50 protein-coding genes, 4 tRNA genes and 1 pseudogene (1 of these 55 only partly in view) are annotated in these 56268 nt (G+C 72.0%); 23 read left to right on the forward strand and 32 right to left on the reverse strand.

Annotated elements, in window-relative coordinates:
• Positions 1-4 precede the first annotated feature (4 nt).
• Both QQX13_RS08715 and bcp read right to left on the reverse strand, forming a co-directional pair.
• Positions 5-89 (reverse strand) — tRNA-Leu (locus QQX13_RS08715).
• Between the two features lie 54 nt (positions 90-143).
• The gene (gene bcp, locus QQX13_RS08720; RefSeq protein WP_301122119.1) at positions 144-614 is read right to left on the reverse strand and encodes a thioredoxin-dependent thiol peroxidase; all 471 of its coding nucleotides are present in this window, start codon (positions 612-614) and stop codon (positions 144-146) included.
• Between the two features lie 111 nt (positions 615-725).
• On the opposite strand from bcp, the gene QQX13_RS08725 reads away from it, so the two are divergent.
• Positions 726-801 (forward strand) — tRNA-Lys (locus QQX13_RS08725).
• Positions 802-862: 61 nt separating this feature from the next.
• Here QQX13_RS08725 and QQX13_RS08730 read toward each other — a convergent pair.
• Together QQX13_RS08730 and QQX13_RS08735 are read right to left on the reverse strand one after the other, a co-directional pair.
• On the reverse strand, positions 863-1537 hold the full coding sequence (locus QQX13_RS08730) for an SDR family NAD(P)-dependent oxidoreductase (RefSeq protein WP_301122121.1): 675 nt from the start codon (positions 1535-1537) through the stop codon (positions 863-865).
• 2 nt (positions 1538-1539) lie between these two features.
• Positions 1540-2943 carry a DUF6421 family protein gene (locus tag QQX13_RS08735; protein WP_301122117.1) on the reverse strand — a complete coding sequence of 468 codons (1404 nt, stop codon included), beginning with the start codon at positions 2941-2943 and terminating at the stop codon, positions 1540-1542.
• Positions 2944-3099: 156 nt separating this feature from the next.
• Here QQX13_RS08735 and QQX13_RS08740 point away from each other — a divergent pair, with 156 nt between their 5' ends.
• Both QQX13_RS08740 and QQX13_RS08745 read left to right on the forward strand, forming a co-directional pair.
• A complete protein-coding gene (locus QQX13_RS08740) occupies positions 3100-3555 on the forward strand; it encodes an Lrp/AsnC family transcriptional regulator (RefSeq protein WP_301122115.1) in 456 nt (151 codons plus the stop codon).
• Positions 3556-3625: 70 nt separating this feature from the next.
• Positions 3626-3916, forward strand: a complete 291-nt coding sequence (locus tag QQX13_RS08745) for a hypothetical protein (protein WP_301122113.1) — start codon at positions 3626-3628, stop codon at positions 3914-3916.
• An 18-nt stretch (positions 3917-3934) separates the two neighbouring features.
• Here QQX13_RS08745 and QQX13_RS08750 read toward each other — a convergent pair whose 3' ends face one another.
• The 3 genes from QQX13_RS08750 to QQX13_RS08760 all read right to left on the reverse strand — a co-directional run bounded on the left by QQX13_RS08750 (position 3935) and on the right by QQX13_RS08760 (position 6470).
• Positions 3935-4930 carry a glycine betaine ABC transporter substrate-binding protein gene (locus QQX13_RS08750; RefSeq protein WP_301122111.1) on the reverse strand — a complete coding sequence of 332 codons (996 nt, stop codon included), beginning with the start codon at positions 4928-4930 and terminating at the stop codon, positions 3935-3937.
• A gap of 134 nt (positions 4931-5064) precedes the next feature.
• Complete coding sequence (locus QQX13_RS08755) at positions 5065-5796, reverse strand: ABC transporter permease (protein WP_301122109.1); 732 nt, start codon at positions 5794-5796, stop codon at positions 5065-5067.
• On the reverse strand, positions 5793-6470 hold the full coding sequence (locus QQX13_RS08760; RefSeq protein WP_301122107.1) for an ABC transporter permease: 678 nt from the start codon (positions 6468-6470) through the stop codon (positions 5793-5795). The genes QQX13_RS08755 and QQX13_RS08760 overlap by 4 nt, the downstream gene beginning before the upstream one ends.
• A 61-nt stretch (positions 6471-6531) precedes the next feature.
• Between QQX13_RS08760 and QQX13_RS08765 the strand changes: the two are divergent.
• Positions 6532-7257: pseudogene (locus QQX13_RS08765) on the forward strand (ABC transporter ATP-binding protein); the annotation flags it as partial.
• An 81-nt stretch (positions 7258-7338) separates the two neighbouring features.
• Here the strand turns inward: QQX13_RS08765 and QQX13_RS08770 are convergent.
• Positions 7339-8004 (reverse strand): DUF4126 domain-containing protein, encoded by a 666-nt coding sequence (locus tag QQX13_RS08770; RefSeq protein ID WP_301122105.1) that lies wholly within the window; start codon positions 8002-8004, stop codon positions 7339-7341.
• A gap of 96 nt (positions 8005-8100) precedes the next feature.
• Here QQX13_RS08770 and QQX13_RS08775 point away from each other — a divergent pair, with 96 nt between their 5' ends.
• The gene (locus QQX13_RS08775) at positions 8101-8361 is read left to right on the forward strand and encodes a GlsB/YeaQ/YmgE family stress response membrane protein (RefSeq protein ID WP_301122103.1); all 261 of its coding nucleotides are present in this window, start codon (positions 8101-8103) and stop codon (positions 8359-8361) included.
• A gap of 55 nt (positions 8362-8416) precedes the next feature.
• On the opposite strand, the gene QQX13_RS08780 is transcribed toward QQX13_RS08775, so the two are convergent.
• Positions 8417-8489: transfer RNA gene (locus QQX13_RS08780), tRNA-His, on the reverse strand.
• Positions 8490-8532: 43 nt separating this feature from the next.
• Complete coding sequence (gene orn, locus QQX13_RS08785) at positions 8533-9153, reverse strand: oligoribonuclease (RefSeq protein ID WP_301122100.1); 621 nt, start codon at positions 9151-9153, stop codon at positions 8533-8535.
• A 122-nt stretch (positions 9154-9275) separates the two neighbouring features.
• Here orn and QQX13_RS08790 point away from each other — a divergent pair, with 122 nt between their 5' ends.
• Genes QQX13_RS08790 through QQX13_RS08800 form a run of 3 tightly spaced genes read left to right on the forward strand, consistent with a single transcriptional unit; the run spans position 9276 to position 11262 of the window.
• Positions 9276-9632 (forward strand): GntR family transcriptional regulator, encoded by a 357-nt coding sequence (locus tag QQX13_RS08790; RefSeq protein ID WP_301153121.1) that lies wholly within the window; start codon positions 9276-9278, stop codon positions 9630-9632.
• Positions 9629-10516 carry an ABC transporter ATP-binding protein gene (locus QQX13_RS08795; RefSeq protein ID WP_301153123.1) on the forward strand — a complete coding sequence of 296 codons (888 nt, stop codon included), beginning with the start codon at positions 9629-9631 and terminating at the stop codon, positions 10514-10516. The genes QQX13_RS08790 and QQX13_RS08795 overlap by 4 nt, the downstream gene beginning before the upstream one ends.
• Complete coding sequence (locus QQX13_RS08800) at positions 10513-11262, forward strand: ABC transporter permease (RefSeq protein WP_301153125.1); 750 nt, start codon at positions 10513-10515, stop codon at positions 11260-11262. Before QQX13_RS08795 ends, QQX13_RS08800 begins: the two co-directional genes overlap by 4 nt.
• 11 nt (positions 11263-11273) lie before the next feature.
• Here QQX13_RS08800 and QQX13_RS08805 read toward each other — a convergent pair whose 3' ends face one another.
• The 4 genes from QQX13_RS08805 to QQX13_RS08820 form a co-directional block, all read right to left on the reverse strand.
• Positions 11274-13268: an acyltransferase family protein gene (locus QQX13_RS08805; protein ID WP_301153126.1), complete on the reverse strand. Its 1995-nt coding sequence runs from the start codon at positions 13266-13268 to the stop codon at positions 11274-11276.
• A gap of 71 nt (positions 13269-13339) precedes the next feature.
• Positions 13340-14446: an NADH:flavin oxidoreductase/NADH oxidase gene (locus QQX13_RS08810; protein ID WP_301153127.1), complete on the reverse strand. Its 1107-nt coding sequence runs from the start codon at positions 14444-14446 to the stop codon at positions 13340-13342.
• A gap of 98 nt (positions 14447-14544) precedes the next feature.
• On the reverse strand, positions 14545-15150 hold the full coding sequence (locus QQX13_RS08815; RefSeq protein WP_301122088.1) for a TetR/AcrR family transcriptional regulator: 606 nt from the start codon (positions 15148-15150) through the stop codon (positions 14545-14547).
• 9 nt (positions 15151-15159) lie between these two features.
• Positions 15160-15909 (reverse strand): TetR/AcrR family transcriptional regulator, encoded by a 750-nt coding sequence (locus QQX13_RS08820; RefSeq protein ID WP_301153128.1) that lies wholly within the window; start codon positions 15907-15909, stop codon positions 15160-15162.
• Between the two features lie 62 nt (positions 15910-15971).
• On the opposite strand from QQX13_RS08820, the gene QQX13_RS08825 reads away from it, so the two are divergent.
• Positions 15972-16664: a DUF4386 domain-containing protein gene (locus QQX13_RS08825; RefSeq protein ID WP_301153129.1), complete on the forward strand. Its 693-nt coding sequence runs from the start codon at positions 15972-15974 to the stop codon at positions 16662-16664.
• Positions 16665-16733: 69 nt separating this feature from the next.
• Here the strand turns inward: QQX13_RS08825 and pntB are convergent, their stop codons facing one another.
• The 3 genes from pntB to QQX13_RS08840 all read right to left on the reverse strand — a co-directional run bounded on the left by pntB (position 16734) and on the right by QQX13_RS08840 (position 20140).
• Positions 16734-18143, reverse strand: coding sequence for a Re/Si-specific NAD(P)(+) transhydrogenase subunit beta (pntB, locus tag QQX13_RS08830; RefSeq protein WP_301153131.1), 1410 nt, complete (start codon positions 18141-18143; stop codon positions 16734-16736).
• Positions 18143-19702: a Re/Si-specific NAD(P)(+) transhydrogenase subunit alpha gene (locus tag QQX13_RS08835; protein ID WP_301153133.1), complete on the reverse strand. Its 1560-nt coding sequence runs from the start codon at positions 19700-19702 to the stop codon at positions 18143-18145. Before QQX13_RS08835 ends, pntB begins: the two co-directional genes overlap by 1 nt.
• A 365-nt stretch (positions 19703-20067) precedes the next feature.
• Positions 20068-20140, reverse strand: a tRNA-Arg gene (locus tag QQX13_RS08840).
• A gap of 116 nt (positions 20141-20256) precedes the next feature.
• Here QQX13_RS08840 and QQX13_RS08845 point away from each other — a divergent pair.
• From QQX13_RS08845 to ettA, 4 genes are all read left to right on the forward strand, one after another.
• On the forward strand, positions 20257-21846 hold the full coding sequence (locus QQX13_RS08845) for a dynamin family protein (protein ID WP_301122073.1): 1590 nt from the start codon (positions 20257-20259) through the stop codon (positions 21844-21846).
• A complete protein-coding gene (locus QQX13_RS08850) occupies positions 21843-23360 on the forward strand; it encodes a GTPase (RefSeq protein ID WP_301153135.1) in 1518 nt (505 codons plus the stop codon). The genes QQX13_RS08845 and QQX13_RS08850 overlap by 4 nt, the downstream gene beginning before the upstream one ends.
• Before the next feature lie 146 nt (positions 23361-23506).
• Entirely contained in the window at positions 23507-24013 is a 507-nt protein-coding gene (locus QQX13_RS08855; RefSeq protein WP_301153137.1) for a single-stranded DNA-binding protein, read from the forward strand.
• A gap of 102 nt (positions 24014-24115) precedes the next feature.
• Positions 24116-25798 (forward strand): energy-dependent translational throttle protein EttA, encoded by a 1683-nt coding sequence (gene ettA / locus QQX13_RS08860; RefSeq protein WP_301122066.1) that lies wholly within the window; start codon positions 24116-24118, stop codon positions 25796-25798.
• 56 nt (positions 25799-25854) lie between these two features.
• Here the strand turns inward: ettA and QQX13_RS08865 are convergent, their stop codons facing one another.
• Positions 25855-26241, reverse strand: coding sequence for a VOC family protein (locus QQX13_RS08865; RefSeq protein WP_301153138.1), 387 nt, complete (start codon positions 26239-26241; stop codon positions 25855-25857).
• Between the two features lie 39 nt (positions 26242-26280).
• Between QQX13_RS08865 and QQX13_RS08870 the strand changes: the two genes are divergently transcribed.
• A complete protein-coding gene (locus QQX13_RS08870; RefSeq protein ID WP_301153139.1) occupies positions 26281-26760 on the forward strand; it encodes an acyl-CoA thioesterase in 480 nt (159 codons plus the stop codon).
• Between the two features lie 70 nt (positions 26761-26830).
• Here the strand turns inward: QQX13_RS08870 and QQX13_RS08875 are convergent, their stop codons facing one another.
• From QQX13_RS08875 to QQX13_RS08900, 6 genes are all read right to left on the reverse strand, one after another.
• Positions 26831-27736, reverse strand: coding sequence for a glycine betaine ABC transporter substrate-binding protein (locus QQX13_RS08875; RefSeq protein ID WP_301153141.1), 906 nt, complete (start codon positions 27734-27736; stop codon positions 26831-26833).
• A 139-nt stretch (positions 27737-27875) separates the two neighbouring features.
• Positions 27876-28835, reverse strand: a complete 960-nt coding sequence (locus QQX13_RS08880; protein ID WP_301153142.1) for an ABC transporter permease — start codon at positions 28833-28835, stop codon at positions 27876-27878.
• Complete coding sequence (locus QQX13_RS08885; RefSeq protein WP_301153144.1) at positions 28835-30127, reverse strand: quaternary amine ABC transporter ATP-binding protein; 1293 nt, start codon at positions 30125-30127, stop codon at positions 28835-28837. Before QQX13_RS08885 ends, QQX13_RS08880 begins: the two co-directional genes overlap by 1 nt.
• A gap of 350 nt (positions 30128-30477) precedes the next feature.
• Complete coding sequence (locus tag QQX13_RS08890) at positions 30478-31350, reverse strand: acyl-CoA thioesterase (protein ID WP_301153145.1); 873 nt, start codon at positions 31348-31350, stop codon at positions 30478-30480.
• Positions 31350-31763: a globin gene (locus QQX13_RS08895; RefSeq protein WP_301153147.1), complete on the reverse strand. Its 414-nt coding sequence runs from the start codon at positions 31761-31763 to the stop codon at positions 31350-31352. The genes QQX13_RS08890 and QQX13_RS08895 overlap by 1 nt, the downstream gene beginning before the upstream one ends.
• Before the next feature lie 14 nt (positions 31764-31777).
• Entirely contained in the window at positions 31778-32863 is a 1086-nt protein-coding gene (locus QQX13_RS08900) for a mechanosensitive ion channel family protein (RefSeq protein WP_301153148.1), read from the reverse strand.
• Between the two features lie 66 nt (positions 32864-32929).
• Between QQX13_RS08900 and malQ the strand changes: the two genes are divergently transcribed.
• Positions 32930-35074 carry a 4-alpha-glucanotransferase gene (gene malQ / locus QQX13_RS08905; protein WP_301153149.1) on the forward strand — a complete coding sequence of 715 codons (2145 nt, stop codon included), beginning with the start codon at positions 32930-32932 and terminating at the stop codon, positions 35072-35074.
• Positions 35075-35188: 114 nt separating this feature from the next.
• On the opposite strand, the gene pepN (QQX13_RS08910) is transcribed toward malQ, so the two are convergent.
• The gene (pepN, locus tag QQX13_RS08910; protein ID WP_301153151.1) at positions 35189-37777 is read right to left on the reverse strand and encodes an aminopeptidase N; all 2589 of its coding nucleotides are present in this window, start codon (positions 37775-37777) and stop codon (positions 35189-35191) included.
• A gap of 126 nt (positions 37778-37903) precedes the next feature.
• Positions 37904-40504, reverse strand: coding sequence for an aminopeptidase N (pepN, locus tag QQX13_RS08915; RefSeq protein WP_301153152.1), 2601 nt, complete (start codon positions 40502-40504; stop codon positions 37904-37906).
• A 191-nt stretch (positions 40505-40695) separates the two neighbouring features.
• Between pepN (QQX13_RS08915) and QQX13_RS08920 the strand changes: the two genes are divergently transcribed.
• The 4 genes from QQX13_RS08920 to QQX13_RS08935 are packed head-to-tail and all read left to right on the forward strand — an operon-like array spanning position 40696 to position 44890.
• Positions 40696-41904, forward strand: a complete 1209-nt coding sequence (locus QQX13_RS08920; RefSeq protein WP_301122041.1) for an SPFH domain-containing protein — start codon at positions 40696-40698, stop codon at positions 41902-41904.
• A gap of 5 nt (positions 41905-41909) precedes the next feature.
• A complete protein-coding gene (locus tag QQX13_RS08925) occupies positions 41910-43148 on the forward strand; it encodes a TFIIB-type zinc ribbon-containing protein (RefSeq protein ID WP_301153153.1) in 1239 nt (412 codons plus the stop codon).
• The gene (locus QQX13_RS08930) at positions 43148-43507 is read left to right on the forward strand and encodes a hypothetical protein (RefSeq protein WP_301153154.1); all 360 of its coding nucleotides are present in this window, start codon (positions 43148-43150) and stop codon (positions 43505-43507) included. The genes QQX13_RS08925 and QQX13_RS08930 overlap by 1 nt, the downstream gene beginning before the upstream one ends.
• Positions 43508-43516: 9 nt before the next feature.
• Complete coding sequence (locus tag QQX13_RS08935) at positions 43517-44890, forward strand: MFS transporter (protein WP_301153155.1); 1374 nt, start codon at positions 43517-43519, stop codon at positions 44888-44890.
• Positions 44891-44899: 9 nt separating this feature from the next.
• Here QQX13_RS08935 and QQX13_RS08940 read toward each other — a convergent pair whose 3' ends face one another.
• Entirely contained in the window at positions 44900-45466 is a 567-nt protein-coding gene (locus tag QQX13_RS08940; RefSeq protein ID WP_301153157.1) for a DUF3558 family protein, read from the reverse strand.
• A 102-nt stretch (positions 45467-45568) separates the two neighbouring features.
• The gene (locus QQX13_RS08945) at positions 45569-47332 is read right to left on the reverse strand and encodes a chloride channel protein (RefSeq protein ID WP_301153158.1); all 1764 of its coding nucleotides are present in this window, start codon (positions 47330-47332) and stop codon (positions 45569-45571) included.
• Positions 47333-47402: 70 nt separating this feature from the next.
• Here QQX13_RS08945 and QQX13_RS08950 point away from each other — a divergent pair, with 70 nt between their 5' ends.
• Complete coding sequence (locus QQX13_RS08950) at positions 47403-47864, forward strand: MarR family winged helix-turn-helix transcriptional regulator (RefSeq protein ID WP_301153159.1); 462 nt, start codon at positions 47403-47405, stop codon at positions 47862-47864.
• Between the two features lie 24 nt (positions 47865-47888).
• Here the strand turns inward: QQX13_RS08950 and QQX13_RS08955 are convergent, their stop codons facing one another.
• Positions 47889-48368: a tRNA (cytidine(34)-2'-O)-methyltransferase gene (locus tag QQX13_RS08955; RefSeq protein WP_301153280.1), complete on the reverse strand. Its 480-nt coding sequence runs from the start codon at positions 48366-48368 to the stop codon at positions 47889-47891.
• A gap of 107 nt (positions 48369-48475) precedes the next feature.
• Here QQX13_RS08955 and QQX13_RS08960 point away from each other — a divergent pair, with 107 nt between their 5' ends.
• Positions 48476-50320 (forward strand): ABC transporter ATP-binding protein, encoded by a 1845-nt coding sequence (locus tag QQX13_RS08960; RefSeq protein ID WP_301153282.1) that lies wholly within the window; start codon positions 48476-48478, stop codon positions 50318-50320.
• Positions 50321-50357: 37 nt separating this feature from the next.
• Positions 50358-52037 (forward strand): alpha-glucosidase, encoded by a 1680-nt coding sequence (locus QQX13_RS08965; RefSeq protein ID WP_301153161.1) that lies wholly within the window; start codon positions 50358-50360, stop codon positions 52035-52037.
• A gap of 24 nt (positions 52038-52061) precedes the next feature.
• On the opposite strand, the gene QQX13_RS08970 is transcribed toward QQX13_RS08965, so the two are convergent.
• On the reverse strand, positions 52062-53999 hold the full coding sequence (locus QQX13_RS08970) for a M13 family metallopeptidase (RefSeq protein WP_301153163.1): 1938 nt from the start codon (positions 53997-53999) through the stop codon (positions 52062-52064).
• A gap of 91 nt (positions 54000-54090) precedes the next feature.
• Between QQX13_RS08970 and QQX13_RS08975 the strand changes: the two genes are divergently transcribed.
• A complete protein-coding gene (locus QQX13_RS08975; RefSeq protein WP_301153165.1) occupies positions 54091-54543 on the forward strand; it encodes a ribose-5-phosphate isomerase in 453 nt (150 codons plus the stop codon).
• Here the strand turns inward: QQX13_RS08975 and QQX13_RS08980 are convergent.
• Together QQX13_RS08980 and QQX13_RS08985 are read right to left on the reverse strand one after the other, a co-directional pair.
• Positions 54540-55799, reverse strand: coding sequence for a GNAT family N-acetyltransferase (locus tag QQX13_RS08980; protein ID WP_301153166.1), 1260 nt, complete (start codon positions 55797-55799; stop codon positions 54540-54542). The two genes, QQX13_RS08975 and QQX13_RS08980, sit on opposite strands and share 4 nt — an antisense overlap.
• A 103-nt stretch (positions 55800-55902) precedes the next feature.
• Positions 55903-56268, reverse strand: partial view of a GNAT family N-acetyltransferase gene (locus QQX13_RS08985; protein ID WP_301153167.1) — the 3' portion only. The gene runs 900 nt beyond the window's last position; 366 of the gene's 1266 nt are visible here — the last part of the coding sequence; the start codon falls outside the window, past its right edge; its stop codon occupies positions 55903-55905.

The following is a 56268-nucleotide window of genomic DNA, read 5'->3' on the forward strand; positions in this document are numbered from 1 at the left end:
CCGGTGGTGCGCGAGGGGGGACTTGAACCCCCACGCCCGAGGGCACTGGAACCTAAATCCAGCGCGTCTGCCAATTCCGCCACTCGCGCGCGGCACCCAGGATACGGGGCGGCCGGCGGGACGATGCGCGGGCGGCCGCTGCGTCAGTCGAGACCGAGGTCGCGGCGCAGCTTGGCGACGTGGCCGGTGGCCTTGACGTTGTACTGGGCGACGGCGACCTTGCCCTCCTCGTCGAGCACGACGGTCGAGCGGATCGAGCCCTCGACCTCCTTGCCGTACAGCTTCTTCATGCCCCAGGCGCCGTAGGCCTCCTGGATCGCGCGGTCCTCGTCGGAGACCAGCGTGAAGGTGAGGCCCTCCTGCTCGCGGAACTGTGCGAGCTTCGCGGGCGAGTCCTTCGAGATGCCGACGACCTCGTAACCGGAGGCGTGCAGGACGTCCAGCGAGTCGCGGAAGTCGCACGCCTGCGTGGTGCAGCCGGGCGTCATCGCGGCGGGGTAGAAGTACAGGATCACCTTCGTGCCGCGGAGGTCTGCGAGCGTGAAGGTCGCGTCGTCGGTGGGGGCGGTGAAGTCCGGGGCGGTGTCGCCCACGCTCAGTCGGTTCTCGCTCATGATGACAACCTAACGCGCGAGCCCGACGAGGCCATTCCCGGGACGTTCGTCGTTTTTGAAGTTCGCCCGCGGCCTGCTAAAGTTGTCTCTCGCACCGCGTTGCGGAGCGATGCACCTCTAGCTCAATTGGCAGAGCAACTGACTCTTAATCAGTGGGTTCTGGGTTCGAGTCCCAGGGGGTGTACCAGACACGAAGGCCCGGTCCGCGAGGACCGGGCCTTCGGCGTTCCGCGGGAGGCTCGGCAGGGTCAGTCGACGTCGTCGCGAAGCTCGATCACGGCCCCGTCGACCGCCGCCGCATCCGCGTCCCACAGGTCCACGAAGGCGTCCGCCAGCGCACTCTCCAGTCCGGCGAGGCTGGCGACGCGGAAGATCACCGCCGCCGCGCGCTGGGGCTCCCCGGCGTCGCGCGCGGCCTTCCGGTAGCCCTGCCCGACCGCGCGCACCCACGCCTCGCTCGCCGCCTTGACGGCGGCGTAGTTCGCGCCGCCGGCAGCCGGGTGATCGACCGTCGTCGACGAGACGATGGCGAGGCGACCGGCGGGGGAGCGCCTCAGGTCCTCGTCGAAGGCGCGCGAGACGTGACGCAGCGCGGTGAAGGAGGCCTCGAGCACGCGGTAGTCCGCCTCCGTCTGGCCGGCGATCCCGCCGCCGCCGCGCCAGCCGCCCACCAGGTGCAGCACGCCGTCGACGGCGATGCCATCCGCGTGGAGCCGCGACGCGAGGGCGGAGACCTCGACCTCGTCCACCAGGTCGACCGCCTCGATGCGGGCTCCCATCGCGGCGAGCGGGGCGAGCCGATCCCGATCGCGTCCGGTGGCGACCACCGTGGCGCCGGCGGCGACCAGCGCCCCGACCGCGGCGACGCCCGCGGCGCTGGTCGCACCGCCGATCAGCACCGTGCGCTCGGCCGCACCGCGCATCGTCACGCCGCGTCCGCGCGGATGCCCGCCGTGGACTCGATCACGGGCCGCATCTTCCGGTCGAGCGCCTCGAAGAACATCGACAGGGGGAACTCGTCGTCCAGCACCAGGTCGGTCATGCCCTTCGGCGGGCCGGCGAGCACCTCGCGCGGCAGGCCGGCCGCCCAGGCCGAGGCGGGATGCGGGGCGAGCACTCCGGCGATCAGTTCGTAGGCCTTGAGCCAGTGCACGGTCTTGGGGCGGTCGATCGACTCCCAGTAGAGCGCGTTGATCGCGTCGCTCAGCGCCACCACGGCGTCGGGGACGGCGTCCCAGTCGATGCTCAGCTCGACGTCGCGCCACTCGAGCACGTGCCGCTGGTGCAGCCAGGCGAAGAGGAGCTGGCCGCCGAGCCCGTCGTAGTTCCGCACGCGCGTGCCGGTGATGGGGAAGCGGAAGATGCGGTCGAAGAGGATCGCCTGCTGGACCAGCGCCGCATGCCTGCGGGTGTCGGTCTCCGTCCCGGTGAGCTCCTCGCCCGCGGCGGTGCGGGCGTCGAGCGCGCGCTGGATCGCGACCGCCTCGCGGAACGCGGTGAGGTCGCAGCGGAGCTCCTCGAGCGTGTACAGGAAGAAAGGCATGCGCTGCTTGATCATGAACGGGTCGAACGGCAGGTCGCCGCGCATGTGGGTGCGGTCGTGGATCAGGTCCCACATGACGAAGGTGCGCTCCGCCAGGCCCTGGTCGGCCAGCATCTCCGCGGTCTCGACGGGAAGATCGAGCCGGGTCAGCTCGGCGGCCGCCGCGACCACGCGCCGGTAGCGCGCCGCCTCGCGGTCCTGGAAGATCGCGCCCCAGGTGAACGTGGGGATCTCCCGCATCGCCACGGTCTCCGGGAACAGCACGGCCGAGTTGGTGTCGTATCCCGCGGTGAAGTCGATCAGGCGCAGCGAGACGAACAGCGCGTTCCCGTAGTCGCCGGCCTCGAGCTCGGCGACGAACTCCGGCCAGATCGCCTCAGCCAGCAGCGCCTCCACGTGGCGGTCCCGCGAGCCGTTCTGCGTGTACATCGGGAACACCACCAGGTGACGGAGCCCGTCGACCCGACGGCGCTGCGGCTGGAACGCCACCAGGGAGTCGAGGAAGTCGGGCTCGCCGAAGCCGCCGTCGGCCCAGCGCTCGAAGTCGCCCGGGAGCGCCGCGAGGTAGTCGGCGTCATGGGGGAAGAGCGGCGCGAGCTCGCGGATCGCGCTGACGATGGTGTCGACCAGTCCCCGGGCGGAGCCGTGCGCCGCGGACTCGGGGATCGATCCGTCGCGCGCCTGCAGCGGCTGCAGGGCCGTCACGGCCTCCTTGAGGCGGCGCCAGGCGGCGCTGGACTCGACGGTGCGCACGTCCAGGTGGGCGGGGGTGACGGAGACGGTCATGGGGGACTCCCTCTGAGTGCGGAAGCGGAAGAATTCCGGTGAAAACGTGTCTCTACGGGAAGCATTTCATCCAGAAGTGTCGCGGTCAAGGATTCCTCCGCCCGCCGGCCGCCGTGCCGCCGGGCCCACCGGGCGGGATGCGGTAGCGTCCGTGTCATGCAGGATCCCGTCGACGCCCGCCTGGTCGCGGCCGTCTCCCACGACGCCCGCGCCACCCTCGCGCAGCTCGCCTCCGAGGTCGGGCTGTCGACCTCCGCCGTGCAGGCGCGGCTGCGCCGGCTCGAGGCGGACGGGGTGATCGCCGGCTACCGCGCGCTCGTCGACCCCGAGGCCGCGGGGCGACCGCTCTCGGCGTTCATCGAGCTCACGCCCCTCGACCCGGAGCAGGCGGACGACGTCCCGGCGCTGGTCGAGCACCTCACGGCGGTCGAGGCCTGCCATTCGATCGCCGGCGACGCGAGCTACATGCTGTTCGTGCGGGTCGGGACGCCGCGCGACCTCGAGTCCCTCATCAGCGAGATCCGGCGTGCGGTGCGGGTGACCACGCGCACCACCGTGGTGCTCCAGACGTTCTACGAGAACCGGCCGCTCCTGCCCGCCGACCCCCGTTGACCCGAGCGCCCTTCGGGTGTGCACTGGAGGGGCGGGCGACGGGGCCCGCCGCCTTCGGGGGAGGGCCGTCATGATCATCCCGGCGCTGGTGATCGGCTTCATCATGAGCCTCGCGAGGGCGCGCTGGTGGGGGATCCTGCTGGTGGGAGCGTTGTTCGCGGCCGAGCTCGCCTTCACCACCGACAACGCCTGGTACACGCTTCCCGCCAGCGCCGCGCTCGCGGCCGTGAACGCCGCCGTCGGCTGGGGCCTGGGCTGGCTGATCGTGCGGGGCATCACGGCGCTGTGGCGCCTCGCTCGTGGCACCGCATCGTCCCGACACGACGACGGCCCGCTCCCGAGGGAGCAGGCCGCCGCGTGATCGAGGGCGTCGGGGTGGTCAGCCCAGCGCGCCGTCGGAGCTGAACACGAGGCCGACCATGACCTGACCCTGCTGGATCGCGGTCTTGGTCAGCGGGCCGCCCGGGTCGAGCGACTCGAACTGCGCGACCTCGATGCCGTACTGCTCCTCGAGGCCGATCTGGCAGAACGGGCGCTCCGGGCACTCCGGCGGTCCGCCCAGCGAGATGGTGCCGCAGGTCTCGGCGAGCTCGCTCAGCGACGTCACGCCGTACTCGTCGGAGAAGGCGGTGGTCACCGCGAACGCGTTCTGGTCCTGCGCGGCCGAGGCCTCGCCGAACACCAGGCCGGCGGCGGTCGCCAGCGGCTCGAGGGCGGCGACGGTCGCGTCGATGTCGCCCGACGCCACGGCCGCGGCCTCCGCGCCGTTCTGGTCGCGGTTGAGGTACTCGGTCACCGTGGCGGCGTACTCCGGCACCACCTGGATCTCCCCGGACTGGAGCGCCGGGAGGTAGGTCTCGCGGTTGCCGATGGTGCGGACCTCGGTGTCGAAGCCGGCATCGGCCAGCACGGCCGCGTAGATCTCCGCGACGGTGATGTTCTCCGAGAAGTTCGCGGCGCCCACCACGATCGAGCCGGAACCCGTCGCGGGCGCGGCGATGCCGTTGTCCGCGACGTAGGCCGCGGCGGCCTCCGCCGAGGTCTGGCGGTCGATGTCGACCGCCTTGTTGAGCTGGATCAGGTCGTCCGTGGTGAGGACGGCCGAGACGGCGTCGAGCGCCCCGAGCACTTCGTCCGAGGCGGCGTCGGCGTTCACCGCCGGGATCAGGTTGTCGGAGTTCTGCAGCATCTTGTCGTCATCGAGCACCATGAAGGTGTCGCCGGGGACGGGCTGGCACTCCTGCGCCATCGACTCGCCTCCCGCCGTGCTCGACGTCGAGCCCGCGGGCTCGGGGGAGTCGGATCCGCTCGAGCATCCCGCCAGCACGAGCGTCGCGGCCGTGGCCGCGGCGAGCATTCCGGTTCGGATTCGCATGTCACTCCTTCGGGTCGGTGCGTCGGGCAACCCCGCCGGACGGCGGTCTGTTCCCGTCGGGTCGGTTTCCAGGGTATTCACGCTTCGGCGCGGTCGCCCGGGCGGACGGGTGAACGATGCGGGATCGTGACCGGTCAGGCGGCGGCCGTCGCGCGGTTCCGCAGCGGCGCGGGGGTCGCGCGGCGCTCGAGGCGCGCCATCAGCGCGTCGATCCCGAGGCACAGCGCCGCGACCAGCAGGCCCCCGGCGAGCACCTGGCCGTAGCGCTGGGTCGCCAGGCCCGTGTTGATGATCACGCCGAGCCCGCCTCCCGCGACCAGGGCGGCCAGCGGCACGGTCGCGACCGTCTGCGTGGTGGAGGTCCGCATCCCCGCGGCGAGCAGCGGCACCGCCAGGGGCAGCTCGACGCGCAGCGCGACCTGCCAGCGCGTCATGCCCTGGCCGAAGGCGGCCTCGCGCACGTCCCGGTCCACCCCGGACATGCCGGTGTAGGCGTTGGTGAGGATCGGGGGGAACGCGAAGATCGCCGCGGCGATGATGACCGCACGGTTGCCGAAGCCGATCGCTGACGCCGCGAACAGCGTGAGCAGCGCCAGCGTGGGCATCGCACGGGACACGTTCGAGATGACGGTCGCGACGCCGCCCCCGCGCCCGAGGTGGCCGAGCCACAGCCCGAGCGGCAGCGCGATCGCGGCGGCGATGGTGACGGCCGCGAACGACATCCACAGGTGCTCGAGGGTGAGCGCGATGATCGAGTCGCGCTGGAAGCGCAGCGACCCGTCGAAGTTGGTGCCGAAGATCCCGTTCGCGCCCGTCCACGACTCGGCGGTGGTGAGGTAGTCCCAGGCGTCGGACACGGTGCTCACGCCGCGGCCCTCCGTCCCCGGGCCCGGCGGCCGCTGCGCGCCCACGGCATCGCCCAGCGCGCCAGCAGCACGATCGCGAGGTCCATCACCAGCGCGAGCGCCAGGCACAGGAGCGTGGCCGTCATGATCTGCGCGTGATAGTTGGACTGGAGTCCGCGGAACATGAGCTGGCCCAGGCCGCCGTAGCCCACCACGACGCCCACCGTCACCAGGGCGACGGTCGTGACGGCCGCGATGCGCAGCCCCGCGACGATGCTGGGCAGCGCGTTGGGCAGCTCGACCGTGAGGAGCAGCCGAGTGCGGGAGTACCCCTGGCCCCGCGCGGCGTCGACCACGTCGGGGTCCACGCCCTCGAGGCCCACGATCATGTTGCGGACCAGCACCAGCAGCGCGTAGATCACCAGCCCGATGAGCACCGTGGTGCGGCCGATGCCGGTGTAGGGGGCGAGCAGCGCGAACAGGGCGAGCGAGGGCACCGTGTACAGGACGCCCGCGGTCCCCAGGATCGGTCCGGCGAGGCGAGGCACCCGGCGCGCGAGCACGGCGAGCGGGAACGCCACCGCGATCGCGATGGCCAGCGCCTGCACCGTGAGCGAGGCGTGGATCACCAGGTGCTCCCAGACCTCGTCCCCGCTGCGCCTGAGGTAGTCGAGCGACAGCCAGGGATTGTCCACCCCCCGACCGTACAGGGTCATGCCTGGACCCGGCAGGGGTGGGGCGCGCTACGGTGGCGGGATGGAGTCCACCGGCATCGTCCTCGAGTCCGTGCGCAAGGAGTACCCCGACGGCACCGTCGCGGTCGACTCGCTCGACCTGGAGGTGCACGGTGGCGAGGTGCTCGCGCTGGTGGGTCCGTCGGGCTGCGGCAAGTCGACCACCCTGCGGATGATCAACCGGCTCATCGAGCCGTCCGCGGGCCGGATCCTGCTCGGCGGCGACGATGTGCTCACCCGCGACCCGGTCGAGCTGCGCCGCGGGATCGGCTACGTCATCCAGCACGTCGGGCTGTTCCCGCACCGCACGGTGGCGCAGAACGTCGCGACCGTGCCGCGGCTGCTGAAGTGGGACCGCGCGCGGACGAGCGAGCGGGTCGCGGAGCTGCTCGACCTGGTGGGCCTTCCCGAGTCCGACTACGGCCGGCGCTACCCGCACGAGCTGTCCGGCGGCGAGCGCCAGCGCGTCGGCGTCGCCCGCGCCCTCGCGGTGCGCCCGCCCGTGCTGCTCATGGATGAGCCCTTCGGGGCGGTCGACCCGCAGGGCCGCCGGCGGCTGCAGCGCGAGTTCCAGGCGCTTCAGCGCGACCTGGGGACCACGGTGGTGATGGTGACCCACGACATGCGCGAGGCCGTCCTGCTCGCCGACCGCATCGCGGTGCTGTCGCGCGGCGGCGTGCTCGAGCAGCTCGGCACGCCCGACCAGGTCACCGGCTCGCCCGCGAACGACTTCGTCGCGGACTTCCTCGCCGACTTCGGCGAGGAGCGCGCGGCCTGAGCCTCAGCATCGTCCCTCAGTGGCGGGACGATGCGCGGGCGGCCGGGGCGGTCATCGCCAGCGGCCGCGCCACCATGGCGTCTTGATGCCGGCGGCGGCCCGTTCCTCGCGCTCGGCTCGCTCCTCGGCCTCGAGCATCGCGCGGCGGCGGCGGCGCCGCCTGCCCGTGGTCACCACGCGGTAGAACACCGCCGCCATCGCGATGAGCACGACGATCACCAGGACCGGCACGAAGATGGCGATGAGGCTCAGTGCGACCGACGTGGCATCCTCCGCGAAGGACGCCACGGGGGCGCCCGTGCCGGCGGTGGCGGCGTTCACCGCGGGCCGGGAGGCGGACTTCGCCGCGTGGACACCGGCGGCGACGATCGCTCCGACGATCCCCGCGATCAGCGGGTTGTCCTGCCAGAAGTTCGACTCGTCGATCACCTGCGCCGCCGCGGTGGCGGCGAAGATCACGCCGCCGACGAGCGGGCGGATGAGCGACTGGAGAAGATCGTTGATGTGGTCGACACCGGGGATCTTGTCGAGCACCAGCTCGGTTGCGAGCAGCAGCAGGCCGATGATGATGGCGGGCCAGGACTCGAGCCAGGCGAGGTTCTCGGGCAGCACGATGAAGTCGGTGAAGCGCGCGAACAGACCCACCATCACCAGCGGGATGAACGCGTTGAGGCCCGCCGCGGCGGACAGCCCCGCTCCCGTGAGCGCTGCGAACATCGAAACCTCCTCCGGCGCCGCCGAGCGGCGGCGCGCACTCAAGGATAGTGTGCGAGAGCCGGCGCCCGTCCGGCGCCAAGGGAGAGGGAGGCAGGCATGGATTGGTTGTGGACCATCCTCGGAGGACTGCTGATCGGGGTGCTCGCGCGCATCTTCGTGCGAGGCCGGCAGAACTTCGGGATCATCGTCACGATCCTGTTGGGGATAGGTGGCGCGGCCATCGGCCATTGGCTCTGGTACACGGTGCTGAACCGGGAGGACACCGCCGGCATCAACTGGATCCAGCTGTTCATGAGCATCGCCGCCGCGGCGATCCTGATCGGCATCTGGGGAGCGATCTTCTCGAAGAAGCGCTGACTCCCGCGGACACGACGAAGGCCCCGGCTCGATCGAGCCGGGGCCTTCGCATCCGGGTGGCTAACGGGACTTGAACCCGCGGCCCTCGCGACCACAACGCGATGCTCTACCAACTGAGCTATAGCCACCATCGTCCCCGCTCACGCGCGGACCAGAAGTAGTGTAGCGGACCTACGCGTCGACGGAGGACGCCTCCGACCCGGTGACGGACGCCGCGGCGGCCTTCGCCTGGTCCGAGTCGGGGCCCGGCAGCGGGACCAGCACCGTCTCGCGGTAGTAGCGGAGCTCGGTGATCGAGTCGCGGATGTCGCCGAGCGCGCGGTGACCTCCGGTCTTCGCCGGGGCGTTGAAGAACACGCGCGGGTACCAGCGGCGGACCAGCTCCTTGAGGGAGCTCACGTCGACCACGCGATAGTGCAGGTGGCCGATCAGCTCGGGCATGTCCCGCTCGAGGAAGAGCCGGTCCATGCCGACGGTGTTGCCCGCCAGGTGCGCCTTGCCCGCGGTCGGGACGTGCGCGCGGATGTAGGCGAGCACGCGCTCCTGGGCGTCCGCCATGGTGGTGCCGTGCTCGAGCTCGGGCAGCAGGCCCGACGTGACGTGCATCTCGCGCACGAAGTCGCTCATGCCGGCGACGGCCTCGGGCGAGGGCGCGATCACCACGGAGACGCCGTCGCCGAGCACGTTGAGCTCGGCGTCGGTGACCAGGCATGCGACCTCGATCAGGGCGTCGGTGCCGACGTCGAGCCCCGTCATCTCGCAGTCGATCCAGACGAGGGGGGTGTCGCTCATGCGGTCCACTCTAACCGGGTGCGCTGGCACCGGGTGCGACCGGTGAGGCGTCCGCTTGACAGCCGGGTCCGCACATGATTGGTTAGTTAGTGAACTAACCAACCAGGTGACCGGAGGTGGGCGTGGACGACGGGCGGCCGATCTTCCAGCAGATCGCCTCCACGCTGGAGGCCCGGATCATCGACGGCTCGATGCCCGAGGAGACCCAGGTGCCCTCGATCAACGAGCTCGCGGCGTTCCACCGCATCAACCCGGCGACCGCGCTCAAAGGGGTCACCCTGCTGGTCGACGCGGGGGTGCTCTACAAGCGGCGGGGCATCGGGATGTTCGTCGCCGCGGGTGCCCGCGACCGGCTCCTCAGCGAGCGTCGCGAGGCGTTCCGGGACACGTACGTCAGGCCGCTGCTCGAGCAGGCCGCCGCCCTGGGACTCGACTCCGCCCAGCTCGCGGAGATGATCAGGAAGGAGGCGGACGCATGACCGCCATCATCGAGACCGAGGGTCTCACCCGCCGGTACGGCGACGTGCACGCGGTCGAGGACGTCACGCTCCGGGTCGAGGAGGGCAGCGTGTGCGGCCTGCTCGGCCGCAACGGCGCCGGCAAGACCACGCTGCTCCAGCTCCTCACGGGACAGGAGTTCGCCACCTCGGGCGAGGCGCGGCTGTTCGGCGAGCGCTCGCTCGAGAACCCCCGGGTGCTGGGGCGCACCTGCCTGGTCAAGGAGTCGCAGTCGTACCCCGACAACGTCCGCGGTCACCACGTGCTGAGGGCCGCCTCCTGGAGCTACGCGCACTGGGATCAGGACTACGCGATCCGCCTGGCCGACGATCTGCGCGTCCCTCTCGGCCGCCGCGTCAAGAAGATGTCCCGCGGCCAGCGATCGGCCGTCGGCGCGATCGTCGGACTCGCCTCGCGCGCCGAGCTCACGCTGTTCGACGAGCCCTACGCCGGGCTCGACGCCGTCGCCCGCCAGGTGTTCTACGACGCGCTGCTGGCGGACCTCGCCGAGCACCCTCGCACGGTCGTGATGTCGACGCACCTGATCGATGAGGCGTCACCCCTGCTCGATCGCGTGGTCGTGATCGACGAGGGCAGGATCGTGATCGACGCCGAGGCGGACGCCCTGCGGGGAACCGCGGTCACCGTCGTGGGCCGTGCCCAGGACGTCGACGCGTTCGTCTCGGGCCGCGACGTCCTCCGGCGGGACCGCATCGGCGGAATCTCCTCGGCCACGGTCGCCGATGTCGATCATGCGGCGCGCGCCGCCGCGACGGCCGCGGGCCTGGAGCTCGCGCCGGTCTCGCTGCAGGAGCTGGTGGTCGCCCGCACGGGCGGTGCACGCGGAAGGAAGGACCCCTCATGACCGCCATCGCTCCCGTCCCGCCGGGCCGGCGCATCCTCAACGGCGCGCGCGTGCACGCCGCGAACCCGTTCACGACGCTCGGGCTGCCGTGGCTCATCCTCGCGGCCGTGTTCGCGCTCACCTACGCGATCTGGCGCATCATCGCATGGGCTGCGTCGTCGGGCGGCGGCCTCGACGACGACGCGTTCCGCTACGCGGGCGGCGTGAGCTGGATCATCTTCTACATGATCGCCGTCGCGGCGCAGGCCATGAACCAGACCTTCCGGTTCGCGGTCGGGCTGTCGCAGACCCGCCGCGACTACTTCCTTGGCACGGCCGCCTACTTCGGGGGCATGGCGCTGATCTATGGCGCGGGCATCACCGTGCTCGCGGCGGTCGAGCGGGCCACCGGAGGGTGGGGGATGGGAGGTGCCTTCTTCGCCCCGGCATTCCTCTACGACGCGCCGCTGTGGGTGGTGATGTGGTCGTTCGTGGGGCTGATGCTGCTCATGCTGTTCTTCGGCGCGGTCGCGGGCGCGATCTTCCTCCGGTGGCGCGCGACGGGCCTGGTGACGCTCCTGCTCGCCCTCGCGGCGGCGATCGTCGGCGCGGTCTTCCTGATCACCTGGGCCGATGCTTGGGGGACGGTGGGGGAGCTCCTCGGCGGCACGTCGGTCGCCGCGCTCGTCGCGTGGACGCTGCCGGTCACTGCCCTCCTCGGCGGGCTTGCGTTCCTGCTGCTGCGGCGGGCCGCCGTCCGCGCCTGAGGGGCGGCGGCTCAGCCCGCTGCCGAGCCGACCAGGCAGCCGGTCGACGGCTGGCCGCCGCGAGGGAAGGCGACCGCGAGGGCGTCAGCGATGCGGGCGCCGCGCTCGCGGTACCCCGCGGTGGTGAAGTGGATCCCGTCGGACAGGAACCAGGCGTCCTTCACCTCGGACCGCCAGTCGTAGACGCGGATGTTGGGCCACCGGTCGCAGGCGTCGGCGAGGGCGGCGTTCCACTTCTTCATCTCGGCGTCCCGGTACGGGCCCTGAGTCCGCAGCGTCGTGACCGTGAGCCACAGCACCGGCTCCTCGGTGCCGATGGTCGACATGATGGTGTCGATGCGCTCGTCGAGGGGGTGGACGCCGCCGACGTACTGGTTGGCGACCTCGTTGGTGCCCTGCGCGATCACCCAGCATCCGTCGTATCCGGCATCGACCTGCGCGGCGACGGCCTCGCGGGCGTTCGGCTGGCCGTTGACGCGCTCGACGATCGACCGTGCGCCCGAGATGTCGGTGCGGACGTCCTCGATGCCGACGCGCTTGTACTGGGCGACGATCTGCTCCTCGACGGGGAGCACCTGATCGCTGGTGAGCCCGACGGACGTGGAGTCGCCCACGTGGACCACGGAGGCGCAGGACGTCTTCCCGGCCACCAGGGTCGCGGTCGGCGACGGCTCTGGGGTGGCGAACGGGGACGATGCGGGGGTGGGCGTCGGGGTGGACGATGCGGTGGACGGCGGCGAGGCGGCCACGGTGGACGGGGTGGCCGACGGCGGGACGGCGGCCTCTGCGCGACGGTCATGGACGGTCGCAGCCCCCGCGATCGACCCGGCGCCGACGGCGATGACCAGGGCGACGCCCAGGAGCACGGGGGCGGGACGCCGTACGTGCGAGGCGCGCTGCTGGGACCGGCGTGGGAGCAGCGCCCGCCGGAGCCCGTGGCGCCTGATCGGGTCCTCGACCATGGCCCAGCTGAGCGCGGCGATCGCGACGGTCATCGCGAGCGCGACCAGGCTCCGGTAGAGCGGGTGCTCCTCGAGGAACCCCGCGGGGAGGAGAGCGATCACCGGGAGGTGCCAGAGGTAGATCCCGTACGAGCGCTCGCCGACCCACCGCAGCGGCGCGACGCCGAGGACGCGGCTCATCGCCGTCGCCGGGTGCGCGACGGAGGCCACCACGGCGAGCGTCGCGAGCGACAGCGCGACGAAGCCCCAGCGGTACAGGGCGATCGAGTAGTCGTCCATGGTCGCCATCAGCGCCACCACGGCGGCGAGACCGACCATCCCGAGCGGCGTGAGGAGGCGGGGCGCGGGCCCGCCGGGATCGACCCGGCGCCGCGCCCAGGCCAGCGCGAGGACGGCGCCGACCAGCAGGCCCCCGGCGCGGGTGTCGGTGCCCTCGTACGCACGCGTGTTGTCGAAGCCCGGCGTGGCGACGGTCGCCATCAGCCAGAAGCTGCCGGCGGCGAGCAGCGCCGTGATCACCGCGGCGGCCTTCCGGTTGCCGCGGACGAGCGCGAGGATGCCGATCAGCAGCAGAGGCCAGAGCAGGTAGAACTGCTCCTCGACCGCCAGGGACCACAGGTGGTCGAGCGGCGCCGGGGGAGAGAAGCGGTCGAAGTAGGAGTCTCCCTGGACGATGTCGGTCCAGTTGTTGACGTACAGCACGGCCGCGAGCGACTCCCGGAGCTCCCGCGGGAGGTCGTCGGGGTGGACGATCGCAGTCGCGACGAGCACGGCCGCGAGCATCACGGCCAGGGCGGGCAGGAGCCGCCGTGCGCGGCGCAGCCAGAAGTCCTTGAGGTCGATCCGTCCGTGGCGCTCGACCGCGGTCAGCAGCAGGCTGGTGATCAGGAAGCCGGACAGCGTGAAGAAGACGCCGACGCCGAGGAGCCCGCCCGGCAGCCACGGGGCGCCCAGGTGGTAGGCGAGCACCGCCACCACCGCGACCGCGCGCAGGCCGTCGAGGCCGGGCAGGTAGTCGCGGGAGGCGCCGACAGGACGGGGCACGGTCACTTCCTCGGGTCCGGGGACTCAAGTATGCCGTGTCCGGGCGATTGCTCGCGCCGAGCCGCGCGACCTCAGTCCTCGGCGCTGGTGACCTCCGGCCGGGAGCGGAACCCGGCGCGCGTGTACTGCGGCGGCCAGTAGTCGATGGTCTCCCCGAGCTCGTGCGCCGCCCGCAGCGGGAAGTGCGGATCACGCATGAACTCGCGTCCCGCGAAGACCGCGTCGGCGCGCCCCGATGCAACCAGCTCGTCGGCCTGGCGGGCATCGACGATCAGCCCGACGGCCGCAGCGGCGATCCCGCCGCGGTCACGCACGGCGGCCGCGTGCGGCACCTGGTAGCCGGGCCCGACCGGGATCTCGGCGGGCACGAGGCCGCCCGTCGAGGTGTCGACCAGGTCGGCGCCCGCCTCGCGCAGCCATCGCGCGACCGTCACCGAGTCGTCGAGCGTCCAGCCCTCGGGCTCCTTCCAGTCGGTGGCGGAGATGCGCACCAGCACCGGCACGCTCGGGCCGGCGACCTCGCGGACGCGACGCACCACGTGCAGCAGCAGGCGGGCGCGCCCCACGAGCGCGCCTCCCCAGCGGTCGTCGCGGGTGTTGCTGAGGGGCGAGAGGAACTGGTGGAGCAGGTAGCCGTGCGCGGCATGCACCTCGAGCACGTCGAAGCCGGCGTCGAGCGAGCGTCGCGCGGCCGCGCCGAAGGCGTCGACCACCTCGAGGATCTGCTCGTCCGTGAGGGCCACGGGCGGCTCGTAGCCGGGGAACGCGATGGCGGACGGCGCGACGGTGGTCCAGCCGCCCTCCGCGGCGGGCACGCTGCCGGTGCCGCTCCACTCGCGGTAGGTCGAGGCCTTGCGGCCGGCGTGGGCGAGCTGGATCGCCGCGAGCGCCCCCTGGCCGTGGATGAAGGCGACGATGCGCGCCCAGGCGTCGCGTTGCTCGTCGTTCCAGATCCCGGTGTCCCACGGAGAGATGCGCCCGTCGGCCGTCACCGCCGTCGCCTCGCTCATGACCAGGCCGGCCCCGCCGCGCGCGAAGGACCCCAGGTGGACCAGGTGCCAGTCGTCCGGCACGCCGTCCTGGCGCTCGCACGAGTACTGGCACAGGGGGCTGACCCAGAGCCGGTTGCGTGCGGTCGCACCGCGCAGGTCGATCGGGCTGAACAATGCGGACGGCATGGATCTCCTCGGGCTCGGGTGCGGACCCCGGCGTCGGGGGCCTCAGGTCGATCAGAACGCGCGGACGTCCCGGTCGATTCCTCGGCCGGGCGCGGTCCTCAGGGCGTCGGGGTGGCGAACCACTCGCGCGGGGTGGCGCCGACGATCACGTCGAGCGCGAGGTCCCGGTCGCGGGGCTCGGGTCCGGTGAGGAAGGCGCGGTAGCCGCCGACCACGCCGTGGCTCAGGTAGGCGGCCGCGATGCGCGCGCGGGCGCGCTCCGCGTCGTCCTTCGGCTCAGGGGCGCCGATCACCTGGCGGTACCGCTCGAGCGTGCCCTCGATGTGGTTCGCGAGCAGCAGCGCGAGCATCGAGCCGCGCCCCGCCTCGGTCTGGGAGAGCCCGGTCCGGTAGACGTCCGCGTGCGAGTCGATGTGATCCATGAGCAGCCCGGCGGTCTCGCGCCAGGCGCCCTCCACGTCGTCGAGGTGCGAGCTCACCGAGTCGAGGAACTCCTGGCGCACCTGGTCGAGCTCCGCGCCGAGCACCCGGGCGAGCAGCTCCTCGGGTCCGTTGGCGTGGTTGTAGAAGGTCGCGCGGGTCACGCCGGCGCGGCGCGCGATGTCGGTGACCGCGATGTCCTCGATCGGGGTCTCCGCGGCGAGCTCGAGCACCGCTCGGGCCAGGGCGTCGGCGCTCCGCGCGAAGCGAGGATCGGTGGTCACGGCGCCAGCCTAGTGGGACGTGGCCCGCGCCGGGGAGGGCCACCCCGCGAAGTGGCGCGACTCGACACCCTCGAGGAGCAGGTCGAGGGCGAACGCGAACTCCGCGTCGTCGTCGCAGCCCGGCCCGACGGCGCTCCCCGCCTCGTGCCTGGCCGACATCGCCGACTCGAGGACGCCGGGCCAGCGCTCGCGCATCGCCGCCATCGCCGCGGCGATCTCCGCGGGATCCGCGGGAGCCGGACCCGACGACGCCACCTCGGGGGTGAAGCCCCAGATCCGGCCGCCCAGCGCGTGCATCGCGTGATGGGTCAGAACCGGTCCCAGCCCGCCGCGCCGCAGGATCTGGATCATCGCCTCCATGTGGTCGAGCATCGCCGGCGTCGGCGCCGCGCGCGTCTCGAGCGCCCTCCACATCCACGGATGCCGCTGGAGGGCGGAGCGGGCGGCGAGGATGCGCGACCGCGCGACCGCGCGCCAGCTCTCCGGCCCGACCCCGGCGAGATCGGCGGCCGGAAGGGTCGCGAGCACCGTCTCGACCATGCCGTCGATCAGCGCCTCCTTGGACCGCACGTGCTTGTAGAGCGCCATGGGCACCACGTCGAGCAGCTCGGCGAGCGTCCGCATGCTCAGGGCGTCGAGCCCGTGGGTATCGGCATACCCGATCGCCTCGTCGAGCACGCGTGCCCGCGACAGCCGAGTGCGCGCGCCTCCGGTGGCCGTGGTCGCCATCGATCCTCCGCTCTTGACGGTGTACGCCATACACCCTACAGTCGTGGCTCGAAGGTGTACACCGTACACCTCGTGTCCGATCGGAGCCCTCGATGTCTCGCCCTCGCCGCGCCGCCGCCCTCGCCGGCGCCTTCTACCTGCTCACCCACCTCACGTCGGTCGCCGCCGTGATCCTCTACGGACCGATGGTCGCCGACGACGTCTGGCTCGCGGGCTCCGACGGGGGCGGGCCGCAGCTGCTCGGTGCGCTGCTCGACATCGTGCTCGCGGTCGCCGTCGTCGGCACCGCGCTGTGCCTCCTCCCGCTCCTGCGCGCGCACGCACCGCTCGGCGGCCCCGCATACCTGGTGCTGCGCGTCCTCGAGGCGGCCGTGATCCTGGTCGGCGCCGCCTCGGTGGCCGCGCTCGTGAGCCTGCGCGACGCCGGCCTCGCCGACGGCGGCGCGGGGGTCGCGCTGCGCGAGCTCTACTCCGCCACCTTCCTGGTCGGCGCGGGGCTGGTGGTCGGCGTGCACACGGTGGTGCTCGCGGTGGTGCTGTGGCGCCTGCGCGCCGTGCCGCGCTGGATCCCGGTGCTCGGCGTGGTCGGCTCCGCGCTGGTGACGGCGTCGAACCTCACCGTCATGTTCGGGCTGGCGGACGAGGTCACCACGGCACGCGCGCTCGCGGCGATCCCGATCTTCCTGTGGGAGATCTCGCTCGCGATCACGCTGATCGTCCGGGGCCTGCGCCTGCCCGCGCCGACCGGCGCGCCGGAGAAGGTGCCCGCCGCCGTCGCGGCGTGACCGCGCATCGTCCACCCGACGACGAGGGGCCCGGCACCGCACGGTGCCGGGCCCCTCGAGGCATGGACGTCAGGCGCTCGCGCCCTCGCTCACGCGCAGGTGGGTGAGGATCTCCTCGACCTGGGTCTTCGCGTCGCCGAACAGCATCGCCGAGTTCTCGCGGAAGAACAGCGGGTTCTGCACGCCGGCGTAGCCCGTGGCCATCGAGCGCTTGAAGACGATGCACTGCTTCGCCTTCCACACCTCGAGCACCGGCATGCCGGCGAGCGGCGAGCCCGGGTCCTCGAGCGCGGACGGGTTGACCACGTCGTTGGCGCCGATCACCAGCACCACGTCGGTCTCGGGGAAGTCGTCGTTGATCTCGTCCATCTCCAGCACGATGTCGTACGGCACCTTCGCCTCGGCGAGCAGCACGTTCATGTGGCCCGGTAGGCGTCCGGCGACCGGGTGGACGCCGAAGCGCACCTCGACGCCGTGCGCGCGCAGGTTCGAGACCATGTCGGCGACCGGGTACTGCGCCTTCGCGACGGCCATGCCGTAGCCCGGGACGATGATGACGGACTTCGCCTGGGCGAGGATCTCCGCCGCCTCGGGCGCCTTCACCTCGCGGTGCTCGCCCTGCTCGGCGTCGCCGGACGATGCGCTGCCGCCCTCGGTGCCGAAGCCTCCGAGGATGACGGCGAGGAACGCGCGGTTCATCGCCTTGCACATGATGTAGCTGAGGATCGCACCGGAGGAGCCGACCAGCGCGCCGGTGACGATCAGCAGGTCGTTCTCCAGCATCAGGCCAGCGGCCGCGGCCGCCCAGCCGGAGTACGAGTTGAGCATCGACACGACCACAGGCATGTCGCCGCCGCCGATCGCGGCGACCAGGTGGAAGCCGAGCGCGAGGGCGATGACGGTCATGATGATCAGCGGGACGATGCTGTTGGTCGCGATGAACCAGCCCAGCAGGCCGGCGCTGGCCACCACGGCGCCCAGGTTGAGCAGGTTGCGGCCGGGCAGCGTGAGCGGGCGCGACTTCATCTTCGCGCTGAGCTTGAGGTAGGCGACGATCGAGCCCGTGAAGGTGATCGCGCCGATGAACACGCCGAGGAAGACCTCGATCTGGTGGATCGCGTCGGCCTCCTCCGTCAGGTAGGAGTTGAAGCCGACCAGCACCGCCGCGAGGCCCACGAAGGAGTGCAGCATCGCGATGAGCTCGGGCATCTGCGTCATCTCGACGGTGCGAGCGCGCCACATGCCCACGCCGGCGCCGATCGCGAACACCATCGCGATGAGCAGCGCCGTGATCCACGGGCTGCGCTCGGACTGCTGGAGGGACAGGACCACGGTCGCGATGAGCGCGAGGCCCATGCCGACCATGCCGAGGATGTTGCCGCGGCGGGCGGTCTCCTGCTGGGAGAGGCCGGCGAGCGACAGGATGAACAGGACCGCGGCGACCACGTAGATCGCGGTGGCGAGGGAGGTGAGGGTCATCAGGCGTCCTTCCTGAACATCCCGAGCATCCGGTACGTCACCAGGAAGCCTCCGAAGATGTTGATGCTGGCGACGGCGGCGGCGATGAAGGACAGCGTGGACACGATCGCGTCCTCGGAGCCGATCTGCAGCAGCGCGCCGACCAGGATGATGCCGGAGATGGCGTTGGTCTGCGCCATCAGCGGGGTGTGGAGCGAGTGCTTCACGTTCGAGATCACGTAGAAGCCGACGATCACGGCGAGCGCGAACACGGTGAGGTGCTTGACGGTGTCCTGGTCGGAGAACGCGAGCAGCAGCAGCGCGGCGACCGCGCCGGCGCCGTAGAGCCAGTTGCGGCGCCTGGCCTTCGCCAGCGCGGCCTCCTGCTCGAGCCGGGCCTTCTCGGCCAGCTCCTCCTCGGTCGGGCCCTGCGCCGCGACCGGGGCCGGCGCCGCGGACACGGACACGGGCGGCGGCGGCCACATGACCTCGCCCGCATGCGCGACGGTCATGCCGCGCTGCACCTGGTCCTCGAGGTCGAGCACCATCGCGCCGTCCTTGCCGGGCGTCAGCAGCGCCATGAGGTGCACGATGTTGGTGCCGAACAGGGTCGACGTGTGGCGCGGCATGCGGCTGGTGAGGTCGGTGTAGCCGACGATGGTCACGCCGTTGTCCGACAGGACCGTCTTGCCGGGGACCGTGAGCGCGCAGTTGCCGCCGCCCGAGGCCGCGAGGTCGACGATCACGGAGCCGGGCCGCATGCCCGCCACCACCTCGGCGGTGATCGTGGTGGGCGCGGTGCCGCGCACCAGCGCCGTCGTGATCACCACGTCGGCGTTCGCGGCCTCCTTGGCGTAGACGGCCATCGCGGCGGCCTGCTGCTCCGCCGTGAGGGGCTTGGCGTAGCCGTCGGCGCTGATCTCCTGCTGAGCCTCGGGGGCGTCGACGAACGTGCCGCCCATCGACTCGATCTGCTCCGCCACCTCGGGGCGCACGTCGAACGCGCGCACCTGGGCGCCGAGGGAGGACGCGGCGCCGATCGCCGCGAGGCCGGCGACGCCCGCGCCGATGATGAACACGGTGGCGGGCTTGGTCTTGCCGGCGGCGGTGACCTGGCCCGTGAACATGCCTCCGTAGTTCTCGGCCGCCTCGATCACCGCGCGGTAGCCGGCGACGTTCGACATGGTCGACAGGACGTCGATCGCCTGCGCGCGGGAGATGCGCGGGACGGCGTCGAGGGCGAGCGCGGTGACGCCGCGCTTCGCGAGCGAGGTCACCAGCCGCTCGTTCGAGTGCGGCGCCATGGTCGCGACCAGCGTCGCGCCCTCGCGCAGCAGCTTGATCTGCGCGGGCTTCGGGGCGTTCACGCACGTGACGATGTCCGCGCCCCAGGCGGTCGCGGCGTCGACGAGCGTCGCGCCGGCCTCCTCGTACTGGGCGTCGAGGAAGCTGGCCGACGTGCCGGCGCCTGCCTCGATCGCGACCTCGTAGCCCAGCTTGATCAGCTGCGCCACCGAGGCGGGGCTCGCCGCGACGAGCCTCTCGCCCGCACGGGTCTCCGCGGGGACCCCAATCTTCATCGGTCATCCTGTTCTGGTCCCGCGCGTCGCGTGCCGCGGAACCGGTCTCCATCGGTCGGTGCGACGTGCCGATGCGGCGGCCGCGGACCGGGTTCCTGGTTGCCTCGCGACCAGGCTAGTGGACGGTTCGCGGGCGCGACCCGGGACCTGTGCCCGCTCCTGGTCCCAATTCTCGGCGGAAGCGTCTCGCCTGGTGAGACGGCTCATGCGGGCGCCCCGGTGCCAGAAATCGCCGCGCCGGGCGCGCATCGTCCCGCCGTCCCGGCGCATCGTCCGCCCTCACCACCCCTGAGATGGAGGACCGGTGCACAGGGCCCGCGGGTATCGAGCGCTCGCGCGCCATCTCGGTGGCGCTCGGTCGGCGGCGCCCCCGGCAGGACTCGAACCTGCAACCTACGGATTAGAAGGCCGTTGCTCTATCCATTGAGCTACGGGGGCCGGCGCGCGCAGAACGCACGGATACAGAGTAGTCGCGCGGCTCGCTGCGCTCGTGCGGCCTGGTAGGAGGCCCCGCGCTACCCTTGACGCATGGTGGGACGAGGGGTCGGGGTCGCATGAGCGTGCGACCCATCAAGACGTGGTCGTACCCCGGCAACCTCCTCGACGCCCTGGTGGACACCAGGAAGGTGGTCGCCGGGGTGGAGCTGCCGCTCCCGACGCCCAGCGTGGACGAGGCGCGCGACACCATGCGCCGCATGCTCGACCAGCTCGACCATCACCTGATCCCGCGCGTCCGCGAGGAGGCGTCGCCCGCCGTCGTGGTGGTCGCCGGCTCGACGGGCGCGGGCAAGTCCACCGTGGTCAACGCGCTGGTGGGAGAGCAGCTCACCCCATCGGGGGTGCTGCGCCCGACCACCCGTATCCCTCACGTGTTCCACCACCCGCTCGACACCTCGGTGCTCACGGAGGTCGAGCAGCGGGGCAAGGTCATCGCGACCGAGGCGGTGCCCCGCGGGCTCGCGATCGTGGACTCGCCCGACCTGGACTCGGTGCGCGGGGAGAACCGCGAGATCGCCAAGGTGCTGCTCGAGGCCGCCGACCTGTGGATCTTCGTCACCACCCCCGCTCGCTACGGTGACGCGCTGCCGTGGGAGGCTCTGCGCGCGGGCGCGGACCGTGGTGCGTCGATCGCCGTGGTGCTCAACCGTGTCACGGTCGACATCGCCGCCCAGGTGCGCCGCGAGCTGGTCGACCGCCTCACGCTCGAGCACCTCGAGACGCTCCCGCTGTTCGTGATCCCCGAGGACACCGCGCGTCAGGCCACGGTGCCGCGCGACGTGGTCAACGGCCTGGGCCGCTGGCTCGACTCGGTGGCGGCCGCGTCCGCCGCGACCATCGTCGAACGCACGCTGCACGGCGCCGCCGAGTCCGTGAAGGAGTGGCTCGAGGTGGTCGCCGAGGCGATGGACGAGCAGTCTGCCGCCGCCAAGGACGTTCGATCCGAGGTCCGCCGCAGCGCCGCCCAGGTCGAGAACGAAGGCGGCGACCGGTGGTGGGAGACCATCCCGACCGGCGCGCTCACCACCCGGTGGCAGCAGGCGACGGCCGACGGCGGCGCGCTCTTCCGGCTCCGCAACTCGCTGTGGGTCAAGCGCCGGCACCTGCGGGAGGACCGCGACACCGTCCTGCACGAGATCTACGTCGACGTGCTCGATGCGGTCGAGTCGCGCCTGGTCCACGCCGCGGCCTCGGTCGCGGAGGCGATGACGGCCGCGCTGCGGCGCGCCGACACCGGCGTGGGTCCCTGGCTCGCGGAGCGACGCGATCCCCGCGACGCGCGGCAGGCGCGCGAGCGCCAGGCCGCCGACGCGGCCCGCCGGTGGATGCACCGCTGCCAGGAGATCGTCCTCGCGCTGCCCGGCGCATCGTCCGGCATCGAGGTGGTCGGGGAGCCCGGCCTCACCACCACCCTCGCGAGCGCCGCGCTCGGGATCGAGGAGGCGCGCACCGCGCTCATGGTGCTCACGGGCCAGGCCGTCGGCGAGGCCGTCGAGGAGGCACGGGCGGAGCTCGCGGCCGCCCGCCGCCACTGCGTCTCCCGGGAGTCGCTCGACATGATGCGGCCCACCGACATCCCGTCGCTCATGCCCGACTCCTCGGCGAAGATCCGGCTGCGGCGCGCGGAGCTGCGAGGCCTGCTGTGAGCGTGAGCTTCGACCACCTGGCGCCCCGCGACGAGACCTCCGTGCTGCGGGAGCGGGTCGAGCGCCTGCGCTCGTCCCTCACCTGGGCCCGCGCGGCGATCCCCGGCGACGTGCGCCGCGAGCTCGAGGCCACGATCGACCGCTGCGAGGAGCGCCTCCGGCTCGGCATCGACTGGACCGTGGTCGCGCTGGCGGGCGGCACGGGCTCCGGCAAGTCCACCCTGTTCAACGCGCTCGCCGGCATGTCCTTCGCGGTGCCCGGGGTCGCGCGCCCGACCACCTCCGAGGTGAGCGCGGCGGTCTGGGGCCCCGACCCCGCGCAGGCGCTGCTCGACTGGCTCGGCGTCGCGCCGCAGCGGCGGCTGGTGCGCGCGCAGGCGCCGGAGGCGGACGCGGATCCGGCGCTCGGCGGCCTGATCCTGCTGGACCTGCCCGACCACGACTCGGTCAACGCGTACAACCGCGCGACCGTGGACCGCATGATCCCCATGGTCGACCTGCTGCTGTGGGTGGTCGACCCGCAGAAGTACGCCGACCACGCCATCCACGACGGCTACCTGCGGGTCGCCTCCGACCATGGTCAGCCGTCGCTCGTGGTGCTCAACCACGTCGACCGGCTCACCACCGAGGACGGCTGGAACGTCGCGCGCGACCTGCAGCGTCTGCTGGCGGAGGACGGGATGCACTCCGTGCCCGTCATGCCCGTGAGCGCGCGCACCGGCCAGGGGGTGGACGTGCTGCGCGCGGAGCTCGAGGGCGCCGTGGAGGCGCGGTCCGTCGCCGCCGACGCCGTCGCCGCCGACCTGGTGGAGGCCGGCCGGACGCTCGAGCGCGCGCTGGCGCGCGACGCGGAGCCGGTCCTGCCCGACGTCGCGGAGCTCGTGGCGGCGCTGACGGCCGCGGCCGGTGTCGACGCGCGCGCGCAGGCGGCCGCTCTGGTGGTCTCGGGCAAGGCGCAGCAGGTGCCGCTGCCGGCGGTGCTGGGCCGCGAGGTGGTCGAGCGCGAGAGGCTCGACTGGGTCGACGCGGCGTCCGAGGGGCTGCCCGTCACGTGGCGCACCGTGATCGACGACGCGGTGGCGCCGGCGGAGCTGCTGACCGAGCGCATCGCCGAGGCGCTCGCGGCCGTCCCGTGGGAGACCCCGGTGCGTGCGAGTGGCTTCTTCCGGCGCGGGGCGAAGGGGACCGCGTTCGCCCGCGCCATGGTCGAGCAGGGCAGGGCCGCCGTCCTCGGCGCCATGTCGCCCCTGGTGGTGGCCCCGACCGAGCTCATCCACCAGGCCTACCGCAACCTCGACGAGCTCACGGAGCTCGCCCGCAGCGAGGCGCCGCCGGAGGTGCCGCGTGACCGCCCCGACTCGCGCGTGCCCGCGCACGTCGCGGAGCCGGAGGAGCCGCACACCGCGCCGGCCGAGCTGTGGGAGCCGGTCGCCGGCGAGGGCGACGGCCGCCCTCACCACGGTCCCGCTCACCTCCGCGGCGATGCCGGCGCACCGGGGCCGGACGCCCGCTGACCCGTGCGGGTGCTCGCCGCGAGGCGATGTCCCCACCCGCGCAGCTCACGGCCGTCATCCCCGATCGCGGCGCCCACGGCCGCTCCGCCTCGTCCACCCTCCCACCCTGGAAGCGGCCGCACGGTGCGGCCGCCAGGGAGGAAGACATGAACGAGCTGCAGGTGACCGTGGTGGGGTGGGCGGCGACGGACGTCCGCCTGACCGTGGGCAAGAACGGGGCGGCGGTGGCGAGCTTCCGGCTCGCCTCGACCCCGAGGTACTTCGACCGGGCGCGGGGCGAGTGGGTCGACGGGGCGACGGAGTGGTTCACCGTCCGCGCGTTCCGCGGCTCCGCGATCCTGGTCAAGCAGTCGGTGGAGAAGGGCCAGCCGGTGCTGGTCACCGGGAGGATGCGGACCAACCTCTGGGAGTCGGAGAAGGGCCCGCGCACGGACCTGGTGATCGACGCGACCGCCGTCGGCCACGACCTCACCCGCGGCTTCGCGACGTTCACCCGTGCGGTCGGCGACGAGTCGATGGGCGAGGGTGACGGCACCGCCGCGGGCGAGGCCATCGAGGCGGCGCGCGGCGACGCGGAGGAGCGCGTCCCCGGGGACGAGGAGCTGGACGAGCCCGAGGACGCGGAGGCCGAGGCGCCGACCCTGGTGCGGTGAGGCCTCGGTGCCGGGCGCCCCTGCGCCCGGCACCGCTCGCGTAGGCTAGGTCACTGGTATCCGGCGCGGCACGCACGCGCGCACTCGAGACACGGAGCGGCAGTGGCAGAGTTCATCTACACCATGCAGAAGGCGCGCAAGGCGCACGGCGACAAGGTCATCCTCGACGACGTGACCATGGCGTTCTACCCCGGCGCCAAGATCGGCGTCGTGGGCCCGAACGGCGCCGGAAAGTCCACGATCCTCAAGATCATGGCCGGCATCGAGCAGCCCTCGAACGGGGAGGCGCGGCTCAGCCCCGGGTACACCGTCGGCATCCTCCTGCAGGAGCCGCCGCTGAACGAGGAGAAGGACGTCATCGGGAACGTCCGCGAGGGCGTGGGCGAGATCTACACCAAGCTCGAGCGCTTCAACCAGATCTCCGAGGAGATGGCGGACCCCGACGCCGACTACGACAAGCTGCTGGCCGAGATGGGCGAGCTCCAGGAGGAGCTCGACCACGCCAACGCGTGGGACCTCGACGCCCAGCTCGAGCAGGCCATGGACGCGCTGCGGTGCCCGCCGCCGGACGCGGACGTGACGGTCCTCTCGGGCGGTGAGCGCCGCCGCGTCGCGCTGTGCAAGCTGCTGCTGGAGAAGCCCGACCTGCTGCTGCTCGACGAGCCGACCAACCACCTCGACGCCGAGTCCGTGCTGTGGCTCGAGCAGCACCTCGCCAAGTACCCCGGCGCCGTGCTCGCCGTCACCCACGACCGGTACTTCCTCGACCACGTCGCGGAGTGGATCTGCGAGGTCGACCGCGGACGCCTGTACCCCTACGAGGGCAACTACTCGACCTACCTCGAGAAGAAGCAGGAGCGCCTGCAGGTCCAGGGCAAGAAGGACGCGAAGCTCGCCAAGCGCCTCAAGGAGGAGCTCGAGTGGGTGCGGTCGAACGCCAAGGGACGTCAGACCAAGTCCAAGGCGCGCCTGGCCCGGTACGAGGAGATGGCGGCCGAGGCGGAGCGCACCCGGAAGCTCGACTTCGAGGAGATCCAGATCCCGCCGGGCCCGCGCCTGGGCTCGACGGTGATCGAGGCGAAGAACCTCAAGAAGGGCTTCGGCGACCGCGTGCTCATCGACGGGCTCAGCTTCTCGCTGCCGCGCAACGGCATCGTCGGCGTGATCGGCCCCAACGGCGTGGGCAAGACCACCCTGTTCAAGACCATCGTCGGGCTCGAGCCGCTCGACGGCGGCGACCTGAAGGTCGGCGAGACCGTGCAGGTCTCCTACGTCGACCAGAGCCGCGGCGGGATCGACCCGGACAAGTCGCTGTGGGAGGTCGTCTCCGACGGGCTCGACTACATCAACGTCGGCAAGGTCGAGATGCCCTCGCGCGCGTACGTCAGCGCATTCGGCTTCAAGGGCCCGGACCAGCAGAAGGCCGCGGGGATCCTGTCGGGCGGTGAGCGCAACCGCCTCAACCTGGCCCTCACCCTGAAGGAGGGCGGCAACGTCCTGCTGCTGGACGAGCCGACCAACGACCTCGACGTCGAGACGCTCGGCTCGCTCGAGAACGCGCTGCTCGAGTTCCCCGGCTGCGCCGTGGTGGTCTCCCACGACCGCTGGTTCCTCGACCGCGTCGCGACCCACATCCTCGCGTACGAGGGCACCGAGGAGGACCCGGCCAGGTGGTTCTGGTTCGAGGGCAACTTCGAGTCCTACGAGGCCAACAAGGTGGAGCGCCTGGGCGCCGAGGCGGCGCGCCCGCACCGCGTGACCTACCGCAAGCTCACGCGCGACTGACCGCGAGCACCCGTCGACCGCGCCCGCGCCTCACCCGAGGCGCGGGCGTCGTCGTCTCAGCGGACGCGCTGGACCAGCTGGACCGGATGCCCGTCGGGATCGTCGACGAAGGCGACGCTGAGGATCCCGTCCCGGAAGGGATGCGGCGCGCGCCGCGCCGTGCCGCCCGCATCGACCGCGAGCCCGTACGCGGCCTCGACGTCGTCGGTCCAGAGGGTGAGGCAGGCGCGGTCGCCGGTGGTGACGGGGGAGAGGCCGTGGCTCTCCGCGGCGGGGCCGGGCAGCGCCAGCCCGAGCGCGAAGCCGCCCATCGCCATCTCGATCTTGACCGGCGCATCGTCCGGGCTGCGGAAGGTCTCGGCGAATCCGAACGCCCCGTAGAAGCGCGCCGCGCGCTCGCAGTCGCCCACGAACAGGATGACCTGCGGATCCGTGAACCTCACCGGTCCAGGCTAGGTGCAGGTCCGCGCTAGCGTGAAGGCATGAGCCGGATCCATGTGCCGATCACGCTGCGGTGGTCGGACCTCGACGCCTACGGGCACGTCAACAACGCCGAGATGCTGCGGCTCCTCGAGGAGGCGCGCATCCGCGTGTTCTGGGCGGACCGCTCCGCCGCCGAGGAGCACGAGGTGCCCCACACGGCCCTGATCGCCGGGGGCCCCGACGCGGAGACCATCACCCTGATCGCGGCCCAGCGGATCGAGTACCTGGAGCCGATCCCGTACCTGCGTCGGCCGCTCGACGTCCAGCTGTGGATCGGGAGGCTCGGCGGCGCGAGCATCGAGATCTGCTACGAGGTGTGGTCCCCCGCCGGCGACGAGCCGCGCGCGCTCTACGCCAAGGCCGCGACCACCCTGGTGCTGATCGACGCCGAGTCCAACCGGCCGCGGCGCCTCACCGAGGCCGAGCGCGAGGCGTGGAGCCCGCACCTCGACGAGCCGGTGCGCTTCCGCAACCGCTGAGCCGCCCCGCACGCGCAGAAGGCGCCGGCCACCCGAGGGTGACCGGCGCCTTCTCAGCGATGCGAGGGGATCACGCGGTGAGCGAGTCCACCCACTCCTGGTTCGCGGCGACCCACTCGGACACGATGTCCGCGTAGTCCGACGCGTCCTGGCCGTTGAGCTGGTTCTCGAGGTCGTAGAGGTGGTCGGCGTCCATGGTGAACGCGCCGAGCCACGCGGCGACCTCGGGGTGGTCCTCGGAGATGCCCGCGCGACCGTAGGTCACGATGCTCTCGGCCTCGCCGAGCGTGCCCTCGGGGTCCTCGAGGTTCTTGAGGTCGTAGGCGCCGTAGGCCCAGTGGGGCTCCCACAGCGTCACGATGATGTTCTCGCCGTTCGAGGTGGCGGTGTCGAGCTCCGACAGCATCGCGGGGGTCGACGAGGTGATGAAGTCGAGACCCTCGAGGCCGTAGGTCGGGATGACCGCATCCTGGACGGTGGCGGTGAGACCCGCGCCCGGCTCGATGCCGACGATCCGGTTGCCGAAGGCGTCCGCATTGTCGGCGAGCTCGTCGAGCGAGTCGATCGGCGCGTCCGCGTTCACGGCCACGGTCAGCGCGGCGGAGTCGAACCAGGCGCCCAGCTCCTCCATGTCGTCACCGAACTCCTCGATGTACGAGGCGTGGGTGAGGGGCAGCCACACGTCGGTGACGATGTCGTAGTCGCCGTCGGCGACGCCCTGGAAGACGACCGCGGGGTCGGCGTACTCGAGCTCGACGGTGTAGCCCTTGGACTCGAGGATGTTCTCCCAGAGCAGCGAGGTGGCGAGCGACTCGTCCCAGCCGTTGAAGACGGCGAGGGTGAGCTCGCCGCCGGCCATGGCGTCGGAGCCGGAGGTGGCCTCGTCGGCGGCCTCGCCCTCGGAGGACGAGCAGCCCGCGAGCACGAGGCCCGCAGCAGCCGTCACCGCGAACGCGGTGGCAGTGCGCTTGAACATTGGTATTCCTTTCCCGGGTCGCGGTGTCTCCGCGCCCGTGAGCGCATCCGGGTCCTTTCTCCGCGATGCGCACGCGGCCTTGCGGCCGCGAAGCCTGGGTGGGCGCCGCATCGTCCGGGCGGGACGATGCGGCGAAGGGTCAGAGGCTGCCGCCACCCCCGCCCGCGCCGGGCGAGCGACGGGGCCCGCCGACCTCGACGAGCTCGGCGTCGAAGCGGGCCTGCTCGTCCGCCTCCTTCTTCGCGACGGCGGCACGGCGCCATCGCGAGTAGAGGCCGAGGCCCTTGCCGAACGATGCGGTGAAGCGGTCGAGCAGGATCGCGAGCACCACGACCGACAGGCCGGCCTCGAAGCCCAGCCCGACGTTGAGCGCGGAGATCGCCTGCGCCACGTCGCCGCCGAGTCCGCCCGCGCCGACGAGCCCGGCGATGACCACCATGGAGAGCGACAGCATGATGATCTGGTTGACGCCGGCCATGATCGACGGCATCGCGAGGGGGATCTGGATCTGGCGCAGGATGCGGCGCGGGTGCGCGCCGAACGCCTGCCCGGCCTCGACCACCTCCTTGTCGACGCCGCGGATGCCGAGCTCGGTGAGGCGTACGCCGGGGGCCATCGCGAAGATCAGGGTCGCGATGATGCCGGGGGCGACGCCGATGCGGAACAGCCCGAGCGCGGGCACGAGGTACACGAACGCGGGCAGGGTCTGCAGGAAGTCCATGACCGGCTTGAGGATGGCCGAGACCGTGTCGTTGCGGGCGGCCCAGATGCCGAGCGGGATGGAGATCACCACCGCCAGGAAGGCGGCGACCAGCACGAGCGCGAGCGAGTCGATCGCGTTGTCCCACTGGTTGACGCTCATGATGAAGAGCAGGCCGATCGCGGAGCCGAGCGCGAAGCGCCAGCCGCGCGCGAGGAGGGCGGCGGCCGCGACGAGCGCGATCACCACGAGCGCCGGCGGGGTCGCGAAGACCCAGTCGACGGCGTCGAACATCCAGATGAAGAGCTGGCGGAGCGCCTCGAAGAGCCAGGAGAACGTGTCCTCGAGCCAGTCGAAGAAGTCCTTGATCCACGAGCCGACGGGGATGCGGATGTCCATCAGCGGGCCTCCTTGGCGTCGGCGGCGCCGGCTCCGACGGCGCTCTCCAGCAGCTGGTCGACCATCTCGGTCGGCAGCGGATCGGGTCGGGGGCTGGCGGTCGCGGCGGCCTCGGGCTCCCCGCCGAGCGCCGCGAGCAGCGTGACGCGCGGGATCACGCCGACCAGACGGTCCCGGTGGTCGACGACGCCGAGCGGGAGCGCGGCCTCGAGGGAGGGGATGAACAGGTCGGCGAGCGCGGTGTCGGCGGCGACGGCGCCGTGGTCGGGCTTGACCGCAGGCGTGAGGTCGGTCGATCCCTTGCGCACCAGGTCGAACACGTCGCGGTCGCGGACCCATCCGACGATGCTGCGGTCGCGGTTGACCACGTACGCGCCGGCGACCTGCTCGTCGCGCATCAGCGTGAGGGCGGCGCGGGGGCCGGCGCCGGTGTGGACCACCGCGCGGGCGGGCCGCATGACCGACTCCGCCGTCAGCACCTTGGCCCGGTCGACGTCCTGGACGAACTGCTCGACGTAGTCGTTCGCGGGGTCCGTGAGGATCTCCTCCGGCGTGCCGATCTGGACGATCCGGCCGTCGCGCATGACGGCGATCCGGTCGCCGATGTACATCGCCTCGTTGAGGTCGTGGGTGATGAAGATGATGGTCTTGCCGAGCTCGCTCTGGAGCTCGAGCAGCTGGTCCTGCATGCCGCGGCGGATCAGCGGGTCGAGCGCGGAGAACGCCTCGTCCATCAGCAGGACCTCGGTGTCGGCCGCGAGGGCGCGGGCGAGGCCCACGCGCTGCTGCATGCCGCCCGAGAGCTCCCCGGGGTGCTTCTCCTCCCAGCCGGCGAGCCCGACGATCTCGGTGACCTTCCGGGCGCGGGCGATCCGCTCCTCGCGGCCCATGCCCTGGATCTCCAGGCCGTAGGCGACGTTGTCGATCACGGTGCGGTGGGGGAGCAGCGCGAAGTGCTGGAACACCATCGAGACCTTGGTGCGACGGACCTCGCGCAGGCGCTTCGGGCTGGTCGCCGTGATCGGCTCGCCGCCGATCTCGACGCTGCCCGTGGTCGCGGGGTGGAGCCCGTTGAGCATGCGGATCAGGGTCGACTTGCCCGAGCCCGACAGACCCATGACGACGAAGATCTCGCCGCGCATGACCTCGAAGGAGGCGTCGATGACGGCGGCGGTGGCGCCGCCGAGCTGGTCTCGGGGGGTGCCGGCGCGGAGCTTGTCCACGGCGGCCTCGGCGTTGCGGCCGAAGACCTTGTACAGGCCCTCCGCCTTCAAGGCGATCGCGTCGTTCACGGGTCCTCAGGCTTCACTCGGGTGGGCGAAGGCCTCGGCAAGCGAGGGGACTCGCAGCCGTCGGACGGCAATCACGGGCCCGCCGGCGACACCGCGGGGCGGCGTTGCTCACACTCCGCAGCACCGCGTCGGGCGGGCGCGTCAGGAGGTCTTCGGCTGGTCATTGACGCCTCAGCCGGCCGGGGACAGCCAGGCGAAGCGGCTTGCCGACCGTAACAACGACCCCCGGGGGGTTGTCCAACTCAGGCAGCGGGCTTTATCGAATCGTTACACGGCGCCGTGGTGTCCGGTCGGCCGGTGAGACCGGTGACATCCGTGGTCCTACGAGGCATGACGGACCAGTCAGCCCGCTACATCCGGATCATGCCCTCCTGGGCCGCGGAGGCGACGAGGGTACCGTCCTGCGCGTAGATCCGCGCCGCGGTCAGGCCGCGACCGCCCCGGGCGTTGGGCGCCTCCTGGACGAACAGCAGCCACTCGTCGGCGCGCGCCGGCCGGTACCACCACATCGCATGGTCGAGGCTGGCGACGGCCACCCCCGGCGTCACCCACGAGGCCCCGTGGCGACGCAGCAGCGGCTCGAGCATGACCTGGTCCGAGCCGAACGCCAGCAGCGCGCGGTGCATCAGGTCGGGGGCGTCGATCGGCCGGCGCACGCGCATCCAGGCCATCTGGGTCGACTTCGGCTCCGCGTCCGGCCCCAGGAAGAGCGAGCCGTCGAGGTGGCGCACGTCGAACGGTGCCTTCGTGAGCCAGAAGTCGGCGGAGGGGTGGCCGGCGAACGGAGCCATGATGTCGACGCCCGACGCGGCCTCCTCCGGACCGGGCACCTCGGGCATGGGCGCCGCGTGCTCCGGTCCCTCCTGCTCAAGCTGGAAGGACGCGATCAGGGACAGGATCGGCTTGCCGTTCTGGAGCGCATGCGTGCGGCGCGCGGAGAAGGAGCCGCCGTCGCGGAGGATCTCGACCTCGAACTGGATCGGCTGGGTGGCGTCGCCCGCGCGGAGGAAGTACCCGTGCAACGAGTGGGCGAAGCGGTCCTCGGCCACGGTGGCGCCCGCCGCGAGCAGCGACTGCGCGAGCACCTGCCCGCCGAACACGCGGCCGCGCGGCATCGGCAGCGAGTCGCCCTCGAAGCTCGTGTCGCCGAGCCGGCGCAGGTCCAGGGCGGCCATGCCGGAGGCGACCGCGGCGTCCGCCCAGATGTCCTCGACGCGCTCCATCAGCCCTCCTCGAACGTGTTCACCATGGAATGCGCCGCGCGCTCCAGGTAGTCCATCAGGGTGACGGCGTGCAGCGGAGCGAGGTTCTGGCGTGCGACGGCCTCGCGCATGTGGGCGATCCACCGGTCGCGCGCGTCGGGGTTGACGCGGAACGGCTGGTGGCGCATGCGCAGCCGCGGGTGACCTCGCCGATCGGAGTACGTGGTGGGACCGCCCCAGTACTGCTCGAGGAACAGCGTGAGGCGCTCGACGGCGCCCTCCATGTCGTCCTCCGGGTACATGGGCCGGAGCACCGGATCTCCCGCGACGCCGTCGTAGAACGCGCGGACGATCGCGTCGAAGGTCGCGTGCCCTCCGACCGCCTCGAAGAAGCTCTGGCCCTCGTCCTGAGCGGGACCCGCTCCGACGTTCATGCCCGGCTGACTCATCAGTCGTCCGCGGCGTCGTTGGGCGGAGGGAGCGGCCGGCCGTCCGCATCGGTCGGCTGATCTCCGGAGTCGGTGCGCGCAGAGTCGTGCAGCACGCGGCTGGGAGCCTTCGAGTCCACCATCATGGCCTCGCCGGGAACGGCGAGCTCGATGCCCCGCTCCGCGAGGATGGTCCGCAGCTGCCGACGGATCTCGCGCATGATGTCCCACTGCGTCGAGGGGTTCACCTGCACCAGGAGCCGCAGCATCACCGCGTTGTACTCGAGCGACTCGACGCCGGCGACCTCCGGCTCGGACAGCACGTTGGCCGCGACCTGGTCGGAGGCGCCCTTGGCGGCCTCGACTGCGTCGAGCATCGCCTGACGGGCGGCCTCGATGTCGGTGTCGTAGGCGAAGCGGGCCTCGACGAGCGCGCGCGACCACAGCCGCGTCATGTTGCCCACGCGCGTGATCTCGCCGTTCGGGATGTACCAGACGGTCCCGTCGAGGGACCGCAGCCGGGTCGACCGGATCCCGACCTCCTCGACCGCTCCGGAGGCCTCGCCCAGGTCGACCACGTCGCCCACGCCGTACTGGTCCTCGATCAGCATGAACACGCCGGTGAGCACGTCCTTGACCAGCGACTGCGCGCCGAAGCCCAGCGCCACGCCGACGATGCCGGCGGAGGCGAGCATGCCGCTCACCGGGATGCCCAGCACGGTGAGCAGCGTCATGACGAACGTCGCGATCAGCACCACGGCGAGGGCCGAGGTCATCACGCGCTTGAGGGTGTGGGCCCGCTGGCTGCGACGCTCGGTCTCGAGCCGCAGCTCCATCGTGTCGGGCTCCGGCATCGGGATGCGTGCCTTCTTGAGCGCCCGGCGCGTCCGCGCGTCCTGGAACGGGGTCCCGCGCTCGATCCCCTTGGTCACGCCCTTGATCAGGCCGCGACCGACGAACCAGGCGAGCAGCAGCAGGACGGTCACGACGAGCATCGCGAGCGCGCCGCCCTCGAGGTTCGAGATCCACCCGTCGATCAGCTCCTGCGCCTCCGCGCTGCTGGTGGGCACGGGCTCGGGGGTCGCCGATGCGGTGAGGAAGATCACGCGCCCCACCTTAGACGAGGGCGCGCCAGCGCCCGCATCCGCCCAGCATCGTGGCAGGATGAGCGTGTGAACGATGCGCCCGAGGTCGAGCGCGAGCTGCCGTCGGAGGCCCTCGCGGCGCTCGCGCGCGCGTGCCGCGTGTCCGTCGAGTACTACGCCATCGACGGAACCCTGGTCCAGTGCTCCGCTGCCGCGATCCGCGCGGCCCTCGCCGCGATGGGGGTCGACGCCGGCTCGGACGTCGCCTGCGAGCGCTCCCTCGAGGCCCTCGAGGACCTCGAGTGGAGCCGGCTGGTGCCGCCCGTGGTCGTGGTGACCGCGGGCGACGCCCTCGAGCTGCCCGTCCACGTCGACGACGGCGACGAGGTCGACGTGACGCTGCGTCTCGAGAGCGGCGAGACGCGCGAGATGGAGCAGCTCGACCGGTGGGTGCCGCCGCGAGAGGTCGCGGGGACGATGCGCGGCCGGGCGACCTTCCTGGTCCCGGCGGACCTCCCCCTGGGCTGGCACGTGGTCGAGGCGGTGTCCGGAGGGCGCCGCGGGCGCGGGCACATCGTGATCGCCCCCGCGCAGGTCGAGATCGACCCGGCGATCCGCGCGGCCCGGCCGTGGGGGCTCACGGTGCAGCTGTACTCGCTGCGCTCCGAGCGCTCGTGGGGCGTGGGCGACCTCGCCGACCTCGCGGATCTGTGCGCGCTGGGCAAGGCGCGCGCGGAGGCCGAGTTCGTCCTGGTGAACCCGCTGCACGCGACGGAGCCCGTGGCGCCGATCACCAACTCGCCGTACCTGCCGACGTCCAAGCGGTTCCTCTCGCCCCTCTACATCCGTGTCGAGGACATCCCCGAGGTCGCGTACCTGCCGTCGCAGCAGCGCGCGCTCCTGGCGTGGGAGGCGGAGAAGCCCCAGCGCCTCAACGAGTCGGACGAGCTGCTCGACCGCAACGCGGTGTGGAGGCTCAAGTCCGCCGCGCTCGAGGAGGTGTTCAAGGCGCCCCGCTCCGCGGGCCGCGACGCGCTCTTCGAGCAGTTCTGCCTGCGCGAGGGCGCCGCGCTCGAGGACTTCGCCACGTGGTGCGCGATCTCCGAGGCGCACCGCGGGCTGCCCTGGCCCGACGAGTTCGACTCCCCGACGTCCGCGGCGGTGGCGGCCTGGCGCGACGAGCACGCCGACCGGGTGCTGTACTACGCGTGGCTCCAGTGGATCGCGGACGAGCAGCTCGAGCGGGTGCAGGCCGCCGCGACCCGCGCCGGCATGAGCATCGGCGTGATGGTCGACCTCGCGGTCGGCGTGCACCCCGAGGGGGCTGACGCGTGGTCCTCTCAGCGCGTGCTGGCGCAGGGGATCAGCCTGGGCGTGCCGCCGGACTACTACAACGCGATGGGTCAGGACTGGTCGATCCCGCCGTGGCAGCCGCGCGCCCTGGAGGCCGCCGCGTACCTGCCGTTCCGGGACATGGTGCGTGCGGCCGCGCGTCACGCCGGCGCCCTGCGGATCGACCACGTGCTCGGCATGTTCCGCCAGTGGTGGGTCCCGGCCGGGCACCCGCCGCTCGACGGCGCCTACGTGTACCTCGACCACGAGGCGCTCATCGGGATCATCGCGCTCGAGGCGCAGCGCGCGGGCACGATCGTGATCGGCGAGGACCTCGGCACCGTCGAGCCGTGGGTGCGCGACTACCTGCACTCCCGCGGGATCCTCGGCACGTCCATCGTCTGGTTCGAGCGCCATGACGACGGCGCCCCGCGTCTGCCCGAGGACTACCGCGCGGACACGCTCGCGGCGGTCACCACGCACGACCTGCCCCCGACGCCCGCGTACCTCGCGGGCGAGCACGTGACGCTCCGGGCCGAGCTCGGCATGCTCGGCGAGGGCGGGATCGAGGCGGCGCAGGCGGAGGCCGAGCGCGAGCGTCAGGCGTACATCGACGTGATGCTCGAGCGTGGTTGGATCCTGGGCGACTACAACGAGGAGGACCTGGTCGCCGGCCTGCACCGGTGGGTGCTCGACAGCCCCTCGCTCCTCACCGGGGTCGCGATCACCGACGCGGTGGGCGACCGTCGTGCCCAGAACATGCCGGGCACGGACACCGAGTACCCGAACTGGTGCGTGCCGATCACCGACGGCAACGGCGAGCCGGTGCTGCTGGACGACCTGTTCGAGCACCCGCGCGTGCGGCGGCTGTTCCGAGCCATCAAGGCCGCCCGCTCCTAGCCACCTCCCCGGACAGTGCGCACGGAGTGCGTCCCGGGTCCGCGGCGTGTCGCGACGCGTGTGGACGCGACACGCGGACCGACCGGGACCAGCTCGGTGCGGGCTGTCCGGCGGTCAGCGGGCGGAGCGGCTGACCGCCTGCGCGACGGCCGCGCGGCGCACGTGGTCGAGCGCCTCGATCACGGCCTTGCGCAGCACGGACGGCGCATCGGCGTTCGCCGTGAGCCACGTCTCGAGCCGTTCGGCGATCCCGTCGACGCGCCCGGTGAGCGCGGTCGGCAGCACCGCCTTGACCACCCGCGCGCCGACGAAGCCGGCGTTCGCGTCGTAGTAGCCGCGGAGCCCCGCGAGCAGGTCGTCGAGCAGCGGGACGAGCAGCCGCGGGTCGACGGCGCGCGCGAGACCGGCGGCGAGCTCGAACTGGACGGCGTTCGTGGCGGGTCCGGTCGCCGGGTGGCCCAGCGCGTCCCAGGCGGCGCGCTTGGCGTCCGGTGACGCGATCGCGGCTCGCGCGCCGGCTGCTCGCCGCTGGCCCGCCGAGGTCACGTCGCGCGCCGCGTACACGTCGACCTGCTCGAGCGTGGCCGCGCCGGACGCGGCCATCCCCGCCACCAGGTCCCAGCGCAGGTCGGAGTCGAGCGGCAGCCCCTCGAGCTCGGCGGAGCCGTCGACCAGGGCCCGCAGGCGCTCGCCCTGGTCGGGGGTGGTCGCGAACCACGCGTAGGCCTTGAGCAGCTGGAGCTGGGGATCGCCGCCCGGGGCGGCCCCCGCGAGCGCGGCCCACATCCGCTCGGCCGCCGCCTCGGTCAGCGGCAGCGTGAGCTCGGGCGCGACGTAGCGCGTCAGCGCGAACACGGTCAGGCGCACATGCGACTCCGCGGTCGCGGAGTTGCGCAGGCGCGGCAGGAGGGTGAGCACGGCGTCGACGTAGACCTGCGCGGGCAGCGACCCGTCGCGGACCATGTGCCAGAGCGCGTCGAGCACGGTCGCCTGCACCATCGGCTCGTCGATCGCGCCGATGCCGTCGCGCAGCGTCTCCAGCGAGCGGTCGTCGAGGTGGAGCTTGGCGTAGGAGAGGTCCTGGTCGTTGACCAGCAGCAGGTCGGGCGCGGCCAGGCCGACCGCGGCGCCGACCTCGGTGAGCTCGCCGTCGAGGCCCGCGTCCACGCTCCAGGACCGATGCAGGCCCTCCTCGCCGAGGAGGTATCCGGCGACGCGGACGCGGTGCGGGCGGCCGACCGGGTGCTCGGCCGGCACGTCCTCGGCGATGGCCAGGCGGGAGATGCGGCCCGCATCGTCCTCCATCACGATCGCCCGCAGCGTGGTGACGCCGGGCGTCTCGAGCCAGACCCGGGCCCAGGCGTCCAGGGGACGGTCGGCCGCCTGCTCGACCTCCGCGAGGAACTCGGCGAGTGTGGCGTTGCCGTGGCGGTAGCGCTTGAGATACGACGCGACGCCGCGGAAGAAGACCGCCTCGCCCACCTGCTCGGCGAGCTGCTTGAGCGCGGACGCGCCCTTGGCGTAGGTGATCATGTCGAACGCGGAGACCGTCGCCTCGGTGTCGGGGACCTCGGTCACGATCGCATGGGTGGTCGGGAGCTGGTCCTGGACGTAGGCGACCGACTTCCGGTCGGCCGCGAACGTCACCCACGCGTCGGTCCACTCGGACACCTCGGCCGCGGCCCACGTGCCGATGAACTCCGCGAAGGACTCGTTCAGCCACAGGTCGTCCCACCAGCGCATCGTCACGAGGTTCCCGAACCACATGTGGGCGAGCTCGTGGAGCACCACCACGGTGCGGAACTCGAGGTTGGCCGCGGATGCGCGTCCGCGGAACAAAAGGCGGTCCTCGGAGATGGTGACGCAGCCGATGTTCTCCATCGCGCCCAGGTTGTACTGGGGGACGTAGATCTGGTCGTACTTCTCGTACGGGTAGTCGGTGCGGAACACGCGCTCGTAGAGGTCGAGCCCGGCCTGGGTGTCGGCGAGCACGCGCTCGGCGTCGAAGTGCTCCTCGAGCTCGCGGCGCCCGTAGACGCGCGCGGGGACGTCGCCCTTGGCGCTGTGCAGGAGCCCCTCGTGGAACGCGTACGGCCCGGCCACCACCGCGGCGCCGTAGGTGGGGATCGGCGCGGTCGGGCCGAAGCTCCACCGGGCGGTGCCGTGGTCCGCGTCGGCGACCGTCGCGAGGCCGTCGAGGGGCTCGGGCTCGGGCGTGGGGGAGTTCGACACCACCACCCAGTGGTCCGGGACGGTCACGGTGAAGGTGAACGGCGCCTTGAGGTCGGGCTGGTCGAAGCACGCGAAGGCGGCGCGCGCGTCGTTGGCCGCGAACTGGCTGTAGAGGTAGACCTCCCCGTCCGCCGGGTCGACGAACCGGTGGATCCCCTGGCCGTCGTTCCGATAGGCGAAGTCGCCGGCGACGCGCAGGGTGTTCCGCGCGCGGAGAGGAGCGAGCACGATGCGGCCCTCGGCGTGGAGGACCGGGTCCAGGGCCTCCCAGTTGAGCTCGATGAGGTCGATGCGCGCGCCTGCGGCCTCGATGAAGGTCGAGGCCCCGTCGACCGCGTCGAACTCGACCACGGTGTCCGAGCGGAAGGTGTCCGCGGTCGCGGTGAAGTCGAGGTCGACGCGGTAGGAGACGTTCGCGACGGTGGCGGCGCGCTCGACCGCCTCCGCCTTCGTGAGGTTCAGGCCTGGCATGGGGTCCAGTCTGTCAGGGGTGACGCGCTCGTCGCGCGGCGAGGGTCCCGGCGTCCTACGGGGAGGTGAGTGCCCTCGGGGGACGATGCGCGCCTCCTGCGGGGAGGTGATCCCCGCAGGAGGCGCTCAGCCCTCGTAGGCGAGGTCCGCAGCCTGCGCCATGAGCGCGCGGCGGACGCCGTCCTTGCCCTCGACCACCAGACGGCGGAGGGCGTCATGCGCATCCGCGTTCGCCTCGAGCCACGCGAAGGCCTTGTCCTGCAGGTCGGGCACGCGCCCGGCGAGCTGGACGGGGTACAGGCCCTCGATGAGGTTCGCGGCGATCTCGTTGGTCTTCTCCGCGTAGATGCGGCGGAGCGCGGCGAAGTACTCGTCGACGAACGGCGCGAGCAGCGCGGCGTCGTGGGCGTGGTTGAAGCCCGCGATGGTGCCGTACTGGAGCGCGTTCGGCAGGTCCACCTCCGCGTTGACGAGCGCGTCGAACGCGGCCCGCTTCGCCTCAGGCGTCGCGATCGCGGCGCGGGCGTGCGCGGCACGGCGCTGCCCGGACGCGGTCGCGTCCTTGGTGAGCTGCACCTCGATGGCGAACTCGGACGCGCGCCCGCCCGCCACCAGCGACGTGAGCAGGTCCCACGTGAGGTCGGTGTCGAGCTCGAGGCCGTTGATCGCGATCTTCCCGTCGATGACGGCCTGCACCGTGTCGTACATCGGCTCGGTGTTGGCGAGCGAGGCGAAGGCCTTGAGGAACTGGAGCTGGCTGTCCGAGCCGGGTGCGGCGGCGAGCATCAGCGTCCAGACCTCGCGCGCGGCGTCCGACTGGGTCGCGTCCGACACCGTCGGGTGCACGTAGAGGCTCAGCGTGGTCGCGAGCTGGCGCAGCAGCACCAGCACCGTGGTCGACTCGGTCTCGGCGCCGATGTTCTTCAGCACCAGCTCGACGTACTGGCGCGCCGGCATCTCGGCGTCGCGCGTCATGTCCCAGGCGGAGGCGAGCACCATCGAGCGCGCCAGCGGGTCGGTGAACTTCGACACCTGCTCGACCGCGGTCGCGAGCGAGGCCTCGTCGAGGCGGACCTTCGCATAGGCGAGGTCGCCGTCGTTCACCAGCAGCAGTGCGGGCCGCGGCTTGCCGACCAGCGCGGGGATCTCGGTGCGCTCGCCGTCGATGTCCACCTCGACCGACAGCACCCGCTCGAGCACCTCGTCGCCGTCGTCGTTCACCGTGAGGTCGTAGCCGCCGATGCCCAGACGATGCGGTCGCTGGGTCGGCCACTCGGCGGGCACCTCCTGGAGGACGGCGAAGGAGGTGATGATCCCCGCATCGTCCGTCTCGATCTCCGGGCGCAGCGTGGTGACGCCGGCCTTCTGGAGCCACACGTCCGACCAGCCGGACAGATCGCGGCCGGAGGCCTTCTCGAGCTCGACCAGCAGGTCGTTCAGCGTCGCGTTCGCGTGGTGGTGCTTGCGCATGTACTCGGCGACGCCGGCGAAGAACTCGTCCTGGCCCACCCACGCGACCAGCTGGCGCAGGACCGAGGCGCCCTTGGCGTAGGTGATGCCGTCGAAGTTGACCTCGACGTCCTCGAGGTCCTTGATGTCGGCCATGATCGGGTGCGTCGACGGGAGCTGGTCCTGGCGCAGCGCCCACGACTTCTCGAGGACGTTGAACGTCACCCACGAGTTCGTGTACCTGGTGACCTCCGCGGTCGCGAGCGTCGACGCGAACTCGGCGAACGACTCGTTGAGCCAGAGGTCGTTCCACCACTTCATGGTGACCAGGTCGCCGAACCACATGTGGGCGAGCTCGTGGAGCACGGTGACCGTGCGGCGCTCGACGCGCGCCTGCGCGGTCTTGGACCGGAAGACGTAGTCCTCGAGGAACGTGACGCAGCCGGCGTTCTCCATGGCGCCGGCGTTGAACTCCGGCACGAAGATCTGGTCGTACTTCTCGAACGGGTAGTCCGTCTCGAACTTCTCCTCGTAGAAGGCGAAGCCCTTCTGCGTGTCGTCGAGGATCACGTCGGCGTCGAGGAACGGCGCGAGACCCTTGCGGCAGTACACGTTGGCGCTCAGCGTCCCCTTGCGGGACTCCACCGTCCCGACCACCTCGTGGTACGGGCCCGCGACGATCGCGGTGACGTAGCAGGGGATGCGGGTGGTCGGGGAGAACGACCAGCGCGCGACGCCGCGCGCGGTGCCGGCGATCTCGATCGACCCGTCGACGGCCTCCTTGGCGGACGGCGAGTTCGACAGCACGTGCCAGTGCTCCGGCGCCGTCACGGTGAAGGTGAACGAGGCCTTGAGGTCGGGCTGCTCGAACACGGCGTAGACGCGGCGCGTGTCGGCGACCTCGAACTGCGAGTAGAGGTACACCTCGCCGTCCTCGGGGTCGACGAACCGGTGCAGGCCCTCGCCGGTGTTCATGTAGGCGCAGTCGGCGACCACCGTGAGCTCGTTGTCCGCCGCGAGCGACGGCAGCGAGATCCGCGAGTCCGCGAAGTGCGTCGCCGGGTCGAGCTCCTCGCCGTTGAGGACGATGCTGACGACGGCCGGCGCGATCAGGTCGATGAACGTGCTCTCGCCGGGGGTGGCGGTGAAGCGGACGGTCGAGGTCGAACGGAAGGTGGTGTCCGACGAGGTGAGGTCGAGGTCGACGAGGTAGGCGTCGACGGCGACGATGGCGGCGCGGGCCTGGGCCTCGGCGCGCGTGAGGTTCGTACCTGGCATGGCGCGATTGTGTCAGAAACCTGTGTCATTCGCGTTGCGCTGATAATTCCATCACTGCGAAATGGCTGCGAGCCGGGTGTCCCGCCTTGCCCGGCCCCTGGCCGCGGGATAGTGTCGCGACGGACATGCGCCGCGGGCGCACAGGCGTGGGGGCGTCGGGACCCGGCTCCTCCCCGAGGGCAGGAGCAGTGATGGGATTCATCCAGATCGCGGTCGGCGCGGCGTGGGACTCGCTCAAGTCGACGTTCGGGGACCAGTTCCTCGACTTCCTGGTCCCGCCCGCCGGCGTCGGCGACACCGCGGTGGTGTTCCCCGCCGTGACGCAGGGGACCAACGCCGGGCGCGGCCAGAACACCCGCGGCTCCGAGAACATCATCACCAACGGCTCCGTCATCATCGTCCCCGAGGGCTACGGGCTGCTCACCTTCCAGGACGGCGCGGTGACCGCGGTCGTAGCCGAGCCCGGCGCGTTCCGCTGGGACAGCGAGGACCAGAACTCGAAGTCCGTCTTCAGCGGCGGCGGGCTCCTGAGCTCGACGTTCACCACCTCGTGGGAGAGGTTCAAGTTCGGCGGTCGCCCGGGCAGCCAGCAGCTCGCGTTCTACGTCAACCTCAAGCAGATCCCGAACAACCGCTTCGGCACGCAGAGCCCGATCTACTGGGACGACCGTTACCTCAACGCGCAGGCCGGCGCGATCACCCGCGGCACCTACGTGCTCAAGGTGGTCGACCCGATCCTGTTCGTGAAGAACCTGGTGCCCGCCTCCTACATCTCCGCGGGGGCCCGCCCGTTCGACATCACGGAGCACACGAACCCCGTCTCCGAGCAGCTGTTCAGCGAGGTGGTGGGCTCCCTGGCCGGGGCCTTCAGCCGCTACGTCAACGACGCCGACAAGGAGCACCGGATCACCCGGATCCAGGGCGACTCCGTCGGCTTCGCCAAGTCCCTCGCGGACGAGGTGGAGGCGAACTACGAGTGGGAGTCCGGGCGCGGCCTGCAGATCGAGTCCGCGACCCTGGTCGCGATCGAGTACGACGAGGACACGACCGCGCTGCTGAGCGACGTGCGCCGCGCCGACGCCCTCTCCGGCGGCCGCTCGGACACCTTCCTCAAGCAGTCCGTCGCGCGCGGGGTGCAGGCCGCCGGCGAGTCGGGCGGCGGCGGCACCGGCCTGGCGATGATGGGCATGGGGATGGGCGCGATCGGCAACCTGGTCCCGCCCACGCCCACGCCCGGGGCGGCGCCCGCCGCCGCGACGGCCGGCGCGCCCGCGCCCGCCCCCGCGCAGGCCCCGGCCGACCCGGCCGTCCAGCTCGCCCAGTACAAGAAGATGCTCGACGACGGCCTCATCAACGAGGACGACTTCGAGGCGCTCAAGAAGAAGGTGCTGGGGCTCTAGACGCGATGACCACCCCCGACCAGGGCGGAGCCGCGCCCGAGCCCGGATGGACGCCCGAGCCCCTGCCCGAGCCGGCCGGCCCCGCGGAGAACGCGACCCCCGCCGGTGCGAAGGACGGGCTGGTCCGCTGCGCCCGCTGCGGCGCGACGGACGTCGCCTACCGGCCAGAGACGGGCACGCTCGTGTGCGAGTTCTGCCGTTACGAGTGGACCGAGGCGCGGCTCGATGAGGCGATGGGGCTGTCGGAGGGCATCGCCGACCTGCGGGGACGCACGCTGTCGACCGCGTCGGTCGACATCACCGACGACGAGACGCTCATGACCTTCAAGTGCTCCGGCTGCGGCGCCGAGGTGGTGGTCGACACGGCGCGCAGCCTCCAGGCGCGCTGCCACTGGTGCAAGCACGTGCTCTCGATCAACAACCGGATCCCGAACGGCGCGGTCCCCGACGGGATCCTGCCGTTCTCGGTGACCCGCGAGCAGGCGATGGAGTCCATCGCCGCGTTCGTGGCCAAGCGCAAGTCGTTCGCTCATCCGGAGTTCGAGAAGACCTTCCGCCCCGAGAACGTCATGGGCGTGTACATCCCGTACATGACGGTCGACGGGAAGGTCACCGCGCGGCTCGACGGCACGGGTGAGATCGGCCGGGGCCGGGTCAAGGTCGGCGAGAACAACTACGAGTACAAGGTGGACCGCTACGCCGTGGCGCGCGAGCTCGACCTCGAGATCGACGACGTGATCGTCGAGACCTCCGCGTCGAAGGCCGACATCCACGCGACGGAGAGCACCAACAACATCATCAACTCGATCCTCCCGTTCGACGTGAAGAACATCGTCCGGTTCAACGCGTCCTTCCTGGGCGACGAGTACACGTCGGAGCGACGCGACATGGACGTCGACCACGCGGACGACGCCGCGTACGCGCACATGCTCACCATCGCGCGGGGCTCGGCCGCCGCCTCGGTGGGCCGGTACGACCGTGGCGTGCGGTGGGAGCAGGAGCAGCTGAGCGTGACGGGCACGCGCTGGACGTCGGTCCTGCTGCCCGTCTGGCTCTACGGGTTCGAGGAGAAGGGCCGGCACGGCTCGGTCACGCACTACCTCGCGGTCAACGGCCGCAGCCGCGCCACCATGGGGTCGGTCCCGATCAACACCTCCAAGGCGCGCCGCGTCGCCTTCGGCGTCGCCGCCGCCGCGTCGGTCGTCACCTGGCCGATCGCGTTCCTGATCATGAGGGGGATCTGATGGGAGGCAGCTCCGACGGCAGCCCGCTGATCGCGCTGTTCCTGTTCGCGCTCGGCCCGGGCGCCGGCGTCGCGGTGTGGATGTGGATCCAGGGCCACTATCGGAACCGCTCGGCGCGGTACCGGCCCGAGGAGGTGGTCCGGACGCACGTGGTGGACCTGCGTGGCGACGATGCGCTGGTGAGGCGCCTGCGGACCCGGTCCGGCAGCATCGACGGCGGCAACGAGCTGCGCCCCGAGCAGCGGGCGCGCGTGTGGCGCGTGATCGAGGCCCCCGTCGAGGCGCCACCCGAGCCGCATCCGAGCGCCGAGGACCTCGCCGACCCCGACGGCGACGACGCAGGTCCGGGCCCCGCCTAGACTCGGCGCGTGCCGCCCGAGCCGTCGCCCGCATCGTCCCCGTCGCCCGCCTCCGAGCGGCGCGGGCTGTCGCGCCACCTGGTGGACCTCGCGCCGCTGCGCGCGAGCCCGGCCTTCGCGCGCCTGTGGATCGGCGGTGCGATCTCCGGGATCGGCGCATTCATGACCCAGGTCGCCGTGGGCCTCCAGGTCTACGAGATCACCGAGTCGACCTTCATGGTCGGCCTCGTGGGCGGCATCGCGCTGGTGCCGATGATCATCGCCGGGCTCTGGGGCGGGGTGATCGCCGACGTCTTCGACCGCCGCAGGGTGCTGATCGTGGCGTCGCTGACCGCGTGGGCGTCCACCGTGGCGCTGGCGGCGCTGTCCTTCCACGACCAGCACCTGCACGCCGACGGCACGCACGCGGCGGTGTGGCCCTTCTTCGTCGTCACCACCCTCAGCGCCGTCGCATCGACGGTCTCCAACGCGACGCGTGGCTCGGTGGTCGGCCGCATCCTGCCCGCGGACATGATCAGCCGGGCCACCGCGCTCAACGGGATCTCCTTCGGCGTGATGCTGACGGTGGGACCCGCGCTCGCGGGCGTCCTGGCGGCCGGCGTGGGGCTGCCGTGGACGTTCACCGTGGACGCGGTGCTGTTCAGCGCGGGATTCCTGGGCATCTGGATGCTGCCGTCCCTGCCGCGGCTGGGGGAGCGGGTGGAGGCGGGGTGGCCCGTGCTCAAGGAGGGGCTCGCGTTCCTGCGCCGCAGCCCCAACATCCGCATGAGCTTCGTCGTCGACATCATCGCGATGACCTTCGGGCGCCCCTACGTGCTGTTCCCCGCGCTCGGCGCCACGCTGGTCGGGGGCGGCGCCCTGACGGTCGGGGCGCTCGCGGCCGCCGGTGCGGTGGGGACGATGCTGACGAGCCTGTTCTCGGGGCCCGTCGCGCGGGTCCATCGCCATGGCGTGGCGATCTCCCGGGCGATCCAGGTGTTCGGCGTGTTCGCCGCGCTGTTCGGGCTGACCACGCTCGTGGCGAGCGCCGTGGAGCACGAGCCCGCCGAGGGCTGGGGCGGCGTGCACTGGCCCACCCTCGCCGTGCTCGCGCTGTGCATGGCCGGGATGGGCGCCGCGGACGAGGTCAGCGCGATCTTCCGTCAGACGATGATCATCCAGGCCGCGCCCGACGAGATGCGCGGGCGCCTCCAAGGAGTCTTCGTCGTCGTGGTCACCGGGGGGCCGCGCCTCGGCGACATGTACGCCGGCGCGCTGGCCGCCGCCGTCGCGCTGTGGTTCCCCCCGCTGCTCGGCGGCGTGCTCGTGATCGCCCTGATCGCGATCCTCACGCGCGCGCAGCGGGCATGGCGCGAGTACGACGCGCAGGCGCCGACGCCCTGAGGCGGGGCCTCAGGCCAGGCGGGACGCGACTAGCGTCGCGAAGTGCGCGCACGCGCGCTTCACGTCCGCGGCCTTCGACGCCGGGCGGGTGTACGAGACCTGCACGAAGTAGTCGCCGACCTCCATCGCGATGGTGCGGCCGCCGTACGCGGCGTACGCGCTCGAGGCGCCCTCGATCTCGATGTCCTCGGTCTTCGCGCCGATGCCCTCGCTCAGCTCGCGCTGCTCGGCGATGTCCGCGTACTCCCAGTTCAGCAGCACCTGGATGCGCGGCACGCTGAGCTCGTCGGAGGCCGGCTGCCAGCGGCAGATCGACCGGCCGTCGCCCGAGAGCGACCCGATGAAGCGTCCATCGGTCATCTCCGGGGTGCCGCCCCACTCCTCGAAGTCGGCCGCGGTGAGGAGCTCGCAGGGATCCGGATGGTTCGGGTCTGGCTGCGCGACGATGCTCACGGTCGGGTCCGCGCTGGGAGACGCGGAGCTGGCAGCGCCGCCTCCGGCGGCGGTGCAGCCCGCCAGGAGCAGGGCGGCCGCGGCGGCGGCGCCCAGTCGGGTCGCGAGCGCGAGCTTGCTCATCAGGTCCCTTCCGTCGATCGGGTTGACCCCGGCGGCGGCGGCAGGCCGCGCCGGGCACCGGACCATTGTCCACCATCGTCGCGCGGGCCGATGCGCGGGCGGTCAGGTCGCGACCGTCGAGACCTTCCTCAGCACCGCCTCCTGATGCAGCCAGCCGACCAGCGCCCCGTCGGGACCGACCACCGCGACGCCGTTCTCGGCCTCCTCCGACAGCATCGCCTCGAGCACGTCCTCGACCGCCTGATCGGGTCGGAGCGGCTCGTGCCAGTCGAGCAGCCGCTCGACGGTGACGCTGGACACGTCGTCGTCGGAGGTCAGCGCGCCGGCGGCCGCGGGGGAGGACACGATCCCGGCGTAGGAGCCGTCCGCGTCCACGACCGGGAGCGAGTGGCGCCGGGCGGCGACCAGCGCCCCCACCGCGTCGGCCGTGCCGAGCGTCAGGGGCACCGAGGGCGGCGCGACCGCCATCAAGTCGCCGACCGTGAGCCCGTCGAGCGGCCGACCGCCGGCGCGCTGCGTGATGTCGACGCCGCGCCGGCGCAGCTTGAGCGTGTAGATCGTGTCGTGGCTGAGGGCGCTCGACGTGAGGGTCGCCACCGCCACCGCGAGCATCAGCGGGAGGATGATCGTGTACTCCCCGGTGAGCTCGAAGAGGATGATGACCGCGGTGATCGGCGCACGCGCGGCTCCGGCGAACACGGCGGCCATCCCCACGAGCGCGTACGCGCCGGGATGGATGTCGAGCCCGGGGAGGGCGAGCTGCGCCGCCTGGCCGAACGCCGCGCCCAGCATGGCGCCGAGGAACAGCGAGGGCGCGAACACGCCTCCCGACCCGCCGATGCCGATCGTGAGCGACGTCGCGACGATCTTGGCGACCAGCAGCAGCACCAGGAAGCCGATCGCGTAGGCGCCCATCACCGCGCCCTCGAGCACGGGGTAGCCGACGCCGTACATCTGCGGGAGCGCGAACAGCAGCACGCCCAGCAGCAGGCCGCCCGCCGCGGGTCGCGCCCACTCGGGGCCCCTCCACACGGCGTCGCACCAGTCCTCGACCTTGTAGAGCACGCGGGTGAACGCGACTCCGACCAGCGCCGCCAGCAGCCCCAGCACGACGTACAGGCCGTACTCGCCCAGGTGGCCCACGGAGAACTCGGGCAGGACCAGGAACGGCTCGTCGCCCAGGAACACGCGTCCGATCACCGAGGCGGTGACGGCCGAGATCACGATCGCCCCGAACGAGCGCGCGGCGATCGAGGCGAGCAGGAGCTCGAACGCGAAGAACACGCCCGCGATCGGGGCGTTGAAGGTGGCGGCGATGCCGCCGGCGGCGCCGCACGCGACGAGCATGCGGACCCCGTTCTCGTTGAGGCGCGCCCGCTGCGCGAGGCTCGAGCCGATGGCGGAGCCGATCTGGACGATCGGCCCCTCGCGCCCGACCGAGCCGCCCGACCCGATGGTGATGGCGGAGGCGAGCGCCTTGACGAAGGCGACCTTCGCGGGGATGCGGCCGCCGCGCCGGTGGATCGCGTACATGACCTCAGGGACGCCGTGGCCGCGGGCCTCAGGCGCGAAGTGCTGGACCAGCGGGCCGTGGAGCAGGCCGCCGACGGCGGGAGCCAGGATCACGAAGAACCCGCCGAGCCACGGGAGCCACGGATGCGACGGGTGGTCCGTGGTGGCGGCGTAGTCCGCGGTGCCGGTGAACAGCAGCGTCGCCCGCTCGATGAGCCACCGGAACGCGATGGCGCCGAATCCCGCGCAGGTGCCGACCACCAGCGAGAGGGCGATGAGGGTCGAGTTCTCGGAGCGCCGCGTCCAGGCGAGGACGCGCGACGTCAGCGAGGCCGTGGGGGCAGGGGAAGGCACGAGGAATCCTCAAGGTTGTATGTCCGCAACAGTTGGACGATACCAGAGCTGATGGACTAGCCTGGGTGAGGTGAATCCGCCTCTCAATGCCACCGACTCGACCGTCGTCGCCTCCCGGGCGCTGCTGGGGATGGTCGCCCGATCGCTGTCGACGGTGCTCGAGACGGTGACGGTTCCGCAGTTCCGCGTGCTGGTGGTGCTCGCGTCGACCGGCGCGCAGCGCATGGGGGACCTCGCGGAGCAGATCGGCGTCCACCCGTCCACGCTGACGCGCACGGTCGAGCGCCTGGAGACCGCCGGGCTGATCCTCCGCGCGCAGGTGCCCGGCAACCGCCGCGAGGTGAAGGTCGAGCTCACCCCCGAGGGCGCCACGCTCGTCGCGACGGTGACGGACGTGCGACGCGCCGAGATCGTCAAGGTCATCGACGGGCTGTCCGACGACGACCGCGATCAGGTCCGCCGCGGCATGGAGATCTTCGCGCGTGCGGCGGGCGAGCCGGAGCCGGCCGACCTGCTGGAGTTCGGGATCTGATCCGCCCGGGACCGCTGCCGCGGCTCACTCGGGGACGGACGTCTCCATGTCCGTGAAGCCCAGCTGCCGCGCCGCCTCGTAGATGGCGATCGAGGCGGAGTTGGCCAGATTGAGCGACCGCCGGCCCGCGAGCATGGGGATCCGGACGCGCGCGGTCACCCGCGGATGCGCGAGCACCTCCTCGGGCAGGCCGGTGGGCTCCGGGCCGAACAGCAGGACGTCGGAGGCCCGGTAGTCGATCTCGGTGTACACGGTCTGCGCGCGCGCCGTGAACGCGAAGACTCGCGAGTCCGGCAGCTCGGCGAGCATCGCCTCGAGGTTCGGGTGCACGGTGACCGTCGCGAGGTCGTGGTAGTCGAGGCCCGCGCGCCGCAGCTTGCTGTCCTCGAAGGTGAACGCGAGGGGCTCGATCAGCCGCAGCGGCGCCCCGGTCACGGCCGAGAGCCGGATCGCGTTGCCCGTGTTCTCGGGGATGCGGGGCTCGTAGAACGCGATCGAGGGCATGGCGACGGGCATGGCGACCAGTCTTCCACGGGCACGGCGGCGTCGGATGGCGGGCCTAGGCTCTCCCCATGAGCCATCCCGCGCCCTCGGGCTCCCGCCGCGCCGCGATGGGCGGCATGCCCGGCCGGGGGATCGCCGGACGGGACGAGGAGACGCAGCGCGCGCTCAACGCCGAGGCCCCGGACATCCCCGACCTCTGGCCCCGCGTGATCGCGCTGTTCCGGCCCTATCGCGGAGCGCTGCTCACGACCGCCGTGCTGGTCGTGGTGGCCGCCGGCGCCACCGTGGTGCCGCCGCTCCTCATCGAGCGGATCTTCGACAGCGCGCTCTTCCCGCCGGACGGGACGCCGCGGGTCGGCCTGCTCGCGGAGCTGGTCGCGCTCATGATCGCGATCTTCATCGCGGCGGCGGGCCTCCAGGTGTGGCAGACCTACCTGACCTCCTCGGTCGGGAACCGGGTGACCGGCGACCTGCGCGAGCGGCTGTTCCAGCGCTTGCAGTCGATGGAGCTGGCGTTCTTCACGCGCACCAAGACCGGCGTGATCCAGTCGCGGCTGCAGAACGACGTCGGGGGAGTCTCGGGCGTCCTCACCACGTTCGTCTCCAGCATCGTGGGCAACTCGGTCACCGTCGCGGCGAGCCTGGTCGCCATGGTCCTGCTCGACTGGCGCCTGACGGTGATCGCCGTGATCCTCATGCCCGCGCTGGTGGCGGTGCAGCGGCGGGTCGGCCGGGTGCGGGCGCGGATCGCCGCCCGGACCCAGGAGTCGCTGTCCGAGCTCACCGCGATCACCCAGGAGTCCCTCTCGGTCAGCGGCATCCTGCTCTCCAAGGTCTACAACCGGCAGCGGCTCGAGTCCCGCCGCTACGCCGCGGAGAACGCGAACCAGATCCGGCTCCAGGTCCAGCAGGCGATGACCGGCCAGTGGTTCTTCGGCCTGGTCACGGTGATCATGTCCTCGGTGCCGGCGGTGATCTACCTCGCCGCCGGCCTGCTGATCGCGAACGGCTCGACCGCGATCAGCGCGGGCACCATCGTGGCGTTCACGGCCGTGCAGTCGCGGCTGCTGTTCCCGCTGATGGCGCTCATGCGTGTCGCGCTGGAGGTCCAGACCTCCCGCGCGCTCTTCGCGCGCATCTTCGAGTACCTCGACCTGGAGCCCGCGATCAGGGATGCGGACGATGCGGTGGACGTGGAGGACGCGCTGGGGCCCCTGGGCGCGGTCGAGTTCCGCGACGTCACCTTCCGGTACCCCGGGGCGAGGGACGATGCGCGGCCCACCCTGGACGGCGTGAGCTTCCGGGTCGAGCCGGGCAGCACGCACGCCTTCGTGGGCCCGTCGGGCGCGGGCAAGACCACCATCACGTACCTGGCGGCGCGGCTCCATGAGGTGACCGGCGGCGCCGTGGTGTTCGCCGGCGAGGACGTCCGGCGCCTGCGGCACGAGTCGGTGGTGGACCACGTCGGGGTGGTCAGCCAGGAGACCTACCTGTTCCACGCGACCATCGCGGAGAACCTGCGCTACGCGCGGCCCGACGCGACGGACGTCGAGCTCGAGCAGGCGTGCCGCGACGCCAGCATCCACGACGCGATCATGACGTTCGAGCACGGATACGACACGGTGGTCGGCGAGCGGGGCTACCGGCTCTCGGGCGGCGAGAAGCAGCGCATCGCGATCGCGCGCGTGCTGCTAAAGGACCCGCCGGTGCTGCTGCTCGACGAGGCGACCAGCGCCCTGGACACCGTCTCCGAGCGGGTCGTCCAGTCGGCGCTCGACCGCGCGGCGCGCGGCCGGACCACCCTGGTGGTCGCGCATCGTCTCTCGACGGTGGCCGACGCGGACGTCATCCACGTGGTCGACGCGGGACGGATCGTCGAGTCCGGCACCCACGCCGAGCTGCTCGCGGCGGGCGGGCTCTACGCCGCGCTCGCCGCCCAGCAGCGCGATTAGGGTGGAGGGCGGACCCGACCCGACGAGGAGGCGCGACGTGGCGAACGACTGGTGGAAGTCCGCGGTGGTGTACCAGATCTACCCGCGCAGCTTCCAGGACTCGAACGGCGACGGCGTGGGCGACCTTCAGGGCATCCGCTCCCGGCTCGACCACCTCGAGTGGCTGGGCGTCGACGTGCTCTGGCTGTCGCCCATCTACGCCTCCCCGCACGCCGACAACGGCTACGACATCTCGGACTACGAGGCGATCGACCCCGCGTTCGGCACGCTCGAGGACTTCGACGAGCTGCTCGCGGACGTGCACGCCCGCGGCATGAAGCTCGTGATGGACCTGGTGGTGAACCACACCTCGGACGAGCACCCCTGGTTCGTCGAGGCCCGCTCCTCCGTCGACAGCCCCAAGCGCGACTGGTACTGGTGGCGGCCTCCGCGCGAGGGTTTCGCGGCGGGGCAATCTGGCGCCGAGCCCACCAACTGGCGGGCGTTCTTCTCGGGCTCGACGTGGGAGCTCGACCCGGCGTCGGGGGAGTACTACCTGCACCTCTTCCACGTGAAGCAGCCGGACCTCAACTGGGAGAACCCCGAGGTGCGCTCCGCCGTCTACGCGATGATGAACCGCTGGCTCGACCGGGGCGTCGACGGCTTCCGCATGGACGTCATCAACCTCATCTCGAAGGTGCTGCCCCTGGGGGACGGCGAGCCGCTGCCCGGGGGGCTCGGCAACGGCTTCCCGCTGTACGCCAACGGCCCCCGGGTCCACGAGTTCCTCCAGGAGATGCACCGCGAGGTGTTCGCCGGGCGGGACGCGGAGCTGCTGACCGTGGGCGAGACCCCCGGCGTCACCACCGACCACGCGGTGATGTTCACGGATCCGGACCGCGCCGAGGTCGACATGGTGTTCCAGTTCGACCACGTCGACGTCGACCACGGCCCGCTGGGCAAGTTCGACACCCAGCCGCTGGACCTGGTCCGGCTCAAGGCGATCCTGGACCGGTGGCAGGTGGCGCTCGCGGAGCGCGGCTGGAACTCGCTCTACTGGAACAACCACGACCAGCCGCGGGTGGTGTCCCGCTTCGGCGACGATCGCGACCACTGGGCGGCCTCGGCCAAGGCGCTGGGCGCCGTGCTGCACCTTCAGCGCGGCACGCCGTACGTCTACCAGGGCGAGGAGATCGGCATGACCAACGCCGGCTTCACCTCGATCGACCAGTACCAGGACATCGAGGTCCACGGCGCCTGGGACGAGCTGCGCGCGATCGGCGTGCCCGACGAGCGGATCCTCGCCGGCATGGCTCACGTGAGCCGCGACAATGCGCGCACCCCGGTGCAGTGGGACGCGAGCGAGCACGCCGGCTTCACGACCGGCACCCCGTGGCTGCCCGCGACCCCGAACCACACGTGGCTCAACGCCGCCGCGCAGCGGGAGGACCCCGACTCGGTCGCGGCGTTCTACCGACGGCTCATCGCGCTTCGCCACGAGCTCCCGGTGATCGCGCACGGGACGTTCGAGATGCTGCTGCCCGAGGACCCGCAGGTGTTCGCCTACCGGCGCGAGCTCGACGGCGCCGTGCTCACCGTGGTGGCGAACCTCTCGGGCGACGGCGTCGCGGTCGACGTCGAGGACCCCGCCGCCGAGGTGCTGGTCGCCAACCTCCCCGACCCGGTCATCGGAGCCGACCTGCGGCCCTGGGAGGTGCGCGCCACGCTCACGGCCTGACGCGCATCCTCCCGCCGTCCGACGTCACCAGATGGAGACGCGTGCCTCCGGGTCGAGCCACAGCTCGTCGCCCTCCGACACCTCGAACGCCGCGTACCAGGGGTCGAGGTTGCGGACGATCCCGTTGACGCGGAACTCGCTCGGCGAGTGCGGGTCGGTGCTGAGCCGCGTCACCAACGCCTCGTCCCGGACCTTCATGCGCTCCGTCAGGGCGTAGCCGATGAAGAACCGCTGCAGCGCGGTCAGCCCGTCGAGCTCGGGGGCCTCCTCGATGGGGTGGCCGAGCGCGATCTCGTAGGCCTTGAGCGCGATCTCGACGCCCGCCAGGTCGCCGATGTTCTCGCCGACGGTCAGGGCGCCGTTGACCCTGTGCTCGTCGGACAGCTGGCGCGGCGAGTAGCCGTTGTACTGCTCGATCAGCATGGTCGCGCGCGTCATGAACGCCTCGCGGTCCGCCTCGGTCCACCAGTCCTCGAGCGCGCCCGTGCCCGAGTACTTCGATCCCTGGTCGTCGAAGCCGTGGCCGATCTCGTGCCCGATCACGGAGCCGATGCCGCCGTAGTTGACCGCGTCGTCGGCCTCGGGGTGGAAGAACGGCGGCTGCAGGATCGCGGCGGGGAACACGATCTCGTTGGCGACGGGCAGGTAGTAGGCGTTGACCGTCTGCGGGGTCATCAGCCACTCGGAGCGGTCGACCGGCTTGCCGATCTTCGCCCACTCCCAGTCCTCCTCGAACGCGCACGCGGCGCGCAGGTTGCCCACCAGGTCGTCCGGGGTGACCTCGAGCGCGGAGTAGTCGCGCCACTTGTCGGGGTAGCCGATCTTCGGGGTGAACTGACGGAGCTTCTCGAGCGCCTTCTCCTTGGTGGCCTCGGTCATCCAGTCGAGCTCCAGGATCGAGCGCCGGTAGGCCTCGATCAGGTTGCCGACCAGGACGTCCATCTGCTCCTTGTAGGCGGGCGGGAAGTGCCGCTGGACGTACTCCTGGCCCACCAGCTCGCCCGCGACCCCCTCGACGAATCCCACGCCGCGCTTCCACCGCTCGCGCTGCTCGGTGGCGCCCGACAGCACCGTCCCGTAGAAGTCGAAGTTCGCCTTCGCGATCTCCTGGGTGAGGTAGGCGGCGCGGGAGTTCACCACGCGCCAGCGGAGGTAGGCCTTCCAGGTCTCGAGGTCGGTCTCCGCCCACACGGTCGCGACGGCGGTGAAGTACGTCGGCTCGCCCGCGACCAGCAGATCGTGGGCGGTCGCCGGCATCCGGATCGCGTCCGCCCACGTCGCCCACGGGAAGCCTGGGGCATCCCCGGCCAGGCCCGTCAGCGTGGTGGGGTTGTGCGTGAGCTCGGCCTCGCGGGTCTTCACCACGTCCCAGTGCTCCTTGGCCACCGCGGTCTCGAGCGCCATCACGGTTGCCGAGTCGAACGCGAGCCCGGTGAGCTCGGCCATCCGGTCCAGGTGCGCGGCGTACTTCTCACGCGTCGCGGCGTGCGCGTCCTCGCGGTAGTACGCCTCGTCCGGCAGGCCCAGGCCCGACTGGCTGAGGTAGACCACGTTGCGATCGGGGTCGAGGCGGTCGGCGAAGACGTAGTAGCCGACGATGCCGGTGACGCCTGAGCGCTGGAGCGCGCCCATGGCGCGGGCCAGCTCCTCGTGGCTGGTCGCGGCCTCGATCGGCTCGAGGTCCGGCAGCAGGGGGGCGATGCCGAGGGAGTCGACCCGCTCGACGTCCATGAAGCTGGCGTACAGCGCGCCGATCACGGACTCCGCGGGCGCCTCCTCGATGATGGTCCGGGTGTGCGCCTCGGCCTCGTCGCGCAGCGTGTAGAACGAGCCGTCGGCGGCGCGATCCGACGGGATCGGGTGCGTGTCCTCCCATGGCCCGGAGACGTAGCGGAAGAAGTCGTCCTGCGCGCGGTCGGTGGGCGAGAACTCGGACTGGTCGATGCCGGAGTGAAGCGTCATGCGTCTCACCCTAGGCGGCGGGCTCGGCCCGAGGGGCGAGGTTTCGCTCACGGCGAGCCGAGCACGGCGGCGACGCTGGCAGAATGGGTCCATGCGCATCCACATCGCCGCGGATCACGCCGGCTTCGAGCTCAAGCAGCACCTGATCGCCCACCTCGCCGAGGCGGGCCACGACGTGGTCGACCACGGCGCGTACGAGTACGACGCGCTCGACGACTACCCGCCCATGTGCATCGCGGCCGCGGAGGCCGTGGCGGCGAGCGACGGCGCCGACCTGGGCATCGTGATCGGCGGCTCGGGCAACGGCGAGCAGCTCGCGGCCAACCGCGTCACCGGCATCCGGGCCGCGCTGATCTGGTCGGTGGAGACCGCGAGGCTCGCGCGCCAGCACAACGACGCCCAGGTGGGCTCGATCGGTGCCCGCATGCACTCGCTCGAGGAGGCGACGGCCATCGCCGACGCGTTCCTCGCCGAGCCCTTCTCGGGCGACGAGCGCCACCAGCGCCGGATCGACCTCATGAAGGACTTCGAGGCGACGCGCTAGAAGTCCCAGTTCGCGAGCGGCGCCACCGGCGACAGCATCGCCACGGCGAGCTCGCGCGCCCGGCCGGCGGTGTGCTCGCGCACCAGCCCGGCCGCGGCCAGCGACTCCATCGACGTCCCGCCCAGGTAGCACTGGGAGAGGTGGCGCACGTCCATGGTGAGGTCCGGCGCATCGTCCGTCCGCGTCACGGTCGCCTCGCCGCCCGCGACGGCGATCCGCCACGCGCCCGCGTTGGCGGGGACGTGCTTGTCGGTGAGCTGGACCACCACGTCGCAGTCGCGCATGTACTCGCGCGCGGCGAGGGCCGTCGGGACGTCCAGGAGGCGCACCCACAGGTTGTCGATGACCTTGGATCGCACGCCGCGCGGGTCCTTGAGCTGGTGCAGCAGGGGGTCGTCGGTCGCGAGGTTCTCGGTCATGGTGGTCTCGACCAGGTCGAAGTCGGTGAGCGTCTGCCACAGGCGCTGCGCCGCGGCGGGGGTGAGGGAGCCGTGCTCGCGGACCTGGCAGACCCCGTCGTGGATGCCGACGGAGGACCGCGCGTGACGCCGGAAGAACGCGTACGCGACGGGCTCGCCGCGGTCCTCGACGATCGCGATCCGCCACTTCTCCATCCCGCGGCGGTTGCCCACGGGGTCGGTGAAGCGCGCGTTGCGGCCGGAGCCGACGGCGTTGAGCACGGTCCCGGGCCGGCTCAGCCGCGCCTGCAGACCCGCAACCAACGCGTCGTGCCGCTCGAAGGACGCGCGCTCGAGCCGGACCGTCAGCTCGTCGGCGCCGTCGACATCCCACATCTTCGCGCCGCGCGGGATCTCGGCCTTCACGGTCTGCGAGCCCATCCCGTAGCCGAAGCGCGCGTAGATGGGCGCCTCCATCGCGTACAGGACGCTGACGGACTCGCCACGGGCGAGGGACCGCTCGAAGTGGTCGTGGATCATGGTGGTCATGAGCCCGCGGCGGCGATGGCCGGGGTGCACGCCCAGCCACGACAGCCCCGCGGTGGGGACGCGCCGCCCGCCCGGCACGACCATCTCGGTGCCGAAGCTGGCGTGCACGCCCGCGAGGGTCCCGGGGGTGCCGCGGTGCTCGTCGGTCACCTCGACCGCGCGGGCGCGCTCGACGGGCAGCGCGTCGACATAGTCCTGGCGGTCCTCGCGTAGCCACTCGCCCACGAAGGCCCACTGGACCACGTCGAAGAACTCGTCGAGGCGCTCCTCGGGAACGGACACGGATCGGTAGCCTGCTGACTTCTTCATCCCTCCACCGTGGCAGGCTTCCGGCGCCGTGGCCAATCCTGTGCGACTGGTCACGTGGGGGAATACGCCCTGGCAGGGTGGACGATGCGGGGTTGCGGGCCGCTCAGAAGTGCAGGTTGCACACGGGTGCGACGGCGGCACCGAACGCCGCCGACGCGAGCTCCAGCGCCGCCGCGTCGCGCGCGATCACGCGGCCCGCCGACGCGAGAGCCGCGAGCGAGGTGCCGCCCAGGTAGGCGGCGCCGAGGTCGGCGATGCCGAGCCTGACGTCGGGCGCGGCCTCGGGCGCGGCGGCCACGCGCGCGTCGCCGCCGTCGACGGTCAGGTGCCAGCGCCCGGTGTTGTCCGGCACCAGCGGGTCGTCGACCTCGAGCACCGTGTCGACGTCGGCGGCGTAGGTGCGCGCCTCCAGCGCGGCGGGCAGGTCGACCAGCCGCAGCCAGAGGTTGTCGAAGACCCTGGCCCGCGC

The sequence above is a fragment of the Demequina lignilytica genome, from assembly GCF_030418375.1.
Classification (GTDB): Bacteria; Actinomycetota; Actinomycetes; order Actinomycetales; family Demequinaceae; genus Demequina; species Demequina lignilytica.

What these genes read in the sequence shown, in the direction of transcription:
- bcp (WP_301122119.1), bottom strand. Translation starts at nt 614, where the DNA reads ATGAGCGAGAACCGACTGAGCGTGGGCGACACCGCCCCGGACTTCACC.
- QQX13_RS08730 (WP_301122121.1), bottom strand. Translation starts at nt 1,537, where the DNA reads ATGCGCGGTGCGGCCGAGCGCACGGTGCTGATCGGCGGTGCGACCAGC.
- QQX13_RS08735 (WP_301122117.1), bottom strand. Translation starts at nt 2,943, where the DNA reads ATGACCGTCTCCGTCACCCCCGCCCACCTGGACGTGCGCACCGTCGAG.
- QQX13_RS08740 (WP_301122115.1), top strand. Translation starts at nt 3,100, where the DNA reads ATGCAGGATCCCGTCGACGCCCGCCTGGTCGCGGCCGTCTCCCACGAC.
- QQX13_RS08745 (WP_301122113.1), top strand. Translation starts at nt 3,626, where the DNA reads ATGATCATCCCGGCGCTGGTGATCGGCTTCATCATGAGCCTCGCGAGG.
- QQX13_RS08750 (WP_301122111.1), bottom strand. Translation starts at nt 4,930, where the DNA reads ATGCGAATCCGAACCGGAATGCTCGCCGCGGCCACGGCCGCGACGCTC.
- QQX13_RS08770 (WP_301122105.1), bottom strand. Translation starts at nt 8,004, where the DNA reads ATGTTCGCAGCGCTCACGGGAGCGGGGCTGTCCGCCGCGGCGGGCCTC.
- QQX13_RS08775 (WP_301122103.1), top strand. Translation starts at nt 8,101, where the DNA reads ATGGATTGGTTGTGGACCATCCTCGGAGGACTGCTGATCGGGGTGCTC.
- orn (WP_301122100.1), bottom strand. Translation starts at nt 9,153, where the DNA reads ATGAGCGACACCCCCCTCGTCTGGATCGACTGCGAGATGACGGGGCTC.
- QQX13_RS08795 (WP_301153123.1), top strand. Translation starts at nt 9,629, where the DNA reads ATGACCGCCATCATCGAGACCGAGGGTCTCACCCGCCGGTACGGCGAC.
- QQX13_RS08800 (WP_301153125.1), top strand. Translation starts at nt 10,513, where the DNA reads ATGACCGCCATCGCTCCCGTCCCGCCGGGCCGGCGCATCCTCAACGGC.
- QQX13_RS08810 (WP_301153127.1), bottom strand. Translation starts at nt 14,446, where the DNA reads ATGCCGTCCGCATTGTTCAGCCCGATCGACCTGCGCGGTGCGACCGCA.
- QQX13_RS08820 (WP_301153128.1), bottom strand. Translation starts at nt 15,909, where the DNA reads ATGGCGTACACCGTCAAGAGCGGAGGATCGATGGCGACCACGGCCACC.
- QQX13_RS08825 (WP_301153129.1), top strand. Translation starts at nt 15,972, where the DNA reads ATGTCTCGCCCTCGCCGCGCCGCCGCCCTCGCCGGCGCCTTCTACCTG.
- pntB (WP_301153131.1), bottom strand. Translation starts at nt 18,143, where the DNA reads ATGACCCTCACCTCCCTCGCCACCGCGATCTACGTGGTCGCCGCGGTC.
- QQX13_RS08835 (WP_301153133.1), bottom strand. Translation starts at nt 19,702, where the DNA reads ATGAAGATTGGGGTCCCCGCGGAGACCCGTGCGGGCGAGAGGCTCGTC.
- QQX13_RS08845 (WP_301122073.1), top strand. Translation starts at nt 20,257, where the DNA reads ATGAGCGTGCGACCCATCAAGACGTGGTCGTACCCCGGCAACCTCCTC.
- QQX13_RS08855 (WP_301153137.1), top strand. Translation starts at nt 23,507, where the DNA reads ATGAACGAGCTGCAGGTGACCGTGGTGGGGTGGGCGGCGACGGACGTC.
- QQX13_RS08870 (WP_301153139.1), top strand. Translation starts at nt 26,281, where the DNA reads ATGAGCCGGATCCATGTGCCGATCACGCTGCGGTGGTCGGACCTCGAC.
- QQX13_RS08875 (WP_301153141.1), bottom strand. Translation starts at nt 27,736, where the DNA reads ATGTTCAAGCGCACTGCCACCGCGTTCGCGGTGACGGCTGCTGCGGGC.
- QQX13_RS08880 (WP_301153142.1), bottom strand. Translation starts at nt 28,835, where the DNA reads ATGGACATCCGCATCCCCGTCGGCTCGTGGATCAAGGACTTCTTCGAC.
- QQX13_RS08890 (WP_301153145.1), bottom strand. Translation starts at nt 31,350, where the DNA reads ATGGAGCGCGTCGAGGACATCTGGGCGGACGCCGCGGTCGCCTCCGGC.
- QQX13_RS08895 (WP_301153147.1), bottom strand. Translation starts at nt 31,763, where the DNA reads ATGAACGTCGGAGCGGGTCCCGCTCAGGACGAGGGCCAGAGCTTCTTC.
- pepN (WP_301153151.1), bottom strand. Translation starts at nt 37,777, where the DNA reads ATGCCAGGCCTGAACCTCACGAAGGCGGAGGCGGTCGAGCGCGCCGCC.
- pepN (WP_301153152.1), bottom strand. Translation starts at nt 40,504, where the DNA reads ATGCCAGGTACGAACCTCACGCGCGCCGAGGCCCAGGCCCGCGCCGCC.
- QQX13_RS08920 (WP_301122041.1), top strand. Translation starts at nt 40,696, where the DNA reads ATGGGATTCATCCAGATCGCGGTCGGCGCGGCGTGGGACTCGCTCAAG.
- QQX13_RS08925 (WP_301153153.1), top strand. Translation starts at nt 41,910, where the DNA reads ATGACCACCCCCGACCAGGGCGGAGCCGCGCCCGAGCCCGGATGGACG.
- QQX13_RS08930 (WP_301153154.1), top strand. Translation starts at nt 43,148, where the DNA reads ATGGGAGGCAGCTCCGACGGCAGCCCGCTGATCGCGCTGTTCCTGTTC.
- QQX13_RS08940 (WP_301153157.1), bottom strand. Translation starts at nt 45,466, where the DNA reads ATGAGCAAGCTCGCGCTCGCGACCCGACTGGGCGCCGCCGCCGCGGCC.
- QQX13_RS08955 (WP_301153280.1), bottom strand. Translation starts at nt 48,368, where the DNA reads ATGCCCTCGATCGCGTTCTACGAGCCCCGCATCCCCGAGAACACGGGC.
- QQX13_RS08960 (WP_301153282.1), top strand. Translation starts at nt 48,476, where the DNA reads ATGGGCGGCATGCCCGGCCGGGGGATCGCCGGACGGGACGAGGAGACG.
- QQX13_RS08970 (WP_301153163.1), bottom strand. Translation starts at nt 53,999, where the DNA reads ATGACGCTTCACTCCGGCATCGACCAGTCCGAGTTCTCGCCCACCGAC.
- QQX13_RS08975 (WP_301153165.1), top strand. Translation starts at nt 54,091, where the DNA reads ATGCGCATCCACATCGCCGCGGATCACGCCGGCTTCGAGCTCAAGCAG.
- QQX13_RS08980 (WP_301153166.1), bottom strand. Translation starts at nt 55,799, where the DNA reads ATGAAGAAGTCAGCAGGCTACCGATCCGTGTCCGTTCCCGAGGAGCGC.